Source organism: Cellulosilyticum sp. ST5, assembly GCF_046529625.1.
Classification (GTDB): Bacteria; Bacillota; Clostridia; order Lachnospirales; family Cellulosilyticaceae; genus Cellulosilyticum; species Cellulosilyticum lentocellum.
The window spans coordinates 1,557,131-1,614,801 of the sequence record NZ_CP132338.1; the positions used below are offsets into that span (position 1 = coordinate 1,557,131).

General features: G+C 33.8%; 56 protein-coding genes and 2 riboswitches. Of the genes, 14 read left to right on the forward strand and 42 right to left on the reverse strand.

Going from position 1 to position 57,671, the window contains the following annotated elements:
• Positions 1-14: 14 nt before the first annotated feature.
• Positions 15-569, reverse strand: coding sequence for a class I SAM-dependent methyltransferase (locus QTL86_RS07640; RefSeq protein WP_127066512.1), 555 nt, complete (start codon positions 567-569; stop codon positions 15-17).
• Between the two features lie 343 nt (positions 570-912).
• Here QTL86_RS07640 and QTL86_RS07645 point away from each other — a divergent pair, with 343 nt between their 5' ends.
• On the forward strand, positions 913-1,317 hold the full coding sequence (locus tag QTL86_RS07645) for a hypothetical protein (protein WP_127066511.1): 405 nt from the start codon (positions 913-915) through the stop codon (positions 1,315-1,317).
• Here the strand turns inward: QTL86_RS07645 and QTL86_RS07650 are convergent.
• On the reverse strand, positions 1,314-2,498 hold the full coding sequence (locus QTL86_RS07650) for an amidohydrolase (protein ID WP_410496913.1): 1,185 nt from the start codon (positions 2,496-2,498) through the stop codon (positions 1,314-1,316). The genes QTL86_RS07645 and QTL86_RS07650 overlap by 4 nt on opposite strands.
• Positions 2,499-2,679: 181 nt before the next feature.
• On the opposite strand from QTL86_RS07650, the gene QTL86_RS07655 reads away from it, so the two are divergent.
• A complete protein-coding gene (locus QTL86_RS07655) occupies positions 2,680-4,290 on the forward strand; it encodes a peptide chain release factor 3 (RefSeq protein WP_013657019.1) in 1,611 nt (536 codons plus the stop codon).
• An 83-nt stretch (positions 4,291-4,373) separates the two neighbouring features.
• On the opposite strand, the gene QTL86_RS07660 is transcribed toward QTL86_RS07655, so the two are convergent.
• Positions 4,374-5,174 (reverse strand): F420-0--gamma-glutamyl ligase, encoded by an 801-nt coding sequence (locus QTL86_RS07660; protein WP_127066509.1) that lies wholly within the window; start codon positions 5,172-5,174, stop codon positions 4,374-4,376.
• Positions 5,175-5,343: 169 nt separating this feature from the next.
• Complete coding sequence (locus tag QTL86_RS07665; RefSeq protein ID WP_127066508.1) at positions 5,344-5,982, reverse strand: RpiB/LacA/LacB family sugar-phosphate isomerase; 639 nt, start codon at positions 5,980-5,982, stop codon at positions 5,344-5,346.
• Positions 5,983-6,221: 239 nt separating this feature from the next.
• On the opposite strand from QTL86_RS07665, the gene QTL86_RS07670 reads away from it, so the two are divergent.
• The gene (locus QTL86_RS07670) at positions 6,222-7,325 is read left to right on the forward strand and encodes a glucosaminidase domain-containing protein (protein WP_127066507.1); all 1,104 of its coding nucleotides are present in this window, start codon (positions 6,222-6,224) and stop codon (positions 7,323-7,325) included.
• 87 nt (positions 7,326-7,412) lie between these two features.
• Here QTL86_RS07670 and QTL86_RS07675 read toward each other — a convergent pair whose 3' ends face one another.
• The 5 genes from QTL86_RS07675 to QTL86_RS07695 form a co-directional block, all read right to left on the reverse strand.
• Entirely contained in the window at positions 7,413-7,610 is a 198-nt protein-coding gene (locus QTL86_RS07675; protein WP_243118589.1) for a DUF362 domain-containing protein, read from the reverse strand.
• Positions 7,611-7,631: 21 nt separating this feature from the next.
• A complete protein-coding gene (locus QTL86_RS07680; RefSeq protein WP_013657015.1) occupies positions 7,632-7,886 on the reverse strand; it encodes a hypothetical protein in 255 nt (84 codons plus the stop codon).
• Positions 7,887-7,961: 75 nt separating this feature from the next.
• Positions 7,962-8,177 carry a hypothetical protein gene (locus tag QTL86_RS07685; RefSeq protein WP_127066506.1) on the reverse strand — a complete coding sequence of 72 codons (216 nt, stop codon included), beginning with the start codon at positions 8,175-8,177 and terminating at the stop codon, positions 7,962-7,964.
• Positions 8,178-8,593: 416 nt separating this feature from the next.
• Positions 8,594-9,805: a sodium ion-translocating decarboxylase subunit beta gene (locus QTL86_RS07690; protein WP_127066505.1), complete on the reverse strand. Its 1,212-nt coding sequence runs from the start codon at positions 9,803-9,805 to the stop codon at positions 8,594-8,596.
• Between the two features lie 26 nt (positions 9,806-9,831).
• Positions 9,832-9,963, reverse strand: coding sequence for a hypothetical protein (locus QTL86_RS07695; protein WP_013657011.1), 132 nt, complete (start codon positions 9,961-9,963; stop codon positions 9,832-9,834).
• A 285-nt stretch (positions 9,964-10,248) separates the two neighbouring features.
• Here QTL86_RS07695 and QTL86_RS07700 point away from each other — a divergent pair, with 285 nt between their 5' ends.
• Positions 10,249-11,139, forward strand: a complete 891-nt coding sequence (locus tag QTL86_RS07700; RefSeq protein WP_127066504.1) for a LysR family transcriptional regulator — start codon at positions 10,249-10,251, stop codon at positions 11,137-11,139.
• 25 nt (positions 11,140-11,164) lie between these two features.
• On the opposite strand, the gene QTL86_RS07705 is transcribed toward QTL86_RS07700, so the two are convergent.
• Positions 11,165-12,343, reverse strand: coding sequence for a cation:proton antiporter (locus QTL86_RS07705; protein WP_127066503.1), 1,179 nt, complete (start codon positions 12,341-12,343; stop codon positions 11,165-11,167).
• A gap of 53 nt (positions 12,344-12,396) precedes the next feature.
• A riboswitch (Fluoride riboswitch) is annotated at positions 12,397-12,471 on the reverse strand.
• 222 nt (positions 12,472-12,693) lie between these two features.
• On the opposite strand from QTL86_RS07705, the gene QTL86_RS07710 reads away from it, so the two are divergent.
• Together QTL86_RS07710 and QTL86_RS07715 are read left to right on the forward strand one after the other, a co-directional pair.
• Positions 12,694-13,860 carry an FIST signal transduction protein gene (locus QTL86_RS07710; RefSeq protein WP_410496914.1) on the forward strand — a complete coding sequence of 389 codons (1,167 nt, stop codon included), beginning with the start codon at positions 12,694-12,696 and terminating at the stop codon, positions 13,858-13,860.
• Positions 13,861-13,897: 37 nt separating this feature from the next.
• A complete protein-coding gene (locus tag QTL86_RS07715; protein WP_127066502.1) occupies positions 13,898-15,337 on the forward strand; it encodes an aldehyde dehydrogenase family protein in 1,440 nt (479 codons plus the stop codon).
• A gap of 41 nt (positions 15,338-15,378) precedes the next feature.
• On the opposite strand, the gene QTL86_RS07720 is transcribed toward QTL86_RS07715, so the two are convergent.
• The gene (locus QTL86_RS07720) at positions 15,379-15,786 is read right to left on the reverse strand and encodes a winged helix-turn-helix transcriptional regulator (RefSeq protein ID WP_127066501.1); all 408 of its coding nucleotides are present in this window, start codon (positions 15,784-15,786) and stop codon (positions 15,379-15,381) included.
• Between the two features lie 230 nt (positions 15,787-16,016).
• Between QTL86_RS07720 and QTL86_RS07725 the strand changes: the two genes are divergently transcribed.
• Positions 16,017-17,357 carry an amino acid permease gene (locus tag QTL86_RS07725; RefSeq protein WP_013657004.1) on the forward strand — a complete coding sequence of 447 codons (1,341 nt, stop codon included), beginning with the start codon at positions 16,017-16,019 and terminating at the stop codon, positions 17,355-17,357.
• Positions 17,358-17,363: 6 nt separating this feature from the next.
• Here the strand turns inward: QTL86_RS07725 and QTL86_RS07730 are convergent, their stop codons facing one another.
• Positions 17,364-17,612, reverse strand: a complete 249-nt coding sequence (locus tag QTL86_RS07730) for a class I SAM-dependent methyltransferase (RefSeq protein WP_127066500.1) — start codon at positions 17,610-17,612, stop codon at positions 17,364-17,366.
• A gap of 50 nt (positions 17,613-17,662) precedes the next feature.
• Positions 17,663-18,244, reverse strand: a complete 582-nt coding sequence (locus tag QTL86_RS07735; protein WP_013657003.1) for a methyltransferase family protein — start codon at positions 18,242-18,244, stop codon at positions 17,663-17,665.
• 288 nt (positions 18,245-18,532) lie between these two features.
• Here QTL86_RS07735 and QTL86_RS07740 point away from each other — a divergent pair, with 288 nt between their 5' ends.
• Together QTL86_RS07740 and zupT are read left to right on the forward strand one after the other, a co-directional pair.
• Positions 18,533-19,045, forward strand: coding sequence for a ferritin (locus QTL86_RS07740; RefSeq protein ID WP_013657002.1), 513 nt, complete (start codon positions 18,533-18,535; stop codon positions 19,043-19,045).
• Positions 19,046-19,047: 2 nt separating this feature from the next.
• A complete protein-coding gene (gene zupT, locus QTL86_RS07745) occupies positions 19,048-19,851 on the forward strand; it encodes a zinc transporter ZupT (RefSeq protein ID WP_013657001.1) in 804 nt (267 codons plus the stop codon).
• Positions 19,852-19,919: 68 nt separating this feature from the next.
• On the opposite strand, the gene QTL86_RS07750 is transcribed toward zupT, so the two are convergent.
• The 6 genes from QTL86_RS07750 to QTL86_RS07775 all read right to left on the reverse strand — a co-directional run bounded on the left by QTL86_RS07750 (position 19,920) and on the right by QTL86_RS07775 (position 24,424).
• On the reverse strand, positions 19,920-20,822 hold the full coding sequence (locus QTL86_RS07750; RefSeq protein ID WP_127066498.1) for a radical SAM protein: 903 nt from the start codon (positions 20,820-20,822) through the stop codon (positions 19,920-19,922).
• A 75-nt stretch (positions 20,823-20,897) separates the two neighbouring features.
• The gene (locus QTL86_RS07755; protein WP_410496915.1) at positions 20,898-21,080 is read right to left on the reverse strand and encodes a hypothetical protein; all 183 of its coding nucleotides are present in this window, start codon (positions 21,078-21,080) and stop codon (positions 20,898-20,900) included.
• Positions 21,081-21,219: 139 nt separating this feature from the next.
• Entirely contained in the window at positions 21,220-21,855 is a 636-nt protein-coding gene (locus QTL86_RS07760; protein WP_127066496.1) for a glycerol-3-phosphate acyltransferase, read from the reverse strand.
• A 252-nt stretch (positions 21,856-22,107) separates the two neighbouring features.
• On the reverse strand, positions 22,108-22,692 hold the full coding sequence (locus QTL86_RS07765) for a helix-turn-helix domain-containing protein (RefSeq protein WP_013656997.1): 585 nt from the start codon (positions 22,690-22,692) through the stop codon (positions 22,108-22,110).
• 25 nt (positions 22,693-22,717) lie between these two features.
• Positions 22,718-23,386: a chloramphenicol acetyltransferase gene (locus QTL86_RS07770; RefSeq protein ID WP_127066495.1), complete on the reverse strand. Its 669-nt coding sequence runs from the start codon at positions 23,384-23,386 to the stop codon at positions 22,718-22,720.
• Positions 23,387-23,449: 63 nt separating this feature from the next.
• A complete protein-coding gene (locus QTL86_RS07775) occupies positions 23,450-24,424 on the reverse strand; it encodes a tRNA dihydrouridine synthase (RefSeq protein WP_127066494.1) in 975 nt (324 codons plus the stop codon).
• Positions 24,425-24,822: 398 nt separating this feature from the next.
• On the opposite strand from QTL86_RS07775, the gene QTL86_RS07780 reads away from it, so the two are divergent.
• Both QTL86_RS07780 and QTL86_RS07785 read left to right on the forward strand, forming a co-directional pair.
• The gene (locus QTL86_RS07780) at positions 24,823-26,085 is read left to right on the forward strand and encodes a dicarboxylate/amino acid:cation symporter (RefSeq protein ID WP_410496916.1); all 1,263 of its coding nucleotides are present in this window, start codon (positions 24,823-24,825) and stop codon (positions 26,083-26,085) included.
• Positions 26,086-26,214: 129 nt separating this feature from the next.
• On the forward strand, positions 26,215-26,769 hold the full coding sequence (locus tag QTL86_RS07785) for a TIGR01440 family protein (RefSeq protein ID WP_013656993.1): 555 nt from the start codon (positions 26,215-26,217) through the stop codon (positions 26,767-26,769).
• A gap of 133 nt (positions 26,770-26,902) precedes the next feature.
• Here QTL86_RS07785 and QTL86_RS07790 read toward each other — a convergent pair whose 3' ends face one another.
• The 4 genes from QTL86_RS07790 to QTL86_RS07805 all read right to left on the reverse strand — a co-directional run bounded on the left by QTL86_RS07790 (position 26,903) and on the right by QTL86_RS07805 (position 31,033).
• Positions 26,903-27,826, reverse strand: coding sequence for a diacylglycerol/lipid kinase family protein (locus QTL86_RS07790; RefSeq protein ID WP_410496917.1), 924 nt, complete (start codon positions 27,824-27,826; stop codon positions 26,903-26,905).
• Positions 27,827-28,023: 197 nt separating this feature from the next.
• Entirely contained in the window at positions 28,024-28,161 is a 138-nt protein-coding gene (locus QTL86_RS07795; protein ID WP_190283316.1) for a hypothetical protein, read from the reverse strand.
• 181 nt (positions 28,162-28,342) lie between these two features.
• The gene (locus QTL86_RS07800) at positions 28,343-30,277 is read right to left on the reverse strand and encodes an NAD(P)/FAD-dependent oxidoreductase (protein WP_127066492.1); all 1,935 of its coding nucleotides are present in this window, start codon (positions 30,275-30,277) and stop codon (positions 28,343-28,345) included.
• A 156-nt stretch (positions 30,278-30,433) separates the two neighbouring features.
• Positions 30,434-31,033, reverse strand: a complete 600-nt coding sequence (locus QTL86_RS07805) for a TetR/AcrR family transcriptional regulator (protein ID WP_013656990.1) — start codon at positions 31,031-31,033, stop codon at positions 30,434-30,436.
• 934 nt (positions 31,034-31,967) lie between these two features.
• On the opposite strand from QTL86_RS07805, the gene QTL86_RS07810 reads away from it, so the two are divergent.
• A complete protein-coding gene (locus tag QTL86_RS07810; protein WP_410497299.1) occupies positions 31,968-33,512 on the forward strand; it encodes a DUF1538 domain-containing protein in 1,545 nt (514 codons plus the stop codon).
• Complete coding sequence (locus QTL86_RS07815; RefSeq protein WP_410496918.1) at positions 33,512-34,234, forward strand: P-II family nitrogen regulator; 723 nt, start codon at positions 33,512-33,514, stop codon at positions 34,232-34,234. Before QTL86_RS07810 ends, QTL86_RS07815 begins: the two co-directional genes overlap by 1 nt.
• An 87-nt stretch (positions 34,235-34,321) precedes the next feature.
• Here the strand turns inward: QTL86_RS07815 and uraA are convergent, their stop codons facing one another.
• The 19 genes from uraA to QTL86_RS07910 all read right to left on the reverse strand — a co-directional run bounded on the left by uraA (position 34,322) and on the right by QTL86_RS07910 (position 56,262).
• A complete protein-coding gene (uraA, locus tag QTL86_RS07820; protein ID WP_013656987.1) occupies positions 34,322-35,620 on the reverse strand; it encodes a uracil permease in 1,299 nt (432 codons plus the stop codon).
• A 143-nt stretch (positions 35,621-35,763) separates the two neighbouring features.
• Positions 35,764-36,495 carry a GAP family protein gene (locus tag QTL86_RS07825; protein WP_410496919.1) on the reverse strand — a complete coding sequence of 244 codons (732 nt, stop codon included), beginning with the start codon at positions 36,493-36,495 and terminating at the stop codon, positions 35,764-35,766.
• Between the two features lie 239 nt (positions 36,496-36,734).
• Positions 36,735-37,808, reverse strand: a complete 1,074-nt coding sequence (gene ytvI, locus QTL86_RS07830) for a sporulation integral membrane protein YtvI (RefSeq protein ID WP_410496920.1) — start codon at positions 37,806-37,808, stop codon at positions 36,735-36,737.
• A 252-nt stretch (positions 37,809-38,060) separates the two neighbouring features.
• Positions 38,061-38,702 (reverse strand): glycosyltransferase, encoded by a 642-nt coding sequence (locus QTL86_RS07835; RefSeq protein WP_410496922.1) that lies wholly within the window; start codon positions 38,700-38,702, stop codon positions 38,061-38,063.
• A gap of 196 nt (positions 38,703-38,898) precedes the next feature.
• Positions 38,899-40,437, reverse strand: coding sequence for a Na+/H+ antiporter NhaC family protein (locus QTL86_RS07840; protein ID WP_410496923.1), 1,539 nt, complete (start codon positions 40,435-40,437; stop codon positions 38,899-38,901).
• 113 nt (positions 40,438-40,550) lie between these two features.
• Positions 40,551-40,726, reverse strand: a riboswitch (Lysine riboswitch).
• Between the two features lie 278 nt (positions 40,727-41,004).
• Positions 41,005-41,493 (reverse strand): pyridoxamine 5'-phosphate oxidase family protein, encoded by a 489-nt coding sequence (locus QTL86_RS07845; RefSeq protein WP_127066485.1) that lies wholly within the window; start codon positions 41,491-41,493, stop codon positions 41,005-41,007.
• A 32-nt stretch (positions 41,494-41,525) separates the two neighbouring features.
• Complete coding sequence (locus QTL86_RS07850) at positions 41,526-41,828, reverse strand: DUF4491 family protein (RefSeq protein WP_410496924.1); 303 nt, start codon at positions 41,826-41,828, stop codon at positions 41,526-41,528.
• Positions 41,829-42,089: 261 nt separating this feature from the next.
• Positions 42,090-44,729: a translation factor GTPase family protein gene (locus QTL86_RS07855; protein ID WP_127066483.1), complete on the reverse strand. Its 2,640-nt coding sequence runs from the start codon at positions 44,727-44,729 to the stop codon at positions 42,090-42,092.
• Positions 44,730-45,018: 289 nt separating this feature from the next.
• Positions 45,019-48,027 (reverse strand): X2-like carbohydrate binding domain-containing protein, encoded by a 3,009-nt coding sequence (locus QTL86_RS07860; protein WP_410496925.1) that lies wholly within the window; start codon positions 48,025-48,027, stop codon positions 45,019-45,021.
• A 275-nt stretch (positions 48,028-48,302) separates the two neighbouring features.
• Positions 48,303-49,415 carry a GDSL-type esterase/lipase family protein gene (locus QTL86_RS07865; protein WP_410496926.1) on the reverse strand — a complete coding sequence of 371 codons (1,113 nt, stop codon included), beginning with the start codon at positions 49,413-49,415 and terminating at the stop codon, positions 48,303-48,305.
• Positions 49,416-49,584: 169 nt separating this feature from the next.
• Positions 49,585-50,355, reverse strand: a complete 771-nt coding sequence (gene ygiD, locus QTL86_RS07870; protein WP_410496927.1) for a 4,5-DOPA dioxygenase extradiol — start codon at positions 50,353-50,355, stop codon at positions 49,585-49,587.
• A 128-nt stretch (positions 50,356-50,483) separates the two neighbouring features.
• Positions 50,484-51,215, reverse strand: coding sequence for a ZIP family metal transporter (locus QTL86_RS07875; protein ID WP_410497300.1), 732 nt, complete (start codon positions 51,213-51,215; stop codon positions 50,484-50,486).
• A gap of 285 nt (positions 51,216-51,500) precedes the next feature.
• Positions 51,501-51,866, reverse strand: coding sequence for a RidA family protein (locus tag QTL86_RS07880; protein WP_013656975.1), 366 nt, complete (start codon positions 51,864-51,866; stop codon positions 51,501-51,503).
• Positions 51,867-52,012: 146 nt separating this feature from the next.
• Complete coding sequence (locus tag QTL86_RS07885) at positions 52,013-52,960, reverse strand: alpha/beta fold hydrolase (protein WP_127066478.1); 948 nt, start codon at positions 52,958-52,960, stop codon at positions 52,013-52,015.
• A 294-nt stretch (positions 52,961-53,254) separates the two neighbouring features.
• Positions 53,255-53,635: an iron chaperone gene (locus QTL86_RS07890; protein WP_127066477.1), complete on the reverse strand. Its 381-nt coding sequence runs from the start codon at positions 53,633-53,635 to the stop codon at positions 53,255-53,257.
• A 59-nt stretch (positions 53,636-53,694) separates the two neighbouring features.
• Positions 53,695-53,931 carry a hypothetical protein gene (locus QTL86_RS07895; RefSeq protein ID WP_127066476.1) on the reverse strand — a complete coding sequence of 79 codons (237 nt, stop codon included), beginning with the start codon at positions 53,929-53,931 and terminating at the stop codon, positions 53,695-53,697.
• A gap of 141 nt (positions 53,932-54,072) precedes the next feature.
• The gene (locus QTL86_RS07900) at positions 54,073-55,326 is read right to left on the reverse strand and encodes a cytochrome P450 (protein ID WP_190283585.1); all 1,254 of its coding nucleotides are present in this window, start codon (positions 55,324-55,326) and stop codon (positions 54,073-54,075) included.
• A gap of 93 nt (positions 55,327-55,419) precedes the next feature.
• The gene (locus QTL86_RS07905) at positions 55,420-55,815 is read right to left on the reverse strand and encodes a DUF2809 domain-containing protein (RefSeq protein WP_127066474.1); all 396 of its coding nucleotides are present in this window, start codon (positions 55,813-55,815) and stop codon (positions 55,420-55,422) included.
• Positions 55,816-55,827: 12 nt separating this feature from the next.
• On the reverse strand, positions 55,828-56,262 hold the full coding sequence (locus QTL86_RS07910) for a GTP pyrophosphokinase (protein WP_127066473.1): 435 nt from the start codon (positions 56,260-56,262) through the stop codon (positions 55,828-55,830).
• 566 nt (positions 56,263-56,828) lie between these two features.
• On the opposite strand from QTL86_RS07910, the gene QTL86_RS07915 reads away from it, so the two are divergent.
• Positions 56,829-57,452 (forward strand): superoxide dismutase, encoded by a 624-nt coding sequence (locus QTL86_RS07915; protein ID WP_127066472.1) that lies wholly within the window; start codon positions 56,829-56,831, stop codon positions 57,450-57,452.
• Positions 57,453-57,671: the final 219 nt, after the last annotated feature.

The following is a 57,671-nucleotide window of genomic DNA, read 5'->3' on the forward strand; positions in this document are numbered from 1 at the left end:
ATCAAGTTTTACTTTTAATGTTTCTGAATAAGTACGGCTAATGGTGGATGATTAGGTTTGTTATACAGTTCACATACAGCTACTGTATAAGCTTTTGCATCCAAACTCTTTAAATAGGTCATTAAAGCTTCTTTTTCCTCAAACCCTGTATCTCCACCATGATAAATACATAAACTCATTACACCATGGCGTTTGAGTAATACAAGTCCCTTCTCAATAGCTAGCTTACTCGTATCAGCTTTCGTACTCATACTATGATCTCCTCCTGGCAAATAACCAAAATTAAATACAATGCCATCTACAGTCTCTGGTTTCACATAGTGATCCATATGAGTATGACTTTCAAGGTATACTTCTGCTTTTAATCCTTTTTCTTTTAAAAGAAACTTTGTACTATTCACGGCTTCTTCTTGAATATCAAAAGCTAGTACTCTACCTGTATCACCTACTAACTCACATAAAAAAACTGTATCATGCCCTCTCCCTGCTGTTGCATCTATACATAAATCTCCTGCTTTAAGATATTGGCACATCCAACCATGAGCAATATTAATTGTATTAAGTTTCATCTATACTTTCCTCTCCTACCTTTAAATTTCATCTCGTTATTTATTAGTATATCCTATTTTAAAATCTCATAGCTACTTTTCCTATTCTAATGGCCTTATTTAAAGCCTTAGTCCTATTATTTACCTTCATTATAACTAATTCTATAATGGGATAAAATAGAACTTTTAAATATGACCCACTTAGATCATGAACAAATAGAAGTTTTTGGACATTCCACTGAGACATCAGAAGTCTCTGTTAAACAAATAATAGGTGCAGTCTTTGATTGAATTTCTATATCATTTCTTTATGCCTCTTTCTTATAATCAGTTTATAAAAATGATTTTGAAGGAGGCCTTATTCATGGAACATTTTAAGGAACGCTTTACTAAATGGATGCAGGGTAGATATGGTGGTGACCAGCTTTCTTTAGCTTTACTCATACTTTGCCTCATATTAATGGTATTTACACTGCCTTTTCACTCACCACTTTTAAGACTTTTACCTCTTATTCCTTTGGTTCTATGTTATTTTAGAATTTTTTCTAAAAACAAATACAAACGTCAACAAGAGCTCTTTAAATTTATACGTTTCTATACACCTATTCAAAAACGTATAAACTTAAGCTTTAAACACCTAAAAGAGCGTAAAACTCATCGCTTTTTTAAATGTCCTAAGTGTAAACAGACTTTAAGAGTTCCTAAAGGTAAGGGAAATATCTGTATTACTTGCCCTAAATGTCATACAGACTTTCGTAAACATACTTAATATACTTCTTTCTCAGTATGCACATGCTCATGACTATATGCTATTTCTCCATTAATAAACGTATATAGGGTATGGGTTAGGGTCTGCATTGGGTTATCGTTAAAAATAGCAATATCTGCATCTTTACCAGGTTCTAAACTTCCTACCCGATCTGCAACACCACAAATTTCTGCTGCGCTAATCGTAATGGCTTTCAGACCAGCTTCCACCCCTAAACCATCTCTAGCTGCGAAACCAGCACATTTAGCTAAATACTGAATAGGTGTAACTGGATGGTCTGTAGTAATGGCTATTTTAATGCCGGCTTTGTATAAAATACCTGGAGTTTTAAAACTTACATTTTGGACTTCAATTTTATTTCGTGAAGCTAATGCCGGCCCTACAATGGCTGGAAAACCAAAACGTTTGAGTTCTTCTGGTATCAGGTATCCCTCACTACAATGGTCTAAGGTCATTCTCAAACCATATTCCTTTGCAATACGTACTGCCGTTAAAATATCATCTGTACGATGTACATGAGCCTTTAACGGTATTTTCTTGTCTAGCACTGGAAGCCAAGACTCCAGCTTAAAATTTTCTTCAAAGGTCTCTCCTTTTTGTAAGGCCTTTTCTTTCTTTTCTTTATACTGAACTGCTTTAAACAAGGCTTCTCTTAAAAGGCTTGCTATAGCCATACGGGTAGCTGGCATCTTTTTTTGCCCACTATAAACACGTTTTGTGTTTTCTCCAAAAGCTACTTTCATAGCTGCTGGTTCTAATAAAGTCATTTCATCAATGACTCTTCCTTTTGTTTTCATAAAGACAAATTGTCCACCTACTACATTAGCACTTCCAGGCCCAATCATAGCAGAAGTAATGCCCGCACGTACTGCTTCATCAAAAGCTGCATCTAAAGTATTAATCCCATCTATAGCTCTTAAATAAGGGGTAACAGGATCCGTTGTTTCGTTACAATCATCTCCTTCGACACCCTTTTTTTCTTCTGTAATCCCTAAATGGCAGTGTGCCTCTATAATACCAGGCATCACCCATGCACCTTGTACGTCTATAATCTGCATGTCTTCTGTTGGCTTAATATATTCTGCCACCTGGGCAATCTTTCTGCCCTTTATAAGAATACTACCCTTTTCATAAATCTTACCTGTCATGGTTAAAATCTTACCATTAATAATTAAAATCATATGCATCCCTCTTTTTCCCTTTTTCATCAACGGTTTTATTATTTCTCATTTAAAAGCATTTATACAAAATGTCTATCTCAAAGGAAATAGCATAATTTATACTTGACTTTTATGGTTGTTGGGCATGATAATTATATGTTGTACTTATGATTAAAAAAATGAGAAATAAGGATGGTTTTATATGTCATTAGAAAACGTCAATACGACCCCTGAAATACAAAGACGTCGAACCTTTGCTATCATCTCTCACCCAGATGCTGGTAAAACCACTCTAACAGAAAAGTTCCTTCTTTATGGAGGGGCTATACGTGAAGCCGGTTCTGTTAAATCTAGACGTTCTCAAAAACATGCGGTATCTGACTGGATGGAAATTGAAAAACAAAGAGGAATCTCTGTTACCTCCAGCGTCCTTCAATTTAATTATAATAATTTCTGTATTAATATTCTTGATACCCCTGGGCATCAAGACTTTAGTGAAGACACTTATCGTACTTTAGTAGCAGCAGATAGCGCTGTCATGGTTATTGATGCGGCAAAAGGTGTTGAAGAACAAACCAAAAAACTTTTTAAAGTTTGTAAAATGCGTGGTATTCCTATTTTTACTTTTATTAATAAAATGGATGCACATGGTAAAGATCCTTTTGAACTCATGGAGGAACTTGAAAATGTCCTTGGTATTCGTTCTTATCCAATGGATTGGCCTATTGGTAGTGGTAAAGAATTTAAAGGTGTTTACAACCGCCGTAAAAGTCAGATTGAACTTTTTGATGAAGGCAAGCACGGTGAAGCTATTGTTGACTCCGTTACAGGTGATGTAGCTGATCCAAAGTTTAGGGAATTACTAGGTGAATACCTTCATGATAAACTACTTGAAGATATTGAGCTTTTAGATATGGCCGGAGATGATTATGATCTAGAAAAAATCTTAAATGGTGAATTAACCCCTGTATTCTTTGGTAGTGCGTTAACAAACTTTGGTGTAGAACCTTTCCTTGAGGCTTTCCTAGACATTACGACACCACCTCAACCTCGCCAAAGTAATTTAGGCCCTATTGCTACAACAGCACCTTATTTTTCAGGATTTATCTTTAAAATTCAAGCTAATATGAATCCTGCTCACCGTGACCGTATTGCTTTTCTTCGTATTTGTTCCGGTGTATTCGAAAAAGGAATGATGGTCAATCATGTACAAAAGGGTAAAAAAGTGAAATTAGCACAACCACAGCAATTTTTAGCTCAAGACCGTGCTACAGTTGATGTGGCTTATCCAGGCGATATTATTGGTATTCATGATCCTGGTATCTTTAATATTGGAGATACCTTATGCAGTGATAATATTAAACTTTACTTTGAAGGCATTCCTCAATTTGCTCCAGAACACTTTATGCGCATTTCTACTGTGAATGCCCTTAAGAGAAAGCAATTCTTAAAAGGAATACTACAACTAGCTGAAGAAGGTTCTATTCAGGTCTTTAGACCTCACTTAACTGGAACAGAAGAAGTTATTGTAGGAGTTGTAGGGGTTCTTCAATTTGAAGTATTAGAATATCGTCTTAAAAATGAATATGGTGTAGAGATTCGTATGACACGTTTACCTTATCGCTTTATCCGTTGGATTGAAGCAAACGACTTTAATTATGATACCTTTAAGGGCTCTATGGACTCTACTCTAGTAGAAACACCTGAAGGGGAACCAGTTTTACTTTGTGAATTCGAATGGTCTATTCGCCAAATTCAAGAACGTAATCCTCAAGTTATTTTAAGAGAAACACATTTAAAACCTGTGGAATAAGCAAAAAATGCTAGGTGCTAACTTTATTTTAGCTCCTAGCATTTTTTCATTTAACTTCCAATGGTATTGTTTTTTAAAAGTCATTAATGGGGACAAGCAATGGGTGTTATAGGTATATAGGGCTCTGCTTCTGTTTCTTTGATCAGCCTAATTAATACAAAAGGTGTACACTCATCATCCTGACCAGCCGGATTATCTTGTAGTAGACCTTTTATCCACTCTTCTTTTCCCTTTAAATCAGGAGAAACACCCAATATCTCAATGGCTATATCGTTAGCATCAGCTATTAATGTACTTAAGCTAAAGCGTTCGTAAATCATTTCACATACACCATTAGGATTTTTAGGGCTAAGTACTGCTAAATGGTGATACCTTTCAAAGGTAGAATGCTCATAAAAACCGTCGATTCCCGCTACTTCTTTTCCTAGGATTTGATAGAATATGCCTCGTCTTTTAAAAATCTTGCCAATAGCACTACAAATACTTGCCCATAAAACCAAAGGTAGCCCCTTTAATTGTATAGCAAGTTGCAATTTATAAGGTTCGCTCATCCCTACGCCATTCTTACTTTTTGCAGCAAAGCGTGATAAAAATTTAGCCCAAAAACCTAGTTTTATATTTTCCTTTCTAGCAGTTCTTTTTTGGCACATTGCAATTACTTTCTCGCTAATTGATAAAATATCACCTAACTGATAAAGAGGTAATACATATTTTTCAATTAACGTCAGATAGTCTTCACCTTCTTCAATAAAATGTGTTTGAATACCATAACGCTCATAGCACTGCTCTTCCACTTTAATAGTTCCTCTAATATAGTAAATATGACCTTCTAATTCGCGTCTATTAACAGCTTGATTCAAATTTCCTTTATACCAAATCCCCATATTGTTCCCACCTTATGTATACTATCTAACCAGTTTTTCTACTGGCACACTTTTATACATATTCTAGTGGATGATCATTTATGCTACCTTGTGAAAACCCTCACAAAATAGACCTATAACAAAAAGCCATTTGATAAGTTTTTATACTTACCAAATGGCTTTTTATCTATTAAGCTAAAACCGTTTTTAAATAAGTTGCAATAGCTTCATCTTGACAATTTGCAAAGAAATATTCTTGGAATCTTTCTCCACTTATTGTTTGTTTTAAGAACTCTTGATCAATATTATGAAGAATAGTTAGCATATCTACATGAGTTACTTTTTTTACATCATCTAAAATTCTTTTATTACGTTGTTCTGGTACAGCACGCTCTCTTGGATAACCAAGTCCACGCTCTCCTTCAAATAATTTTTCAAATATGTATTGAAGATTAAGTTCTGCTCCCCAACCAAATCCTTTTGCATAAGGCATGGCAATGGCATTACCATCATTGATTTGCCCAAACATATAGGCATCTGATGGATCTACGATAAGGCCACATAAAACATTTGGGAAAGAGTTAGCAGCAAGCATTGCACCTGAACCTGTTCCACAACCTGTTACAACAAAGTCTGCTGCTTTTGAGTTAATTAAAATAGCTGTTAATAGACCAGCTTGTACATATGTAAGTTGGTGTACATCTTCTGCTGAATACATACCATAGTTAAATACTTCATGTCCCATTGGTTCCACTACTTTTTTAAGTGTCTCACAGATTAAACTATTTTTCGTGGCTTGACTATTTTCATTAATTAATGCAATTTTCATAACGCTACCTCTTTTTCTATATAATCACTTCTTATTTATTATTATAATTTATTTTTTGGTAGTTATCAATAATTTTAAGACATTTAGGATTTTCAAGGTCTTTATCTATCTTTTTTTAAGAAGTTTAATTTTTTACTAATTTATGCTAGAATATTATTTAAGTATCTGAGCTATATTAACATCGTGTTTGAATGTAATCTATTTAGTTATTTATTATTTCAAAAGATAAAGGTGAATATATGCAAGCTATTTTAGATGATTTGAAAAAGAATCAAATTTTATCCTCTTATCAAATCCATCAACTTCAATCAACAATTAAAGCGAAATATCCTATGTACTCGACTGAGGAACGTGCTATTATTTTTGCTAAAAATGTGCATCAAGTCATTGACCATATTCTTTTTCCTTTTAGCGTAGAACAGCAAAAGAATATTAAAATGTCTTTACTTAATGAAGCTGTACAAAAAGAAGAGTTTGCTATTAATGCGTATGATGTCTGCAAAACTTGCATTGACTTAAAACTTACTGAAGGAGAAACACTAACTGTTTTTACGAATTGGCTTAATACACATCAACCTAAACAGCTTACACCTAAGGATGTGTCTTCCTTAAGCCATCTTATCAATCCTTCAGCTGCTATACCTCTAGCCTTAGAACAAGCTGCTTTACCACTCATACCTGATTTCCCTATGTCTACTAAACTTAACTTTATAACTAATGAGTGGCTTTATTATATCCTACTAGGGCTTTTTATAGGCATTATAAGCCTTATAAGCATTACGAGTTATACTCATACCAAAAGCAAAACTGTTTCTTTACCACTGGCTACTCTTGAAACATTTTCTCTAGAAACAACCGAGTTACCTATTTCCATTACCTTAATCGAAAAATCTAATCATTTACAAAAACACCTTCAGTATAAAGAGGTAAATAAAAGTGCGCTGCAAGATTGGTTAAAAGAACGTAATTCCCTATTATCTGAAGAACCTTATTTCAACCAGATTATTGCTACTGCTAAGGACTTTAATATTAATCCACTTTTACTCTTTGCTATTACAGGTCAAGAACAAGGCTTCGTTCCTAAGCATCATACTAATGCTTTAGAAATAGCTAGTAATCCTTTTAATGTCTATGGGAGTTGGAAAACTTACAATACCTCTATCGAAGACTCTTCCCGTATCGCAGCTCGCACCATCATTAATTTAAGTAAGGGCTGTCCTGAGGATGCTGATCCGATTATGTGGCTTAATCAAAATTATGCTGAAGACCCAAATTGGTATAAAGGCGTTACTGCTTTACTTAACCAATTAGAAAAGGTAGCCGTACTAGAACCTATTCATTAAAAATACAATCCACTATAAAAAGCTGATTCTACATCCTTAATTTCTCTGTAGAATCAGCTTTTTTGTTGTTCTATTAATCATCTGCTTTTACTCTAGCGATTGTCGTTTAATAAGATTTCTCCAACACCTTGTTACACATTTGCCACATCTTATACATTGATCCTGATTAATAACATAAGGCAATCCTTTACTAATACAGTGTTTTGGACAAACCACCTTACATGCACCACAAGCTATACATGCTTTATCAATCACATAGCTTATTTGTTGATTTTCTTTCTTCATTAATACACTATGCTCTCCTGATTAATCAAATTGAATTTCATATTTTTGTTTAGGTGTATGAATAATCAGGTAACCTAGATTAAACTCATCCTCCATCACATCAATCTTATATTCAAAGAAGATTTGGTCTTCTTTTTTACACATAAAAATATAACTTCCATCTTCTTTATCTTCTATTTCTTCACAAATATCTTCATAGACTTCTTCTCCACTTATTGGTCCCATGTAACCAGACGCTTTAATACACGATTCAATGTGATTGTATAATGCTTTCATCTTCATTCTCCTTCTACTTGATGCATCATTTACTTCCTAAGAGTAATATAAATTGATATGCTTGACAAGTAGTAGTTAAAATATACCCTTAAAAACCATACCTGCTCCTAATAAACAAAACACTATACCTATTGGTAATGCTATCAACGTTAAACATAAAATAATACCTAATATAAGAATGATACTCCCTAAACTAATAGTGAGAAGTTTTCCTGTTAATTTAAATACGAATCCTAATATTCCCCCAATCAAAATAAATGGTAGTGCTATCAACCAAAATAAAATGCTCATCATCTTCACCCTTCTTTTTTATCTAGATAAATTCATCATAGCATAGTTTATTTTTAGATATGATAAGTACAAGATTATAATAAAATTAAAATTCACTAAGAAAAAGCAAAAATGAGCTATTGCAAAACAAAGTATTTGCAATAGCTCATTTGACTGTCTATTTTTACTTAAAATAATATAAGCTCTCTTTCATTTCTACTCTTTACTTTTAGATAAGCCTTCTCCAATCCAATCTATTAAAGCACTCGAAAACCATAATAGCAACGTAAATGCAACTGAAAATCCTATAAAAGCCATAATACCTAACATTTTATCCCCCTCAATTCCCTTTATGATCTCAAATGAATACATCTTCTACCTAAATCATACCTCTAAACATCATAAAGAAACTGTTAAGAATACCAAAATATTTTTTCTTATTTTAACAAAGGAATAATAGTAACATATATACCTGTTAAAATAGCAGTTGTAATAACACCACAAATATTAGCACCCATAGCATACTGGATAATGAAACTATACTTATTTACTTTACTTACTTCTTTCTGAGCTATTTTGGCGGTTGAAGGTACACATGAAACACCTGCTATTCCTATAGTAGGGTTAAAGTTCTTCTTACTGATCCAATACACAATATAGCCTCCAATAATTCCTCCAATAGCAGAAAGTAACAAGGCAACCATTCCCAAAATAAGTAAAATAAGTACTTTAGGATTAAGAAGTGTACTTGCTTCACACAATACGCCTAGAAGTAAACCTAGAAAAAATGTTCCGCCATATAAAAAGCCATTTTCAATTAATTTCACATATTTATCGAGCCCTACTTCTCTAATAACAACTCCTAAGAAAAAGCTTAAGAATAAAGGTGCTGCTACTGGAAAGAGCAAGCATAAAACAGTATTTGTTACAATAGCAAATGTAAGTTTTTGCTTCTTGGTAATGGTTTTCTTCGGCACCTTAGGTGGCTGAATAGCAATTCCCCTTAATTCTTTAGGAATAAGTAGTCGTACTAAGTACGGATAACCTCCATATGTAAGGCTTAAGTAAAGATAAGCCACTATAGTAATGGGTACAAATAAATCTTTAGCCAAAGTTAGGGAAGTATATAAGACCATGGGACCATCTGCTCCACCTACCATAGCAATAGCAGCTGCTTCTCCATTGGTAAGCCCAAAACATTTAGCAATAGGAAAAGTAGCTACTGTACCTAACTCTGCACACATGGCAATAAACATGCTTGTAAAAGGATTAGCAAGTAAGAAGCCTACATCTGTGATAACGCCTATTCCCATAAAAACTAAACATGCAATTAGCCCATTACTAAACATAAAAGTATAAATAGGTTGTAAGAAATCAATTTGCAAGATTTGCATCAAACCATCTGTATCTGACATAATCGGATCCATAAAAATAGTTCCTGTTTGCCCTGGTGATAAAAAAAGAACTCCTGCATTTACTGCAGACATGCCCAATCCCATTGGTACCATAACCAGTGGTTCTAATGTTCCTTTGGCGCCTAAATAAAAAATAAGCAATCCCACACCAATAAGCACTATCCTCATGATTGCCACTGCAGGGTCTTGTTCCAATAAGGTAGCAATCCCCTGAAACAAATCTAAAATATTCATATTTTGTCAACCTTTCTTTAGTTTGTTTAGTGTTTCTCCTCTTCTACGCTTACCAATTGTGTAATTTTTAACAATCCATTAATCAAAATGGCAATACCTAATGAAATAACAAATCCTAATGCATAAATCCCCATAGGCACAACAACACTTTCAAACATATACAACATCCTCCTTTAAGAATTACCTCTTTCATTATTCACTGAGTTCTTTCTTAATGTTCATCGTATAAATAGCTAGTACGATAATCCCTACCACAACACCACTCGCAATTTGCACTAATGATAGATTCATTTCTCTCACTCCTCTACTTATTACTGTGTATATATTTCGTATAGATTTATTATATTACCTTTAATTTATTTTTCTAATATATATAATTTAACTTAAATATAAATAATTTATATATTAACAATCTGTTAAAGTTTTTAAAGAAAGGATTAGCTATGGACTTACACTACCTTAAACTCTTTAATACAGTAGCTTCTTTAGGAAGCATGACTAAAGCAAGTGAACAAATGCATATTAGCCAACCCGCTTTATCCATTCAAATAAAAAAATTAGAGGATGGCTTAGGACTTAAGCTATTTAACAAAATAGGGACTCGTCTTATTTTAAATGAAAATGGAGAAATTCTTTTTAATTATACAAAACAAATCTTTCAGCTTGTTCAAGAAGCCTCTAATCAACTTACTGATCGTAAACTCACAATTAGTGGTCAAATCACTATTGGGGGAAGTAATACTGCAGGTAGCTATCTTCTCCCTCGTATTATCGGTTCTTTTAAGCAGCTTTATCCTCAAGTCAATATTGAACTTCACATTGGTAATACTTATGAAATCGCCAATCTTATTTACAATGATGTATTAGACTTTGCTATTAATGGTGGTGATGTTGCTTATACCACCCAAACACAAGTTATTCCTTTAAAAGAAGACCCTTTAGTCCTTGTAGCATCTCCTAATAGCGCTTATGTTCGCCCTCACGAATTATTGCCAGAGGATTTAGAGGCTATCACTTTTATTGTGCATCATAATAACTCCCAACTTTATCTTGCTTATAAAAAAGCAATTACCCAGCTTCAATTAGAGGAAAATATTGCTATGACTCTAGGTAGTATTGATGCCATTAAACAAGCGGTTGCTGCTGATTTAGGCCTTGCTTTTATTCCTTATTCAGCTGTTGCCATGGAACTTGAACGTGGGCTACTCACGCAATTAAAAGTTAAAGATATGCAATGGGTTTATCCTTATAATTTAATTTATAATAAAAGTAAATTTATTTCTCCTGCAACTCTAAAACTGATGGAAATGGTTAGAGAACAATTAGGACCATAATATAGCCCTCTATTTTCTTCATGTTTTACAACTTCTCCAGTAGTTTTCTATAAGTATTATCTACTCCTATAGCACCAAAAGGTGCTGTTATAAGTATAGCTAACACGGCTACTGTTAAAACCAACTCTCCACATGGTAGCCCCATTGTTAAAGGAATACCTCCTATAGCAGCTTGTACAGTTGCTTTTGGGGTATAAGCTAACATGCAAAATAACTTTTCCTTTGCCGTAAGCGTTGTTCCTAATAAGCTTATAAAAACACCCAACATACGAATAATTAAAGCTCCGAGTACCACCATAACGGCTACGACTCCTGCCTTCATAACGTAGTTTAAGTCTACTGTAGCACCTACTAGTACAAATAAAATAACCTCTGCTGCTACCCAGAGTTTATTATATTTGATAGCTAAACGTTTGGCTAAAACACCATATTGGCGATTCAATATAATACCCAAAGTCATAATTGCTAACAAACCTGACATCGGCACAATATCTACTAAACGATGTTCCATCTCTATTAGCAAAAATGAAATACTCAAGATAATCAGTATTTTCATTGAATCTCTTAAATGCCACTTTTTGAAAAAAATTACTAAAAGGATACCCACACCTATACCTATTGCTATTCCTACAACAATAGCAATAGGTATCTGCACAAAGCTTCCTATTGAAACTTCTCCTCCCGAAGCTAGAGCTGTAAATGCTGTAAATAGCACAATGACAAATACATCATCTACTGAAGCACCTGCTAAAATTAGCTGCGGTACACTCTTTTTTACGCCATAACCTTCTTCCATCAAGTGTAGCATTCGAGGTACAATAACAGCTGGTGAGACTGCGGCAATAACAGTTCCCATAATAGCTGCTTCTAATATACTAATTCCCAGTAATCGAGGTGTCAGAAGAATAACACCCATTATTTCAAAACAAGCCGGTATAAAGCACATTAAAACAGCAGGTCTTCCTACTTTTTTCAAATCTTCTAGCTCTAAAGACAGTCCTGCCCTTGTTAAAATAATAACCAATGCTAATTGTCTTAAATCCGGGGAAATTCTTAAAATAGATGCATCTAATGCACCTATTGCATAAGGGCCTAAAATCATCCCTGTTATAATCATCCCCAATAGATTGGGTAATTTTAGCTTGTTGAAAATAGAACCTAGTAATAAGCCCATTAAAAAAATAAGTGCTAAACTTGTAAGCATTTACTTCTCCTCCAATTCTACATGCAAAAAAAGCTGATTCTCCTGTGATTATATGTTTCACAGAAGTCATCAGCTTTATAAGCGGTTTAAGTATCAAACTTAGGGAGTACTTCATTCCCCTTATTTATTTGTATTTATTATACTATGCTATTGTCCCTATTTCAACCAATAGATTATATTTCTTATACTCTATTTATCCATTAGTCACATTTATGTGACTATATCACAATCAAATGCGTACTTTACATTTTTTCATTATACAATTATCATAAAATTATAAATATAAACAACTAATTAATAGTCAGTTTTATCAATTACTATTGGTTAGCAAAAAAGAGGGGGTATTTATTATGCTTAAATCAAAAGTCGGTTATTCTACAAACTCAAACGCCTACACTTCAAGCAAAGAAGCTTTACTTATGGCTTCTGAAGGACTCACTAATCCTAAACTCGTGTTTATGTACAGCAGCGTTGTTTATGACCAGCAAGAACTTCTAAAAGCAACTTCTGACTTACTACCCGATGTTCCTATTATTGGCTGTACTTCTTTTACTGGTGTCCTTACACCAGACGGTTACATAAGTGGGGATGATGGCTTTATAGGAATGATGGCTTTAGCAGATGATGCTCTCAGTGTCGGTATTGCAGGTTTACCTAAGACAGGTGATGCCCGTCTGATTGGCCGTGAAGTTGCAAAAAAAGCACTTAAGCATGCGAACCGCTCTGATGCCCCTAAATACTTTTATATGGTTGCTTCTCCTGGGGAAGAAGAAAGCTATCTAAAAGGAATCCAAGATATTATTGGTCGTGTACCTTTCTTTGGTGGTAGTTCCGCTGATAATAGCATTTCTGGAGAATGGTCACTTTTTACTCATGAAGGTGCTTTTGCTGATGGTGTGGCAGTCGCTTTCTTTTATACAGATAAAGCTTTCGCCAATGAATTTACAGGTGCTTATAAAGAAAGCAATCATGTAGGAGTTATTACTAAAGTCGATGGCAAACGTGGTTTAATTGAAATAGACGGTAAGCCTGCTGTCAAAGTTTATGCAGATTGGACAGGTACTGAGGCTGATAGTTTATTAGGCGCCAACTTACTCGCAGCAACTATCACTGCACCACTAGGTGTTAAAGACCGTTTAGGTGATTTAGTAGCTATTAGACATCCTATGAGTGGTAATCCAGATTATTCCATGTCCATTGGCAATAACGTAGCTGAAAATACAGCTGTTATCATGATGGAAGCCACAGTAGATGATCTCATTGATTCACCCTATACAACCTTAGAAAAACTGAAATCAAAACTTGATAAAGAAATTGGCGCTTATCATATTGTACATTGTGGTGGCCGCCGTGCTGGTATAGGCGACCGTATTGATGAAGTGGCAGAAAATCTCAAAAAAGCTGCTGGTGATGTTCCTTTTCTTGGCGTCTTTACATTCGGTGAATATGGCTTTGAAGATGATGGTAATAACACCTGTGGTGGTTTAATGCTATCCTTTAGTGCCTTTGAGAAATAATAGATATCCACTTTATTCATAAGGAGAGTGATTATAGATGAAAATGATCATAGATGGTAAACAAGTAGATGCTTCTAATAGAGCAACCTTAAATGTTATTAATCCTGCAAATGGGAAGCTGGTTAGCACCATCCCTGCAGCTACAGAAAATGATGTAGAACTAGCTGTAGCGTGTGCTGCAAAAGGTCAAAAGATTTGGGCCTCTTATCCGCTTTATAAGAGAGGCACTATTCTTTCCAAATTTATTAATCTGACTCAAGAGCCTGAAATGAAATATAGTCTTGCTTCTCTTCTTTCACAAGAAACAGGCAAACCTATTACAGAAGCTATTGCTGAAATTGGGAATATTCCTTCCCTATTTGGTGGCTTCATTGAAAAAGCGAAACACCTTTATGACACAACGATTCCAGCAGGTATAGAACCTGGAACAGAGCATACACTTCAAATTATTACTAGAGAACCTGTAGGAACCGTTGCTTGTATCATTCCATTTAACTTCCCTGTAGATTTATTTGGACAAAAGATTGCGCCTGCGCTTATTGCAGGTAATGCTGCCATTGTTAAGCCTTCTACTCACAACCCACTTACACTTATGAAACTTTGTGAACTTCTTGTAGCAGCAGGGGTACCAGATGGTGCCATTCAAGTATTAACAGGTGACCCAGCCGATGTGCCTAGATGGCTTGTTAAAAATCCAGGTATTCATCTCATTAGCTTAACAGGTAGCACAAAGGTAGGTATTGAAACTGCTGGGACCGCTGCTAAAAACCTTACACCAGTTGCATTAGAACTAGGTGGCAATGACGCTTTTATCCTCTTAGAAGATGGCAATGTAGACTTAGCCGTAGAAGAAACTATTTTTGGTAGAACCTATAATACCGGTCAGGTATGCTGCGCTAGTAAACGTTTTTTAATTCACGAAAGTCGCAAGCAAGAGTTTACAGACAAACTCATAGCACGTCTTAAAACCCTCAAGGTTGGTGATCCTGCTGACCCTGAAACAAATGTAGGCTGTTTAATTAGTGAGGAAGCTGCTAAAAATGTAGAAACTCAAGTTAATCTTACTATTTATGAAGGTGCCAGCCTTCTTTATGGTGGTGAACGTTCAGGCGCCTTTTATCCTCCTACTGTACTAACAAATGTAACAGCCAATATGGAGGTTGCAAAGGACTTAGAAATCTTCGGACCTGTTATTCCTATTATAGGCTTTAATACACCTGAAGAAGCTATTGCTATTGCCAACCAATCTAGTTTTGGTTTATCTAGTAATGTATTTACTCAAGATATGCAACTTGCTTTAAAAGTAGCTAGCCAACTTCAGGCAGGTGGCGTAGTTATTAATGGATGTAGCTTCTTTAGATCTTGCGAAATGCCTTTTGGAGGCTATAAAATGAGCGGTATCGGTAATGAAGGAATCGCTTGTACTTTAGAAGAAATGACACAAATCAAGACTATTGTTTTAAAAAATATCCTTTAAAAATCTATTCATTTAGCAAAACTAAGAAGAGGAATTGGACTTTATTCGTCCAATTCCTCTTCTTGTTCCTGATCAATTAATAATCTTTCTATGTAATAATCCATATTAGTTTTACCCCATTCATAAAGTGCATCAATAATAGGAACTAGAGTATATCCCCTCGTAGTTAAATTATATTCTACCCGTGGTGGTATTTCAGGGTAAACTGTTCGTTCCACAATACCGTCCTGTTCTAGTTCTCGCAATTGCTTAGCTAAAATCTGATTGCTAATATTCCCCAAGAACAAGCGCTTTAATGCCCCATAACGATAAGCTCCTTCATGGCCTAAATGATAAATAATAACAACCTTCCACTTACCACTAATAATAGACAAAGTAAGTTCCTTTTCACAATTAAATTCCCCTTTTCTGAATTTACTCTTTAAATCTTCCCTTAGATTTAACGTCATCTCGCATCATCCTTCCCTCAAATCTTATCTTCTTCCTCCTACTCCAATTCTCTTTATAAAGTATTTTACCTTATTATACCATAATCTTATAATAATCCAAATTTTTTAACATATATTATTGAATTTTTCAGTAAATTATTTATTATTGATTTATTTTCTTATGAGTATGTTTTTGTAGTTTTTACCTCACTCTATATAATAAAGACATATCAGATAAAAGGATGATTTTTATGCGTACTGATGAAACAAAAAAAGAACCTTCTTTAAAACGTGAATTAGGACTGGGAGCTGCTACTGCTATTGTAGTAGGAAATATGATAGGGTCTGGTATTTTCACTTCACCTCAAACACTAGCGCTTGTAGGTAATCCAACGACAACCATTTTGGCGTGGATTATTACAGGTATTGGCTCTATTCTTCTTGCGCTATCTTTTGCTAACCTAGGAGCACTTTATCCTAGTACCGGTGGTCCTATTGTTTATACTAACCAAGCCTTTGGCCCTTTTATGGCTTTTTTAGTCGCTTGGACTTTCTGGATTGGTTCTTGGATCGGAAATGCAGCTATTATTACGGCCATTATTCGTTACCTAACCGTATTTTTCCCCTCTATTAGTGATAACAATTTACTTTCTTTTATTATTTCATCAGCTATTTTATGGATCTTTACTGTTATCAATTGCTTAGGTGTTAAACAAGCTGGCTATATTAGTATTATTAGTACTATCTTAAAGCTTGGAGTCATTTTGGTATTTGTTCTTATTGCTTTATGGGGCTTTAATACTAAGTATTTATCAACCTATTCTTCTCCCGATGTGCAAGGCTTGGGGTCTTTACCTGCCGCTATTGCTGTTACTTTATGGTCTTTTATAGGATTAGAAAGTGCTTCTATTTCAGGTGGTGAGATTAAAAACCCTGAGGTTAATATAAAAAGAAGCACCTTTTTGGGTACTTTATTTGTAGCTATTATTTATCTTTTTATTTCTGTTATTGCCATGGGTGCCTTGCCACAGCAAGAACTTGCCATCTCTAGCGCACCACTAGCAAGTATTATTAATCGTATTACTGGAGCAACTTGGGGTGGTGCTTTCATCGCACTAGGTATTATTATCTCGGCTACTGGTGCTCTTTCTGGTTGGGTATTAACCACTGCCAGACTCTCTTTTGCAGCAGGAGAAGACCAGCTTTTCCCTCATTTCTTTGCTAAGGTACACTCTAAATATGAAACGCCATATGTCTCACTTATTATTACAGGCATCTGTACTAACTTAATATTAATCCTTAACTATGTATCTAGCTTAACAGCCGCTTTTGATTTTATGGTTAATTTAGCTACTTTATCTTTTATACCAGCTTATGCGTTAACAGCTTGTGCAGAAATATTACTCACCATCAAAAAAGACCATCATATGAAATTAAGTCGTTTTTTAAGCCACAGCTATTTATCACTAATTGCCTTCCTTTATGCCATTTATATTATTTATGGTTCAGGTGCTGAGGCTGCTATGTGGATATTCCTTTTAATGTTTATAGGTATTCCTTTTTATGTTTATCAAAAATCAATTACATTTTAATACACCCTATAATAGGGTATATGCTTCCTTTAATAATGTATCAGTTAAAGTATTATTCATTTCATACAAAACAAGTGATATGATAACATAATCGAATAGTTCCTTTGAAAAATGAGTATGTGTGGCATCCTCTAAATAGGTATGCATTGATGATAATTTTTGCTTTTGCCTTTTCTTTTTAGCTAAACTTAACATCCCCTCATTTTGATCAATGCAATGGACTTCTGATGCCTTTTTGTATTTAGCTATCATCATACTATTTCAAATTACACCTCTCCTTATTGTTATGATTTATTTTATTAGTGTTACACTAACCAGAGGTATCTTCCTGTTCTTTGGCAATAAACTTCATAAGCTTCTTTAAAAACTAACTTCAGAAATTTTTCTTCTTCTATAATTTGAAGATGCATCATCACCATTACCCATATAGTAACTACTAGTAACACCGGATTATAAAATGCTATCAAAACACCTATGTAGGTTAAATCAAAACCTAGGAAAGCTGGATTTCTACTCCATTTATAAATACCAGTCGTTACAAGTTCTGTTTGATCTGTAGCAGGAATTCCAGCACGCCAACTATCACGCATATGCCACATTGCCATACAGAAAAACACTACACCTAAACCTATTAAAATAAGACCTAAATTCTTGAAAAATAGTTGTTCCTGTGATTGATTATATAAAATACTAATCACTTCTATAGGTACAATAATCATACTGGCTATACGTAATCCTTTTTCTACTCTTATGGTCCTTTGATTCTTATTTCCTATTCCTAATTGATTGGTTTTAATTCCTTTCTTCTTCTGCAATAAAGTTTTTTTATAATATGCACCATAAAAAACAACTAATAATAGTAATGCTAGTAACTGCGTATTATTCATTTTTTTCCTCCTTTATATGAATAAATGTTCATATGTTTTATTATAAGATTGTAACTTCGCTATTGTCAACAAAATTACCATAAATTTTAATCTTCACAGACTAAATCCAACTATTTTTTCTCTTTAAATAATACTACAACAATAAAACTTTAAATAGATGTTAACTATTAGTTTTCGACAGAAAGTCTCCGTTAGTAAATACATTCCTTAAATTACTTATATTTTTTATATATATTTAAAATTTTATCTTTTTGTATTATAATAAAACAAAAACAAAGAGGTGATTATATGCTTAAACCTGAAATTTCAACTTTAATTAATGATCAAATTAATAAGGAATTATTTTCTACTTACTTATATCTACATATCGCTAACTATTATACCTATGAAAATTTATTAGGCTTTGCTAATTGGTTTAATGTCCAAGTCCAAGAAGAATTAGCACATGTTAGATTTTTTATTCAATATCTACAAGATAATGGTGAACCTGTTTCTTTAAAGGCAGTAGAAGCAGATAATACTGTATTTCAAAATTTTATAGACCCCTTGCACCTCGCTTTAAAACATGAACAATCAGTTACTGCATCTATTGAAAACATTTATGCTGTTGCTTTAGAGAAAAAAGATTTTAGAACTACCCAATTTTTAGATTGGTTTATTAAAGAACAAGCTGAAGAAGAAAAAAACACAGAAGATTTAGTAAAAAGATTTCAACTATTTGCTACAGATGGCAAGGGATTATACTTACTAGATACAGAGTTGGCTGCAAGAACTTTTATCCAACCCTCTTTGACTAACTAACAATGCAGAATTTACTGTTTGCTTTTTGCTTAACACTCTTTGCTGGCTTATGTACCGGTATAGGTAGTGCCTTAGCCTTTTTTACTAAAAGAACTAACACTAAATTTCTTTCTATCAGTCTTGGCTTTTCAGCTGGTGTAATGATTTATGTTTCTACTATTGAGATCTTTTTTAAAGCAAAAACCTCTCTTACTAATGAACTTGGTATTAAACTAGGTTCTTGGGTAACGGTGGCTTCCTTTTTTGGTGGTATGTTAGTCATTGCTCTCATCGATAAACTTATCCCAAGTGGTGAAAATCCACATGATATGTATAAAGTAGAGGATATTAAATCAAACTCCTCCAATACTAATACACAACTTTTGCGCATGGGCTTTTTTACAGCTTTAGCTATTGGCATACATAATTTCCCTGAGGGACTTGCAACGTTTATTTCCGCTCTTCAAGAACCTTCTATTGCTATTCCTATAACAGTTGCTATAGCTCTACATAATATTCCTGAAGGAATTGCCGTTTCTGTTCCTGTTTATTATGCTACCGGAGACCGCAAAAAAGCTTTTCTATTCTCTTTCTTATCTGGTCTTTCAGAACCATTAGGAGCTATTATTGGATATCTAGTACTAATGCCTTTTATGAATGACTTAGTTTTTGGCATCATTTTTGCAAGTGTTGCTGGTATTATGGTATTTATATCTCTAGATGAGTTACTACCATCAGCTCAAAAATATGGCCAACATCACTTATCCATCTATGGTTTGGTAAGTGGCATGATGGTAATGGCCATTAGTTTGTTATTATTTATTTAATAACTTATAAATCTATATAAATAAACAGGCTCGAAAATCTAAATAAATAGATCTTCTAGCCTGTTTATTTATACACCCTGTAAATCAAATTCTGGAATAAAGCTCTCTTTTGCTGTTTCACCTTCTTGAATAAAAGCCTGCTCAATTCCCAAATCTAATGCATAATCTATCAAATGATTATATTCTCTTTCTGTGAGCCTGCGGCTAATCTCTGGATAAGCCTGCAAGTCACAAATAGGGGTAAATTGATTCATGATACTCATATAAATAGTATCCCCATAAGTTTGATATAAATAACGTAGTATGGCCTTAGTATCCTTAGCAGCACCCGGAAGACATAAATGCCTCACCATTACACCTTTTTTCATAAGTCCTGTTCCTTCATCAAAAGTAGGCATACCTACCTGGCTTACCATCTCAGCAATAGCCTTACTTGCATATTCAAAATAATCTTTGGCATAAGAATAACGAGTGCTTAATATTTCATCTTTGTATTTTAAATCTGGTAAATAGATGTCCACATAACCTCTTAGCAATTGGAGACTTTCTACTTTTTCATATCCACTGGTATTATAAACAATGGGAAGTTCTAGCCCTTTATCTTTGGCTAATTGTAAGGCTTCTACAATTTGTGGAATAAAGTGTGTTCCAGTTACTAAATTAATATTATGGGCCCCTTGCGCCTTAAGTTCAAAGAAGATTTCTACTAAACGAGTTATAGAAATGACCTTACCTACTTTACTGGTTGCAATCGAACGATTTTGACAATAAACGCAGCCTAAAGTACATCCAGAAAAAAATAGAGTTCCGGAACCATTTTCACCCGTTAAACAAGGTTCCTCCCATAAATGTAAAGCAGCTCTAGCTATCATCACTTCACTAGTTTGTCTACAATAGCCTTTTTCTCCTTTTGTTCTATTCACTCGGCACCCTCTAGGACATAGCTGACATGCTTCTAACATTCCCTGCATTTTTACCTCCTTTTACCATAAAATTCACTCTCTAATCAATTCTTAATCAGATTCTACTTCTTACCCTATGCTCTTTTATGATTGAAAGAAAAACTGAGTAGGATCTTCTATATTAAAGATTTGAGTCAGTAACATCATTTCTGGGTAGGTCCAATCTGTCGTTCCTTTGAACTTCCTTGTCAGAGTCCGTTTACTGACACCTAATCTTACAGCTAGTTCATCAAAAGTCACATAATACTGAGTCATTAATTCATTCATTTTTTCTTCCACCATCTATTCCTCTAACTTTCTTTAATATATTACATAGAATGCATACTTATCTCTCCAGTTCACTCTTCCTATAGTATAAAGGTTAAAAATGAATTTTACAATTTAAGGCTCAAAAAAGAGCTTTCATTTAAGAAAGCTCTCTATAATGATTATTTGCATTTTTAGAGAACCACCAATAAACGACAGCACGTCTTGGGTCCCTTACTTGAAGTTGTTTATACCATAGTATACCCGTTATTCCCCATGATGCTATGGTTAGCCATAAATTTGCCAATCGGAAAAGCATTGTCACTATGTTAAATACCAACATAACTCCCACTACTCTAGAAGCGAAGGGATCAATAATGAGTACAAACGAGAAAAATATAGCCATTGTCACTAATAAAATTCCCAAGCTACTTGCAGGTGTTAATCCCAACATACTTCCTGCTGCTGTTGAAAGAGCTTTACCACCCTTTCCTTTTAAAAATGGTGTAAATGCATGACCCAAAACAGGAGCCAATACCATAAATGTAATCCAAGGTGTTTCGATTCCTTTTATTTTAACAAAAAGATATACTGGAATAAATCCTTTTAGCATATCTAATAAAATACATACAAGCCCTATTCCCTTATGAGCGCTATAAGCATTATAACCACCTGGATTCGCATCTGTTGTATTTTTTCTAATATCTTTTTTTAAAATCCATTTAGGTATGTAATAAGAATACATTACTGCTCCTGATAAAACCCCTATGATAACCATCAATAATTCAACTATCATTTCCCACCTCTATTTTCAACACTATTCTTCACAAAACATCATTTTATCTTATTCATATGATGCTTTTATGAATCTTATTTTTCTCTAAACCTCATTTTTTATAAAATATTATCTTCTTCTCTCTATCCTTTCTTTATTTAATTGAACTTCTTTTCTCCTATTGTAACATCTTCAGTCGAAAAATGTAAAAGTAAATTAGATTGCTGTTATGGTTTAACAAAAAAAGCCTCCGGTCTTCCCAGAAGCTCCTAATTATATGATTTGATAAAACAAGCCATGTTGGTTACAATAATGATATAACTTGCCATGCCCCATTTTAGGTAGTCGTAAATGAATACCCCATTCAGGATATTGCTTCACCAGATACATTTTTTCTCCTGTAACAAATGCAATAAAAGAGATATAATGTGCTTTTGTCATTTCATGAGATGTTTCGATATACCACTCATCTTCAATTGTCTCAAGTTGCAAAACATGTGTTTCATTAGCTTTTTCAGGGACTAATGCTTCTAATTTTCTACCACAACAAGAAAGTTCTGCATTTCCTGTGCTTGTCATGATGTTTCCACACTCAGAGCAAACATAAAACTGTGTCATTCTCATATTACCTCCTAATAATTCATTGGGATTTAAATCTCCCGATAAAATTTTTTCAATGTTAACTTTTAAAAGAATTGAGAGCTCCGGCAGTAAAGAAATATCTGGGCAACCTAACCCTCTTTCCCACTTACTCACTGTCTTATCACTAATGTTCATCGCATCTGCTAATTGTTTTTGTGTTAACCCACACTCAATGCGCAGTGAACGAATTAATTCACCTACCTTTTCACAATCCATATTATCACCTCTTCTTATTAATACTTTAACTATTCATCCAATTTTCTGGATGATTCATTTCTACCTGTAATGCATTAAAAAATGCACTTACCTGATAGCCATCTGCTATAGCATGATGAACCGTCATTGATACTGGCATTAAAAGTTTATTATCTTTTTCATAAAACTTGCCGGCTTCTAATATCGGAAAAAAGTTATTAATCTCTCCAAAACCAAATGGAATCGGTGAATAACTTTTAAAAGATATCCACGGAATGACACCTACCATAAAACTATTGGCTGGTGGCATCTCTGGTTTAGCTAGAATACCATGATTTTTTCCATATTGTTTTTGATCTTCAATATAGTTATTATAAAAAGTATTAAAATCTTCATCATATACCGTCCACATATTAGACATTGTTTGATCATCCTCATGAAAACAGGCATATGAAGGATTGAGTACTTCATAATAACCTAATTGCTCATTTTGATAAGCTATCTTAAAATAAGGTTCTTTATTAATGAGCTTAGTTGTTAAAAATAAATATGCTGGAAAAAATTTTTTGTTTTGTTTTTTTAATGCGTAATACGCAGCTGTTACATCAATTTCAGCATTAAGATTAAACCCTGTTGGAAGCATCTTTGTAAAATAATAAAAATACTGACTTCTAGGCCATGTTTTTATATCTATGCTATGAAAGTTTGAATTCATCTGCCTCACCTCATTTGACTAATTGGATTATAGGCTCATTATAATTCATACCTTCTTTATAAGCTATCTACGAACCGTAGAGTTTGAAAATACTCCTGCTCCTTCAACGATTTCCTGCTCTTTAAATAATTCTGTAACTGCTTCTTCATAATCTCTTAGTCTTTGTGACTTTTTAATTTTCTTAGCATACCTATCAGCATTAGAAAACATATGAATCATGTAAAACCAATTTTCTTTCATTTTAAATAGTACATTCCGTTCCCCAGAAAGAACTTCTTGGTAATCTTCATAAATTTTATCATGAAAAGCCTTTAATAACTGTTTATCAAGGGTGATATTATCCTTAATATCACTGATAAGACCAGGATTAGCAATAAGACCTCTCCCAAGCATGATGGTATCCACACTTGGAAATTGCTTAGCAAATAATTCATAACGTTGAGCTGTAAAAATATCACCATTATAGCCAACTGGATTGTTACTCAACTGAACTCCAGTACTAAAACTCTCCCAATTAGGTGTATTTCTATAATAATCCTTTTGCACTCTTGGATGGATAATTAGTTCTTCTAAAGGATATTTATTAAAGATATGAATAAGCTCTTCAAATTCTTCTGGTCTTTCTTTTCCTATTCTTGTCTTGATTGAAATTTTAGTAATAGCCTTGGAGAAAATCTCTTCTAAGAATTGATCCAATGCCTCTTTTTCAGCCAAAAAACCTGAGCCTTTATTTTTCGAAACAACGGTTCCTGAGGGACATCCTAGATTAAGATTAACTTCTTCATACCCAAATGCCTTTAACTGCGTAACAGTTGTCATAAAATCTTCAGCATTGTTGCTCAAAATCTGAGGTATGACTACTAAACCCTGATTATGCTCCGGCAAAATATCATGTAATTCCCTTGTGGTAAACTTCCCATGCTGTGTAGTCGCAATAAAAGGTGTAAAATATTTATCTACATGATTAAAAAAGGTGGCATGAGCATTCCTATAAATATAACCAGTCAGACCTTCCATAGGTGCACAATAAAATTTCATTTATCTTATAACTCCTTTATTCTAGCTATTTACTTCCTGTTTCCATTCTTAAGCTATTATACAATAGAATATGAGTAGTATCTACTCATATAGCTTTATAGCTATGTGTAGTTGATTATTTTCTTACTATTCAGTCCAAAGGTGCAGCATTTGACAATTTAATTCACCATTAGTCTGAATAATTATAGCTATTATTTTATTGTTTCTCTGATTTATTTACTATTATTTTTTATACCATCCTTGATTTTATAGGCATTTATAATTTAAACACATTTCAAAATCTTTTAATGAAATAAATACCATCTATTTTTTCCTTGCACCTCATTATTAATTATGTTAACTTATAAGTAATCAATCCACTTCATTGTTGACAGAAAATATTGCTAGGAGATTTACATATGAAAAAATTGTCTTTAACCTCTAAAACACTACTTGCACTATTTTTAGGTGCTGTTTTTGGAATTATGCTTTCACATGTACCAGAAAACTGGTTTACTCAGACCATTTTATTGAATGGCTTATTAAAGCTATTGGGCACAGGCTTTTTAAACGCAATTAAACTTATTGTTGTACCTTTAGTTTTTATCTCTATCGTTTATGCAACAGCTTCTTTAGATGACCTTAAGAAAATTGGTCGTATTGGCGGTAAAACATTTTTCTTCTATACCTTAACCACTGCTCTCGCTATTATTTTAGCTTTATTAGTCGGTGGTCTTTTAAAACCGGGTATTGGTGTTGATCTTGCTCTTCTTCAAGCTAACGAGTTAACAACTACTCCAGTAGCTACTGATGTTCATTTTGTTGATACCCTTTTAAATATGATTCCAACTAACATTTTTACTGCTTTTGTAGAAGGTAACATATTAGGTATTATCTTCTTTGCCATCTTATTAGGTCTTAGCATGACTATGGTAGGTGAAAAAGCAAAACCTCTTATTGTGCTTTTTGAATCAGCTAATGAGGTGCTTTTAAAATTAGTGCAGATTATTATGTGCTTTGCTCCTTACGGTGTATTCGCACTACTTTCAACAACCTTTGCGAACTTTGGTTTTTCAGCACTGATGCCACTTATTAAATATGTTGTCACAGTTGTTATAGGCCTAGGCTTGCAACTTTTAGTTGTTTATATGGGTATGCTTCTTTTCATTGGAAAACTGCGTCCTAGCTTATTTCTTAAAAAGTTCGCACCTATTTTTAACATTTGTTTATCAACTGCTTCCTCCAGTGCTGCATTACCTCTGGCTTTAGAACACTCTGAAACATCCTTTGGGGTTTCTAAACGCGTGAGTTCTTTTACCCTTCCTCTAGGTTCAACCATTAATATGGATGGTACTGCCATTATGCAAGGGATTTCCGTTATGTTCATTGCTCAAATTTATGGCATTTCCTTAGGTTTCAATGATTATATCATGGTCATCTTATCTGCTGTACTAGCTTCTATCGGAACTGCTGGAGTACCTGGTGTAGGTATGGTTATGCTGACTATGGTACTTGCTTCTGTTAATTTACCATTAGAAGGAATTGCTCTCATTATGGGTGTTGATCGTATTATTGATATGCTTCGTACAGCTATTAATGTAGCTGGTGATAATGTTTGTACTATTCTTATTGCTAAAAGCGAAAATGAATTAGACGAAAAGGTTTATAACAAACAAATATAGATACAGAAGTGGTAGTTCCTATTTTTTTCATAGAAACTACCACTTTTTTTACTTTTTATTTATTGAAATCTATGTGCACTACGTATAATATAAGAACTAACGAACTATAATCATTAAGGAGTGATAACTATGTCCCATTTAATAGATCAAATTTATAATGAAGCTAGACAAGCTACAGAAGAATTATGTGAAAAGGCAAATCTTCGAGCTGGTCATATTGTAATTATTGGCTGTTCTTCGAGCGAAGTAATAGGTCAGCAGATTGGTACTCATTCAAGCCTTGAAACTGCTGAAGCTGTGTTCAATGGCATTTACAGCACACTTTCTTCAAAAAATATTTATCTTGCTGCACAGTGTTGTGAACATCTTAATAGAGCCATTATCATAGAGCGTGAAGCCGTTCCCTTTGCCGACATTGTTAATGTCATACCTCAACCTAAAGCTGGTGGGTCTTTTGCAACAACTGCTTATCATACCTTTAAGAACCCAGTTGCTCTTGAGGAAATTCATGCAGATGCTGGTCTAGATATCGGTGGTACCCTTATTGGCATGCATCTAAAAAAAGTAGCTGTACCTCTTCGCTTAAGTATTAGTCACATTGGCAATGCTAATTTATTAGCTGCTAGAACAAGGCCTAAATTTATAGGTGGTATTCGTGCTGGTTATGATGAACATCTATTATAAATTTTCGTTTTTCTATTTTTATCTAAGTCGTTTTTATACCTTGACACATTAAATCCCTATGTTATTACAGCTATTTTCTAGATCCATGCTGTAATAAACATAGGGATTATTTTTTAGTACTTCACACAACAAATTATAAAAGCAAATGTAGCTGCTCCTTTTTACAGTGTAGTTTAACGTGGTTCGAATGACCTACAAATTCACCATCTGTATGTAGTAAAAGTGGTTCCTTAGTTTTGATTTCCAAAGATGTACACTCAAACAGCTCCACTTTGTTAAAATGACTATGTCTTCCCAAAAATAAACTTGGTAGCAAAAATAGTACATTTAATTTATTAATATCATAAATAATACAAACAGACAACTTTTGATCACTAGGGTTAGCTTTAGGAGCCATCATTAATCCTCCACCCTCATAAGGTTGAATCATACTTGCTAAAATATATACATTTTTAAACTGCTTTATCTGATGCTCGTCCAAAATAAGTGTAACATCACTAGGGCGATAAGTGATGAGTTGTTTAAGCCCTATGATGGCATAAGTTAACTTTCCTAACTTAATGCTATTAAGCCATTTTTTTATTTTAGAATCTAGTGCCTCATAGCAAATGGAGGCATCAAATCCAATCCCACAACTCACACTAAATTTGCGACTAGTTGTCTTATTTTGTAAATTGACAATGCCATGGTCAAAACAAGGATAGGTTTTTGCATTTAAAATAAGTTCTAGGGCCTTTATAGGATCAGCTGGAATATTTAAACTTCTAGCTAAATCATTACTTGAACCTGAAGGAATATAGCCCAAAAACACATTTTTATAATTTGAAATACCATTAATAACTTCATTAACCGTACCATCTCCACCTATAACGATAAGATAAATAGCTTGAAATTTTCCTTTACAAAGTTTTCGAGCTATTTTTGTAGCGTGAAACGCATACTGAGTAAGATGGTATGTATATGCAATCTTTTGTTCATCCAATTTCTTCTTTACAACTTCCCATACTTTATAGCCATTGCCAGTCTTTGACTTTGGATTAATAATAAAATGATACATTTCATCACCACCTTAATCTATGATTACGATTATTATACGCGATGTCAATTATGTGTTCAATTATTATTTCAAAACATAAAAAATTACTTTTATCGCTTAATCCCGACACTACCAATTAATTGTTTTTAAACATTGCTAAAAACGTGGTCGTCTTTTTAATATAGATACTAAGTAAGTTGGTTTATTATCTTGTATGCCTAATGTACGGCATTATAGATTTTCCCCGCTTGTATACAAACCCCGATTGGTATTACTTCGCATAGCTCTTCGTATGCCTTACTGCTTTCTATATTAGGTCTATATCCCATAGCTAAAAGCACTGTATCACATGCCATATTGACTTCTCGCCCTTCTGATTTTATTTGTCTCAGTCCAAAAAACTATCATTTATGATGTCTAACGAGTAAATATTAAAGGTGAAAAACGCTGATGAATACTTAAAATTAAGTACTCATCAGCAGTTTTTCTATTAATACTACTGATGAAATAATAATCCGTCCACTAGATGCTCTGTTATTAAATAAGCCTTGCTACAGCAGCAGCTTCTGCAACAGAGTTAAGTGCTCTACGTGCTCTTACAGCATCACCAATAATATGATAAGGTATACCTTTTTTATGGCAAGCTGTAGTTATATTCTCAAAGTTTCTAGATTTAGCACCTATTGCTACTACAACCAAATCATAAGGTATTTCTTCTAATTGTCCTTCTTTATCAATCACTACTACTTCGTTTTTAATTTCCACACATTTTGAATGTGTTAGGGTCTTTATTCCTGCTGTTTCAATATTTTCTATAACACTAATTTTACGTATCTCTCCTAGATCTTTGGCTACTTCATTTTGCATTTCTACTACAGTAATTTGTTTTGCTTTTTCTTCGGCATATTCAGCAACCTCTAAGCCAACAAGCCCACCACCTATAATAACAATATTACCTTGTACATTTATCTTTCCTTCAAGAACCTCATGAGAATTCACTACATGAGGCAAGTCATTACCTGCAATATTTAAGGACATAGGTTCGGCTCCAATAGCTATAATAACTTCATCTGGTAATAGCTCATCAATAAGTGCTTCTGTTATTGGTGTTTCTAAGCGTATATCAATGCCTTCCTTTAATGCTTGCTCTCCCATCCATAAAGCTGCTTCTTTCATTTCTTCTTTCCTTGGCGCTGCACCAGCAAGTACAAACTGGCCACCAAGTGTAGCTGCTGCTTCACATACTATAGGATGATGTCCTCTTCGCTGTAAGGTCATAGCTGCTTCTAAACCTGCTACTCCTCCTCCAGCTATTAGAACTTTCTTAGGTTCTGTTGTTTTTACTAAGGCATACTCTACTTCTCTACCTAAAGCTGGATTTCGCATACAAGTTATGTAAGGGTTTTCGATTGACACAAAACCATCATAGCATCCTTGATTACAGCCTACGCAGCGTACAATTTGATCCTCTTTGCCTTCTTTTGCTTTATTACAAAAATCAGGATCGGCTAATTGCCCACGTCCAATTACCACCATATCTGCTTGATTATTTTCAATAATCATATCTGCTTGTTCAGGCGTATTAATACGCCCAACAGCTATAGTTAGCATACCTGTTTCTTTTTTTATTCTTGCTGCATTCTCAACATTAAAACCTCTAGGAAGGTCTATAGATGGCACTTCATACTTAAGAGCTTTACTTGAGAAATTACCTCTAGATACATCTAATACATCTACACCGGCTTCTTTCGCCATTTTACAAAAAGCAATGACTTCTTCAATGGTTAGGCCATTTTCTAAGTAGTCATCATGTGCATCAATTCTCATAAATAACGGCATATCCTCTGGTATATTACTTCGAATAGCTTTAATACATTCTATTAAAAATCTTGCTCTGTTTTCTAAGGAGCCACCGTATTCATCATTTCTTCTGTTGAAATAAGGACTTAAGAAGGAATGGGGCGTATAATTATGCCCTGCATGAAATTCTACTGTGTCATAACCAGCTTCTACAGCACGTTTAGCTGCCGTGCCAAAAGCATGAGTAGCTTCTTTTATCGTTTCAATACTAGCACCGGGGATGACTAAACCTCCCCCTATAGGCATATCACTAGGAATAACAATTTTTGCTTCTGGATCATAGCGTGCGACCAATCCACCTAACCAAAGTTGAACACCGGTTTTTCCCCCTGCTTTATGAATGGCATCTGCAAATTTCTTCAGTTCAGGAATATACTTATCTTCTGCAATAGATAGGAAATTTTTTACTGAAGCAGGCGCATAAACTGCACACACTTCTGTAAAGTTTAACCCACAGCCACCTAATGCTCTAGCAACATGGTAATCAATATTTTGTTGTGTCATAAACTTATCTTCTGTTACCATTTTAGTTCCCATAGCTGGAAATACTACTCTGTTTTTTAATTCTAATCCTCTAATCTTAATAGGATTAAATAGATGATCAAATGACATAATATTCCTCCTCTATTCTATTAGTTATTTTTTTAACAATAGTAAGCAAAACAAATTAAATTCACTTATATCCGAATTATAAATCATTAAAAATTTTAAATCAATACGTTTAAAACATTTTGTTTTAATTTTGACAAAAAAAGAAGACTGTTATTATTAACAATCTTTCAAGGAAGTATTTTTTAATACTTTAATAATATGCTTTATATAATTTATTCGTTGCTCCTTAGTTGAAAGGATATTAATATCTATACTACTAAGCTCACTATTTTCTATTGGATAAATAATAGAAGACATAAAGATTAATCTGCTATATAGAATACATTCTTTCTCCTCATTAATAATACGTGCTAATATACGTTCCATCTTGTGATGTATGATTTGTGTAACCTCAAATATACTTTTTGATAGTTCATCTTGATCCTTTAAGCTTACTGCTTCTTTTAAAATAACTGCTAAGCCTGGATATCTTAAAGTATATTCCATAATTTCATTTGCAAATAAAATGAGTCTTTCTTCTTCAGTATATGCTTCATCATCTAAAATCGAATGCACCCCCGTTGTGTTCGTAATATAAAATTCCTTTACTTGCTGAAGCATCTCATTTTTAGATCGAAAATAATAATTTATAGCACTTACATTTACTTCAGCTTCTTTTGCAATAGCCCTTATAGGAACATTGGTGGTTCCGCTTTTTCCCATTAAATATAATGCTCTATCTAAAATTTTTTCCTCGACACTTTTTAATTCTCTCATTATTTATTAAAAACCCCTTTTCATAGATTCATCAACTTAGAAACTTAAATCCTTATACTTTTTCATTTTTATCTTAAATTTATTTCTTGTCTTTGGATTTCTATCTTACTCTTATTATAGGTCAGTTTATCTTCTCTGTACACCTCATTACTTAATACCGTATCTAATTTTTATTCATTGTTTTGTGTAAAAAATATATAATTATATCAATTTAAGTATGTTTTTTTATTCTTGTATACAAAATATACTATGGCTATCTTATACTTCTTGAAGAGGATTATAAAATCAATTATACTATTAATATAGTATCATGTATAAACTTAACAAAAATCTTTTCCTAACACACATATCAGTACACTAGGAAGACCTCTTAAGCAATTGGCCTATTAACTAGGTCTATATGCCTTTCATATTTTATCCTATAAGCTTTTAAGATTTCTTATACCAAAAATAATAAAAAGATTGTCTCTAATCTTACATTTGTTTTTAATTCTATCATTCCTTTTGGTTTATTACTGTTAAAGATGTATTAAAACGATTATCTCCTTTCTTCAATTCTAATTAATTTAAGAAGTTTTAAACTCTATATTTATCTAAAACATTTTTAGTATTAAGATTTTGGGTTTTAAAAACATATCCTCAACTTATTTTTCAAAAACAAAAATACACTTTTTCGCTAAAGAAATACCCTAGATAAAATAATTCATGTTAATACATCAGCTTTGGAAGGATAAATCTACTACTATTATTACATTACTATTAAAAGTCATTAAGAGGTAAAGACGCTACTATAAATACTGGGTTATATAAAGCTAATACCCATTACAGCGTAGCTAAAAAATGATAATCTTTTTAGGAATAGGTAAAAGTTTATGTCTAAGTTTATTATAATGATTACAATATACTTGATATGTCAAATATAAACAGAGAGGTGATGCATTTGAAAAAAGAAATACTAACTAAATTTAAAGAATCACTAGCTGCAGTTTTGCCTGTTGCAGCTATAGTACTAGCGCTATGTTTTACGGTGGTGGATATCCCCATTAACTCAATCATTTTGTTTCTCATTGGTACTGTAATTTTGATTGCAGGTATGATGTTTTTTACACTTGGTGCAGATATTTCAATGATGGCTATAGGTGAATCCATAGGCTCCCATCTGACTAAATCAAGAAACGTTTGGTTTATTGCTCTTATATGTTTTATTCTAGGTGTCATTGTGACCATAGCTGAACCGGATCTTAGGGTTCTAGCAGACACTGCTCCTATTGTCGATACCACGGTGCTTATTGTTGCCATTTCAGTAGGTGTTGGTGTATTCCTTGTGGTATCATTTTTCCGTGTTTACCTTCAAGTAAAACTGGCATACATTCTTATAATTATGTACATACTTTTGTTTGGTCTTGCACTTTCGCCACTTATTCCTAATAACTTTATTGCTATCGCCTTCGACTCAGGTGGTGTTACAACAGGTCCAATAACTGTTCCTTTCATCATGGCCCTTGGTGTGGGGTTAGCTTCTGTTCGAGGCGACAAGACCTCAGAAGAAGATAGCTTTGGCCTTGTTGCACTATGTTCAATAGGACCTATTCTTACGGTTCTCATCCTTGGTATTTTCAACGATACTTCAAGTGTTACATCATCACACTTCGTTGTTACTGAATATGGAAATATCAAAGAAATACTCTCTGCCTATGGCAATGCTTTTGTAACCTATTTTGAGGAAGTTGCTATTGCAATACTTCCCATCATTATTTTCTTTATTATTTTCCAGTTTGCTACACTAAGGCTTGATAAAAGAAGCTTAATTAAAATTGCAATTGGTATGGTCTATACTTATATAGGACTTGTGCTCTTTCTTACTGGTGTTAATGTAGGATTTATGACTATCGGCTATTTTATTGGTCATCAAATTGCAACAAGTAGCTTTTACTGGATTCTCATTCCTCTAGGAGGAATAATAGGTTACTTTATTGTTGCTGCTGAACCTGCTGTACATGTTTTAAAAACACAAGTAGAAGATATAACCGAAGGCCGTATTAAAGGTAAAGCTATGGGATATAGCCTGGCTATCGGTGTAGCCATCTCAGTAGCCCTTTCTATGCTTCGTGTCATAACAGGAATATCTATTTGGTATATCCTTATTCCTGGCTATATTTTCTCACTCATTATGACCTTTTTTGTTCCTCCTATTTTTACAGCAATTGCTTTTGATTCAGGCGGTGTAGCTTCAGGACCTATGACTGCAACTTTCTTACTTCCACTGGCCATAGGTGCCTCTGAAGCAATAGGTGGAAATATTCTCACTGATGCTTTTGGTATTGTTGCTTTTGTTGCTATGACTCCCCTTGTAACAATACAAATGCTAGGTCTTATAAGTAAAATTAAAGCTTCAAAAGAAATTACACTTTCTGTAGATCTAGGAAACATTATTTTATCAGATGAAATTATTGAATATGATGTGGAGGAGGATTATTGATGAATAAGCAAATGAGAGCTGTTTTTACGATTGTAGATTATAGTCGAGGAAAACAGATTGCAGATATATACATTAATGAACAGATTCCTATAAGAATCGTTACTCATGGTCATGGTATGGCAGATTCCGTTATTCTTGATTATCTTGGCTTAGGAGAGAATAAAAAAAGTATTATGATTAGTCTTCTGTCACCAGAAAGAACAAAACGCATTTTCTCTATACTTGAAGAAAAAATGTACATAAAAAAACCAGGAAAAGGAATTGCTTTTTCTGTTCCTGTTTCAAGTATGACTAGTTTTCTTTCAAGTATTGTGGAAGCAGATAGTACAAAAAACACTGAATTAATAAAGGAGGATGAACTCAATATGGCAGATGGGTATCAACACGAACTAATTATTAGCATTATCACAAAAGGACATTTTCCCGAGGTTAAGGCGGCTGCTAGTGCTGCTGGTGCTAAAGGTGGAACACTTATACATGCTCTTGGTCTAGGTGGTGAGGAAGCTCAAAAGTTTCTCGGAATCTCTATTCAGCCTGAGAAGGATGTCATTCTTATTGTGGTTCGAAAGGATGAAAAAAATAAGGTGATGAAGGCGATAGCTGAAGCTGCCGGGATTAATACTGAAGGTCGAGGTATTTCTTTCTCTCTTCCTGTTGACTGTGCTCTCGGTTTAAGCGAAACTGCCATTCCTCAGTTTAACACAGAAGAAACCGTAGAATAGCTTATACTTTTATCATAATAAACGAATACAAAAAAATAGCCAGTGGTTGAAAATGCTTCATCCACTGGCTATTTTTTTGTTTAATATTTATTGTGGCTCATTCATAATACCTAATTTATCAAATAGCATAAATAAAAGACTTAAAATTATAGCCACCATAGTAGCAAGCCCCATACCACTTAAACTTACAGGGCCAATAGCAACGGTTATGCCACTAAGTCCTATAATAAAAATGATTGAAGTAAGAATAAGATTTCTAGATTTAGAAAAATCCACTTGATCTTCAATAAATGTTCTAAGACCTGAAGTTGCTATGGTACCAAATAAAAGTAAACTAATCCCGCCAACAACAGGTGTTGGAATATTTATAATAAGTGCAGAAAGTGTTCCAGAAAATCCTAATAAAATAGAAAGAATACCTGCACCACAAATAACATAAACACTATATACTTTTGTAAGGGCCATAACCCCAATATTTTCACCATAAGTAGTCGTTGGAACAGAACCAAATAATCCAGAAAAAGCAGTTGATAAACCATCTCCTAAAAGTGAACGATGAAGTCCTGGATCTTGAGCTAAGTCTCGTCCCACAATACTACTTGTTACTTTTAAATGACCAATGTGTTCTGCAATAACAACGAAGGTTGCTGGTAAAATGCTCATAATAACAGTTGTATCAAATTTTGCTAATTTAATTGCTGGTACAACAAAAAGATTTGCTTTTTGTACTGCTTCAAAGTTAACCTCACCCATAAAATAAGCCGTTATGTAGCCAACAACAACCCCAATAAGTATAGGTATAATCTTTAAAAATCCTCGTAATAATACATTACATAAAATAACCGTTACAAGTGTTACCATGGAAATAATAACCCATGTCATATTAGTCACCTCAGGATTATTAGAGCCTCCTACAGCAAAACCTGCCATATCAGCGGCAGTAGGTGCCAGTTCTAGACCAATAATTGTTACGATAGCACCCATAGCAGCAGGTGGAAAAAGTTTGTTAATCCATTTGGTTCCTGTAAAGTAAATAATAGTAGCAACAAGAGCAAAAGCAAGACCAGAAACAAAGAACCCACTTTGAATCGTTTGAAAATCATAGCCTTGACTCATAAGTAAAAAACTTGGTGCTAAATAGGCAAAACTAGAACCTAGATAAGCTGGAATTTTTCCTTTTGTAATAAAGGCATAAAACAAAGTACCTATTCCATTAAAAAACAAAACTGTAGTAGGATCAATTTTGAACAAAATAGGAACAAGAACAGAGGCCCCAAACATAGCAAATAAATGTTGAAGGCTTAAGGGAATGGCCTTTAAAAGTGGTACTTTTTCCTGAACATCCACCTTAATAACGGTATTACTTGAAACTTCTAAATCTGACATAGTATCTCCTCCTTTTTTAGCCTCTCTGGACTAAATTAAAACCTAATAGACTATATCATTAATACGGACAATACACAATATATTTTTACATATTTTTTAAACTTTTTTAAAAATAATATGTTTTTATTGTGACCTATTGTCTTTTATCTCAGCAACATCCTTATAGAATGAAATAACAAAACAATTCCTGTTATTATAAATAGGGTAGGTATAATGACTGAAGCCCATTTGGTTACTTTCTTTTTTATCAACTTGTAAAGCTTATCAAACAATACCTGCTTTTTCCTATAAATAAAATATAACATCATCAGCGGGGATGAATAAATGAAATTATAAAGTAACAAAATTGAAATGACTTGTAAAAATTTCAATTTGTAATTCAGTAATACGGCAAGAAAAGCAAAGTAAGGCAAAGCTGTTGCCAACTCTGTAATTGTCGCCAAAACACCTAATACTATTAGTGCAATAGGAGAAACAGATTTGATTTTTTCAGCTATTATTTGCTGATCTTTCATCTCTTGATTGTCTTCGTTTTGAAGTTGTCCCTTGTATATAGCACACTTAATCCTCTGGTCCAAGACGACATAGCATGCTAATATAAGCATCATAATGCCTGCAATCAATTCTAAAATAAGTAGGTTTTGCTGATGTGTCAGCAAAACTGTGGTAAATAATGTGGAAACAATAGCCACTAATCCATAATATACCATTAGCCCACCAGTAAAGTTGGTGACACCTGTAGCTAAGATAAAAAACCATATATGCTTTGGCTTTTTAACCAGGCTTTGCAATACAAATTGCTGAGTAATGGCTACTGGATTTAAACTATCCGCAGCGCTGGTAATGATAGTTGTAAGAATTAAAACTAAGCTCATGCTCTACTTCCTCCTCAAAATAAATTTATAAAAAAGCACCAAGATAATCATATCTAAAGCCTAACGATATGATCATCTTGGTGCTTTTTATATGTTTTACCCGGCGATAAAACATATTCACCCTTATTTAAATATGGTATATATTAGCACGCTTTTTATACATTGTCAATTGATTAGCAAAATGAAACACTCATCCATTTATTATTAAAAATAAATGGCTCAATCTCAAAAGCCTCTTGCTATTTTAAGATATGAATCGTTCCTTTATCATTGAGATTCTTTAATAATGATAAAGTGATAGGAAGTCCAAACAAACCAAGTACACCAAATAATTGAGCCCCCACAAACAATGACATTAAGGTTACTAGTGGATGCAAACCTACTTGACTTCCCACAATCTTAGGTTCTAGTATATTACGAATAATAGTAATGATAATGTATACAATAAGGAGACCTAATGCCAACGAATAATTTCCTTGAAGCGCTGCTATAATGGTCCAGGGAATCATAATACCACCAGTCCCAAGTACTGGTAAAATATCAAAAATAGATATAACAAACGCAATTAATACTGCATTTTCAATTCTAATAATACTCAGACCAACAGATAACTCTGCAAAGGTAATACACATAATTAAAGCATAAGATAAGATACACTTAAATAATGTATTGACTACATAGTCTTTTATTTCAATCATCAATTTTTGATGCTTATCCTTTAACTGATGTAAAAGAAATGCTGTTATTTTCTTATAATCAATTACTAAGAAAAAGGTGGAGATAATGGTAAATAAAATCCTAATAAAAAAGCCTGGCAATGAAGATGCATAGTTAGAAATAGCGCCTATCATCTTCATAGAGAAACTAGAAATGAGTTCACCTAATGACTGCACCACATTACTTGAAAATTCGTTCATGGCTGGCAATAAGGAAACATCCATTTTTGAGATATAATGTTCTAGTGAATCAAATAATTGCATCAAAAATGGTTGGATCTCTGTTGCATATAAATTAGGTAAGTAGGAAAAAAGCTCTTTTACAAAAACAAACAATCGAATGCCGAGAAGCGTAAATAAAATACCTATTATACTATAAAATACCAATACTATAGCAATTGCTATTAATGTACGATTCACATGACACTTTTTAGCTAAAAAAGTAATCGGCTTATTTAGCAAGAACGCAATAACAAATGCGCTAACGAACGGGGCAATAAAAGGCAATCCATACTTTAATACAATAAAAACCAATCCAATAATAATAAAATAATAACCGAAATTAATTATAAAACTTTTTCTCTTTTCTGTATCCACAAGCATTCTCCCTCATCTATATAGTTTAGTGTTTTTCCTTAGTTGGATAGTTACTTCATCCCTCTAACCATTTTAAATCTTTAGACAATTATACTATACACTTATACTTTTACAAATATTTAAATGCTATTTTTCTTAAATTTTATACCTATTTTCCTTATTTAGACAAAAAAGAGTAGTAAGCATATGCTTACTACTCCTATCTATTTCATATTGCTTCTATCTAAACTAGCTAAACTATCATCCATTTAACTACTTAAATTTCTGAGGAAATTGCTTGATAATGCCCTCAGTAAGCATATCAGCAAAGTGCATCATATGTGCTTTTCCCTCATCAAAAGCCTTAATATCACCTTTCCAATCTTTACTTAGCCTAGCTACAACCTGATCTGTAACAAACTGTAAATGTTTATGAAGAGAATCTTTTAGTGCTTGGTTAGAATAGTTAGGGTTAGCTGCACTTAAAAAGTCTGCTATTTGATCTGCATTATCATACCACAGCTTATTGTATTTCTTTAAATCAGCATTATTTCCACTTTTAGCTGCATCAGTAACTTGTCCTGCAAGCGCTATATGTTCTCTTAGTAAACTTGCAAGTTTATTTCCTGCTTCTTCTCCATAAAAAGATTTAATAGCATTACCAATATCATCTTGATTTTTAAACAGCCTTTCTGCCACAGCTTCCTTATCCTCTAGAGAAGCAAGATCACTAACAATAAAACTTCTTGTCCATAACACATGATCAACCCAAAGGTCTCTTTCTAGCATCCTTAACTCACAAGCAGCTTTATTGCAAGATAAAGCTTTCTCTGAAGCCTCAGCTTTAAGAGGTGTAAAAAATAACGCGATTACACACAGCGACACTAATAACGTATTAAAAAACTTCTTCATCATAGTCTAACTCCTTTAAATAAAAATTTGATTTTAGTTTATTCAAAACGTATTAGTTCTATTCAGTATTTGAAAATAGGCATTGATTTAAAAGTACTTTGATAAGCCTATTCTTTATATTTTTCGCAAATAAAAAGCACTCCATTGAATAAACACATCTCTTTCATGATGCTCTATTTAATAGGGTGCTTCTCTTATTTTATTTTTTATTTCTTCTACTTAATATAGCAAGAATAATACCTAATAATGCAATAGAGCTTCCAAGTGTTAACCACACATTAGCTGTAAACCCTGCTATTAAATAACCTACAAAACAACATGCTGCTACCACTAAAGTATACGGAATTTGTGATGAAACGTGATCAATATGTTTACAGCCAGCTCCCGTCGAAGAAAGAATTGTTGTATCTGAAATAGGGGAACAATGATCTCCAAATACAGCTCCAGCTAGTGTAGCGGCAAGCGCTGCTGTTACAAGCTCTGGTGCAACGGAACCACAAACCATAGTAACAATAGGAATCAGTATACCGAAAGTTCCCCATGATGTTCCCATAGCAAAAGCTAAAGCCCCTGCCACAAGGAAAACAATGGCAGGAATAAGAGCCGCTGGCATATGAGATTGTCTTACTAACTCACCTACAAACTCACCTGTGCCTAATAAGTCTCTACATACCCCACTAATAGTCCACGCCAATGTTAAAATAATAAAGGCTCCTACCATGGATTTAACCCCTATTGTAATCCCTTCCATAAGCTCTTTAAAATCTAAAATTTGACGTGGTACAAAAAGAACAAAAGCAACAACAAGGGCACCAAAACCGGCAATAGCAAGTGCAATACCTGCATCTGTATTTCCAAAGCCCTCTGCCAGCGTCATACCACCTTCAAAGTAACCACCAATATAAAGCATTGATAAGATAGCAAATATAATAAGTGCTGCAATAGGGATAATAAGGTCAAATACGCTTCCTTTTGAAGAGATTTTCATACGAGCAAACTCATCTCCACCTTCTTGATCCATTCCGACACTTAAGTTACCTTTATTATTTCTAGCTTCTTCTTCAAACTTTGCCATAGGACCAAATTCAATATTAGTAACACAAAGTACAACCACCATGATTAAAGTTAAAATTGCATAAAGGTTATAAGGAATAGTTGCCATAAAAGTTTCCATTCCATTAAGTGCTTGCCCATTCACTTCTAACCCATTCATTTGAGAAATAACTGAAGCTGCCCAAGAAGAAATAGGTGCAATAATACAAATGGGTGCTGCTGTTGCATCAATAATATAAGCTAGCTTTGCTCTAGAAATATGATGTTTATCTATTACTGGTCTCATTACTGTACCAATTGTCAAACAGTTAAAATAATCATCTATAAAAATTAAGGTACCTAAAAGAGAAGTTCCTAACTGTGCCCCTTTTTTAGTTTTAATTTTATTTCCTGCCCATTCTCCGTAAGCCCTAGAACCACCAGCCATAGTAATAACAGCTACTAATGCCCCTAAAAATCCTAAAAATAAAATAATCGATGCATTATCACCTAATTTTTCTCCCATAAGGGTAAGGGTTACATCTGTTGCTTTAACAATACCGCCACCTGTACTAAAGGCATAAATAAGTGTTCCTGAAAAAACACCTACAATTAATGAGGAAATAACCTCTTTTGTTATTAACGCTAATACAATAGCGATAACAGGTGGTAAAATCGATAACCAGCCTACATCAATTGCGTCCATGTGTGAGTCTCCATTCTGTCTTTATAGTCTAATAAAAAAAGTCTTGAGCATATCACTCAAGACTTTTGTCATCTTTCATTTAGAATAAAACTACTTATTCTATATTAACCGTCCGTCATGATAGCTCCCCACGAATAACTCCGTGACAGTGTTATGTATATTCTACATAACCCCAACAAGATAGTCTTAAAGCATCAACTATCCATTTCGGCGGCTTCTCCTTTTAAAATGCTTCATCGTGCTTAGCTCAGCAAATCTACTCTTAAAAACCGCAACCTCTATCTACTCTTTATTTAATTATTAGCTTAGACAAATATAAACGATAGATTAAAAAAAGTAAAGCATCATACAATAAGTTTATATTTTAAAAATATATCAAAGAATTTTTTTATTTACTTTAGGGATTATTTTTTATATATAGCTTGTCCCTAAAAATGTGTTTCTTTGAAATTTGAGTGGCTCTTCTAAGGACCCATTTTAGATCAAGTGGTATCAGATGGCTATGACACAGTTGGGAGTAACTAAAAAACTAGGCTTATTTAGAAATATGCCTAGTTCTTATGCTTCTTATCCTACTGTTCCACCCTTGGTAGAACGCTTACCTGTAAATTCTTCTACTACTAATTTTAATCCTAGGATGATTCTTGCATGCTTTGCTTCAAATTCGAAAACTTTATCAGGTGCATATTTTTTCATAACATGTTGAAGCGCTTCTATTCTCTCTTGTTCCTCTGTCAAAATATACATTTTGCCTTGCCCTATAATACTTTCAAATTTCATAGTATATTTACAAGCAATATCACTGTGAACAAGTTCGCAAGAACAGTCCATTTGAAAACAAACATTGTTATTTTGCTTAATCATTTCTAATTTTTTACCCTCTAACCCACTATGGAAATAAAGTACAAGTTGATCATTTTCATATGTATAACCAAAATTCATAGGCACAATATACGGGATATTATCATAGCAAAAACCCACTCTACAATACTCACATTTGCTTATAATATTTAAAAGCTCTTCTTTATTGGTAACCTCTCTATCTTTCTTTCTCATTGTAGCCTCCTTATATTGAATTTTTATAAATTTTATTCCACTTTCATATGTTTACTTTTATTAGGATTATTGGGAAACCATCCTTTTTTAACGCGTTCTTCCTGTTCTATGACCTCATGTATACTCCACAGTGAAGAAAAGCCTATTACCCCTACTATTGCTGAAATTGTACTATTCTCAATAAATAAAGATATACCAATACATAATATTCCCACAATCAAAAAAAGTGGCCATATCTTTTTTCCAACGTAATATTCTGATGCGATCACTATGGGATGAAAAACACCTATAATAAAAAAAGCCATTACTCCTATTATTATACCTTGAAAATTCATATTAAATCCTCCTTCATTAAAATGATTATTTTGATTCCTTTTGACAACCATTTTGCTCATGTACTCATTTTACACTTTGATTCAAGAATTTTCAATCAAACTTCTACTATATCCCTTTTCTATGTTGATCAATAATTATTTATTTTCTAGAAGTAAAAAATCAAGCACAACTTTCCCTTTATAAAAAATAAATTATGCTTGATTTATTTTTTTGCCATTTTGCTTATAAAACACTCTTATGTTATTTGTATCTTTTCTTTTTTACGGATGTTTCTCTATCTGCTGCTTGATTTCAGGAGGTAATGCATCCACTAAATAATTACGCTCCACTACTTGTTTTTCCTTATACGCTTGCATCATTTTTTCATTAGCGCTTTCGATTTCTTCCTTCAGCTCTCTAGCAGACAATAAGGCACATCCTTGCCCTCTAATGATAATTTGCTCTAATCCATCTGAGGTTGCTACTGTTACATGATACTTTGTCTTGTGATCATGTACAAACTTTTCAATATAATGGTCTGCAGTTTGTGCTTCCTTGGTATATACCATGTAGATATTATGATACTCAAGCATTTCCACTCGATGTCCTTGAACACGATAAGCATCAAACACAACGATAATCTGACATTTTCGGATGCCTTGATAATTACATAAGCTCTCCAATAATTTTATTCTGGCACCATCCATATTTTCATTGGCTAGCTCCTTTAATTCAGGCCATGCAAAGATAATATTATAACCATCTACAAGAAGATATTCTTCTTTTTTATCTTGGTTTTGTTTCATTGTATAACCAACAGGCTCATAATAGCTTTCACGGGCTGTTTTACGCTTTTTCCAAGCAGATTTTTCTCCTTGATTCGCATAAAAAGTTCTATTCATAATTTGATCAATTTCTTCTAAACCAATCCATTTCTCTTCTGTCAGTAAATCCTGATGCTTCGCTATTTCTTTTGATAGCGTTTCTTTTTCCTGTTGCAGATAACTTTCAAGATGCATGTAGTCTTTTACTTCGTCCCAAGTTACTAAAAATCCGCTGCCTTGAGTACAAAATACAGAACCTGTTGGATTCTCTATATCTCTTTCAGAATCATAACCTATATTTTCTATAACTTCTTCTGCATTATGACATGGCTCATATCCTTTTAGTGTACAAAATAGTCTACCATGGCCTTTAGTGTATGCAACTACTTCCTTCTGATAGTTTCTCATGGTAACAACCGGTGCGCTCCCTACTAAGGTCACCCACTCACCATCTGTTTGTGAAATTTCGCATGTGCCATACATCTTCTCAATATCAGTCATAGCTCGTCCTACCATTTTCTCAGGTACTTCTAACTGAAAAGTATAATACGGCTCTAATAAAACAGATTCTGCTTGCTTTAAACCTTGACGTACTGCACGAAAGGTAGCTTCTCTAAAGTCACCACCCTCTGTATGCTTTTTATGTGCTCGTCCTGAGACTAACGTTATTTTCATATCTGTGATAGCTGAGCCGGTGAGTACACCTTTATGAACTTTTTCCTCTAAATGAGATAAGACAAGTCTCTGCCAATTCTTTTCTAGCACATCTTCGCTGCATCCCAATGCAAATCCAAGACCACTTCCTCGCTGTCCAGGCTCCAGTAATAAGTGAACTTCCGCATAATGTCTTAATGGTTCAAAATGCCCTACACCTTCTACTGTATTTGCAATGGTTTCTTTATAAACGATTCTTCCCGAATCAAATGTTACATGGACACCAAAACGGCTTTCTATAAGCGTTTGTAAAATTTCGATTTGGACTTCTCCCATAATCTGTGCTTGAATTTCCTGTAACTGTTCATCCCAAACAATATGCAGCTGTGGATCCTCTTCTTCAAACTGACGCAATTTAGGCAGCATAAGTCTTGGATCATAGCCTTCTGGAAGCATAATCTGATAAGCTAATACAGGGGCTAACACAGGGGCAGATGAAGCACTTTCTATCCCTAAACCTTCTCCTGGACTAGTTTGAGTAAGTCCTGTTACTGCACATATAGAACCTGCCTCTACCTCATTCACTGCCTCGAACTTTTGTCCTGAATATAAACGAATCTGATTCACTTTTTCTTCCCAAGTATGATTTATTAAAGTGTCTCTCACCTTAAGTCTTCCGCCTGTAAGCTTCATATAAGTCAGGCGATTACCTTGCTCATCCCTAGCTATTTTAAATATCTTTGCTCCAAAAGCTTCTGGATAAGAAGGCATACTAGCATATTTGACAATACTTTGCATAAAGTTTTCTACACCTTCTAATTTTAAAGCTGAACCAAAAAAGCATGGAAATATCTTGCGTTCTTTTATACCCTTCATAATTTTTAAGGTATCAATATGCTCTGTTTCCAAATAAGCTTCCATCAGTGCTTCATCACACATGGCCAACTGGTCGTAAAAAGCTGCTGTACGCTCTTGTCCAAATTCAATACACCTATCATCTAGACACTTTTTTAATTCTTCTATTAATTTCTCCTTATCCGTCCCCTGTTGATCCATTTTATTAACGAATAGAAAAACCGGTATTTGATACGTAGCAAGAAGTCTCCATAATGTTCTGGTATGCCCTTGCACACCATCTGCACCATTAATCACTAAAATGGCATAATCTAATACTTGAAGTGTTCGCTCCATTTCAGCCGAAAAATCTACATGTCCTGGGGTATCTAACAAAGTAATCTGAGCTCCAGCTACTTGAAACATTGCTTGTTTAGAAAAAATGGTAATTCCCCTTGCCCTTTCTAAGTCATAAGTATCTAAATAAGCATCTTGATTATCCACTCTTCCCAGTTTACGAATTTTCCCGCTTAAATAAAGCATACTTTCCGATAAGGTTGTTTTACCCGCATCTACATGTGCTAATATTCCAATGACTAATTTTTTCATACGCTTTTTCAAATCCTTCACTTGTGTTGTCTATTTCTAATGATTATAGTAGCCTAACCCACTATCTCTCTCTTATCTTACTACTATCATACCAGTAAGTTGTTAATCTGACAAAACAAAAATAGCCAGCTAGCATTAATGTAATAGACAACGCAGTGTTCTAATAAATCAATTATTTAAGCAATATCATATTTCGGAGTAAAAGTTCAGACCTTACATCCATTATAAAAAAGACCCTCGAGCGTTGAAATTTATTATTAAACTTCAAACTGTCTCGAAAGTCCTTTTTTTATGGCTCTATACCAGAAATTAAGCTATCGTTATAATAAAGTGTAATTTTATCCCAGGTCTTATAATCAAAACCATTATTATTGAAAGAATAGTCATTTGCTTGATTGTAATTAGTCCAATCTGACTTTGCAAATCTACATTGTAAATCGATGGTTGTATTTGGCATAATACTTCCAGCCGCTTCTAAAAAGCTAATTTCTAAGTAGCAATCTGCTACTTCTGTTGGATTGTCCATTTTTACAAATGTTCCTTTAACATTGGAATTTCCAACTTGAGACCAGTCACACCAGAAGAAATTTTCTTGATTGCCATCTGTTGTAAAGTAATAACGTAACCTTACATCGGATAAATCAATTGCTTCAGCCCCTGTGTTTGTAACTTTGAATCTTGGCATTAAGGAGTTGGTTTTTTCACTCAAATTGCTATTGCTGAATGTAACTTGTAGACTTGTTGTAGGAGGAACAGTTGAGGTATCTTGAACTTTTATAGAGAGCTTTTGGCTAGAACCACCACTGAATACAAAAGTAAGTAATGATGTACCCGTTTTTAAAGTTGCCAGATAATTTTTACTTAAAGTAATGGTTGTCTCATTAATTGTATAATCCACACCTTTAACTAACGTGTAGCTACCATTTGTTATTTTTTCAAATGTATTTCCATTAAGCATTAATTCAATCATCATATCTTTAGGTACTGCTATATCGAATTCTCCTAAAGTAGGTGTAATAGCAGAGTCAGGCACTGTATTGGTAACTGTAACAGTTAATGTAGCATTTGCACCTGCACTAAAAACAAATGTTAATGTTGTTTGACCTATAGATAATGTCTTAAGATAATCCTTAGAAATGATTGCGGTACTATCATTAACTGTATAATCAGTACCTTCTACTAATGCTACTTCACCATTTAAAATAGATGCTAACGTATTACCATTTAATATCATGGTTGCATTTATATCAGCTTGTGCTGCTTTTTCAAATGCAGCAGTTGTAGCCACTAGTACTGAGCTATCAGATGAATCGGTAACAACAACCATTAAACTTAAATCTGTTCCTTTTTCAAAGTTAAATTTAAGATTTGTCGTACCAAGTGCTAGTGTCGCTAAATATGATTTAGAAATGATAACCGTTTTACCATTTACACTATAATCTATACCTTCTACTAAAGATTGAGTGCCATTAAAAATACCAAACAACGTATTATTGCTATTGTTCAATGTAATGGTAATATCTTTATCTGCACCATTTTTCTTATTGAATTCTACTCTACTTGGACTTAAAGAAGAAATAGGTGATGTATCTCCAATCGCAATATTCATAACAGGATTTACGCCACTATCATAAACTAATGTTAATTGGATTGTACCTTTTTCAAGGTTTGCAAGATACTCTTTTGTAATGGTTAATATCTCTCCAGAAATCACATAATCAGAACCTCTATTTAAAATAGCACTGCCATTTTTAACTGAAACCAATATGTTGGCTTTTGAATCTAATGTAAACACTAAATCCTCTTGATTTGTTACATTCTTATCAAACACTGCAACTGTTGGAGAAACAGAAGCAGCTTCTTTGGATTCTGGCCCGTAAATACCAACTTCATAAATAGAGTACCCCCAGGTATAGCCATACTTTTGCGTACAGTAAATTCTTATATAACGTCCAGAAGCTGAAATGGAGATATCTTCACTACCACCTTTTCCATTATATGTTCTATAAACATCGGTCCAAGTATTTGCATCGTTAGAAACTTGAATTTGGTATTGTGTTGCATAAGCATTTTCCCATTTGATAAGTACTTCATTAATCTCTTTTGTTTCTCCTAAATCGATGCATACCCAATCTGTTTGAGAATTTGCATCAGATGCCCAGCGTGTACTTAGGTCACCATCTGTAATACAATCCCCTTCAAAAGCACTACTTTCTTTTGTAGAATAGGTTACAGTTTTTCCTTGAGCTAGATTACCACTAGGTAGTGGTTCATTAGGCATTCCTGCTGGGAGGCTCGTTAGCATAGAAGCTGGTTTTTCAGCAAGATTTGCAAGGGCATACTGATTCTCAAAAACCATTTCTTTTGCCCAGTCTTGCATTGTATCAAATGTACCATCAGTGGTCATATCAAGGAATGTCTGTGGATTATTACCAGGCCCCCATGACCAAATTAAATAACCGATTTCAAGCTTAGCGCAATATTCCATAATTGTTTTATAAGGAATTTGCCCCTGCGTCGTTTGTTCCCATTGATTAGCAAACTCACCTATAACAAGTGGAAGTCCCATATTTGCAGATTCTGTAAGTTCATCAATTACTTTTTGATCAGAATGACCATACATATAAGGCCACCATAAATGTGCTGAAAACATTAAGTTTGAATCTGGGTCGGCGGCTAAAATGTCTGGGCCACATGCTTGAAGTTTATTAATATCTTGTCCCCAAGTCGAAGCATCTATAATCAACGGAACATGAATACCTGCTGCTCTCATTCTAGTAACAGCTTCAATATATCCATTTGTAAATGTTGTATCAGAAACATTTGCATCACCAACTTCGTTACCAATATTAATTAGAAGGTATTCTTCATGCTTCTTAATGACATTTACAGTATCAGGATCAACCCACCAATCTACTAAGCTTGTTAGCTTACTAAAGTCACCAGTAGCATCATGAAGTTCTACCATAGGAATCATATGCTCTGCACGACAGTTCCTAATGGCAGTATCTAATTCTTCTGCTGTACCGTCTTTCGTTGTCCATACGATTCTCACACAATTAGCACCCGTTTTAGCAATTTCAGAAAAGGATGGTTGTCCATCTTTATCCATCCATACAACCATCTTATTAATGCCATAAAGAATCGTTTTTTCACCCTGGCTATCATAAAGAAACCTGCCCTCTACTCTAAAACCTGGGTGATTCACATCAGTAGCAGCAAAAATAATACTACTGCTTGTAATCATTACAAACATAACTAGTGCTAGGACTAAACCTCGTAAACCATTTTTCTTCATACTATTGCCCCCTTTGAAATTCTTGGTATTTATTTTTATTATGGTTTTTATTTACCAATCATTACAACAAAAGCTCCTAACATGTTACATTTAAGAGCATCTCCTGTGTAATATTTAATTGAACCTATGCTAAAAGTAGCAACATATGTTGTCATTTTTTTTAATATTATTTATATGTACTAGAACAAAGTACATTCTATTTATTACAAAAAGGACTTCAGTGGTTGAGCTTTTATAAAACTCAGCCTATCCGATAGTCCTCTCTTTTGACCTTACTATTCAAGTGTATAAGAAAAGTCAACTGGTGGTTTCCCAACACCTTGGAATCCAAAACTTACAGTACTACCAGCACTAATTGCCATATTCCATGACATAGGTGTTATGATTAAGTAATCTCCTGACTCAATGATTTGTGCACACCATATGTTACTTATATCAAAATCAGCTTTATTTACTGTTAGTTTCCAGTTATTTGCATTTGTATTGGATGTGTTTGTAATATTAACTGTCATTGTATAACCAGTATTCCAGGCACTAACAACCGTATCCAATTTTAAGACATTATCTGTTGGTGTTGGTGTTGGTTCTGGTGTTGGTTCTGGTTCTGGTGTTGGCGTTGGTTCTGGTGTTGGTGTTGGCGTTGGTTCTGGTGTTGGTGTTGGCGTTGGTTCTGGTGTTGGCGTTGGTTCTCCTGTTAATATTGTACTTAAAGTCTCATACCATCTATCACACATTTTCTGACCACCGGAAGCATTTGGATGAACACCATCATATGTATCTATATCTGTGCTAAATCCAGTATATTGATCGCATAATATGATTGGCGATTCACTTGTTGATAAGTTATTAGCCCAACCTACCATTGATGTATTAAGATCTAAAATAATAGACTTATAATCTAATGTGTCATTTGGATGCATTGGTATAATTTGTGCTACTACAATAATCATATTGGGATTGTTCTTTCTCATCTGTGTAACAAGTTTAGTATAGGCATCCAGTATTTTAGTTGTTCCTGTATTACCCCAGCAATCATTTGTTCCAAAGTGCATCATAACAATATCAGGATTTGCCGCATTAAGCCATGTACTGAGTTGATCTGTAGCTGCTAAATTAGTAACACACATACCACTATGGCCTTCATGGTTACCATACTGCGTTCCAACTGATTTAACATCATACCCATTACTTGTCAGCTTATTGAAAAGTAATGTTCTCCAAAAGTCACAGTCTGTAATCGAATCACCTAGTGGCATTATTTTGGTTGTAGTTGTCGTTGATGTAGCATAAGCAGATGGGGCTGAGGACTCAAAAATCATAAACAAAAATAGAAATACAACACTTAACCTAGCAATCAAACGCCTTTTAGATTTTTGCTTCTTACTCATAAAATTTCCTCCTTATGTTCTCCTTTTTATTTAAACATACTTAGCAAATGATGCTAAATATGTTGATTCATTATAATTCTGTATATCCATAAAAACAACAAAAGCTCCTAACATGTTATAATTAGGAGCCTATCATTAATATATTCAATTAAACCCGATATAAAAATATTTATTCAAATAAATAACTCGTCATAGAAAGAGAACCCATTACGCAAGCTTTGTTAAAAACAGTCATCTTATCCTGATCGTTTGATGCTCCTAATACATACAGCAGTGGTGCATAATGCTCCATAGTGGTAAAAGCTAGAGCAGCAGAACTTCCTGCTTTTTGATAATCTATAACGTTTTCATCCTTTCTCGCCAAGATATTATCCCAAATATAATGATCAAATTCTTCGGCCCAAGAGTAACCCTCATTCTCCATGTTCCAATTGATTCTCGCCAGATTATGAACAACATTTCCACTTCCGAATATTAATACACCTTGTTCACGAAGTTGATAAAGTTCTTGTCCCATACGATAATGTTGCTTCGTCGATGCATTTCTATCCACGCTAAGCTGAAATACAGGAATATCTGCTTCTGGATAAATTCTGTGAAGGACAGACCATGTTCCATGATCATATCCCCAAGAATTATCTGTAACAACCTCCCGACTAATCAAAGCTTTTGCTTCCTTGGCAAAATGCGGCGCACCTTTGGCATTATAAACTATTCTATAAAGTGCCTCCGGAAAACCATACATGTCGTAAATTGTTTTTGCAGTCTCAGATGTCATAACTCTAGTACCGTCTGTAAACCAATGTGCAGACACAGACAGTATTGCTTCTGGTTTTGGCATTTTATTTTTAAGAGCTTTCCATTCCTCAATAAACTGATTTTCTTCTATTGCATTCATTGGAGAACCATGTCCAATAAATAATGTCGGCATTCTATTCATACTATTTCCATGTATAATCAAGCATAAAAATGCATTATACATTTTCCTTTCTCTGAATACTTTGACTTCTAAGTCGATTTTATACTACAACAAATTAGCCCAAAAGTCCCCTTTTAAAACTACAAACCTTATCCTAAAGCAACATCAAGTATCATCATTAAGGCAAATCCAAATGCAACACCAATGGTACCTATATTACTATGTTCTCCAGCTTGTGCTTCCGGAATGAGCTCTTCTACTACAACATAAATCATTGCACCTGCTGCAAATGAAAGTATATATGGAAGAATTGGTGTAACCAGTGACGTAAGAAGAATCGTCACCACTGCCCCGACAGGCTCTACGATGCCAGAAAGAAAACCATATTTGAAAGCCTTCTTTTTTGATAAGCCGCTACTAACTAATGGCATGGATATAATGGCACCCTCCGGAAAGTTTTGAATAGCAATACCAATTGCCAGTGCAAATGCACCTGCAACAGAAATAATATCAGATCCACTAAGCATGCCTGCTAACACTACACCGACTGCCATTCCTTCTGGAATATTATGTAAAGTCACAGCCAACACCAACATAAAAGATTTTCCAAGTTTGCTAGGTCTACCTTCTGGCGAATCAGAGTCAAGATGAAGATGAGGAATAATGGTATCTAATAAAAGTAAGAAACCAATACCAATCAGAAAACCAACTGCAGCTGGAATCCATGCAATGTTCCCATTTGCCTCTGCCATATCAATTGCAGGTATTAATAGTGACCAGACTGATGCTGCAATCATAACGCCTGATGCAAAGCCCAGAAGAGCTTTTTGTATTTGCAGCTTCATTTCACCTTTCATAAAAAATACCATAGCCGCGCCCATGGTAGTACCAAGTAGTGGAATAAAAATGCCAACTAAAACTTTTGTTATATCGTTCAAAGTTTTCACCTCCTATTTGTGAGCAAATAAAATTTAAAGTGTTTCCATACTTCTTTTAAATTCATCGATTTTCTCCAATAAAGGATATTTTTCCGACGATTTCACTTCTAACCTGATTTTATACCATAGTATAAAACATTTCAATGAACTCTTCGTTTCTTTGACATTATTTTCTCAAATAATCTTTATACATTTTTAATGTTAATTGGTATGTTCTGCTCATCCAAATCATTTTTTATAGGCAATCGCATCAATCTGTACATGAAGCCCATCTGGTCCTCCTATATGAGCGAACTCCGTTTGTATTGTTTTTCTGGCAGGGTATGTACCTTTAAAACGTTCCTTAAACACCTTCTCCATAACCGGAATATTCCATGCGTCTTTTAAAAGAACATCTACCTTAACAACACTTTGTAATGTCAAATTCAGTTTTGCCAAACGATTCTCCATATCATCCAATGCTCCATTAATCTGATTTTCAATAGAGGCCCCTACATTACCCACACAAAAACTTAGAAAAACGAAGTCTCCAGCTTCTACTATCCCTGAATAGGCATATTCTTCATTTACATTGTATCTATTAATACTACTCATCATCTTCCTCCTATTTGTCCGTAATACTATCTCAAATACTATCCTAAAATTATATTATTAGAGAATGCTAAGATTGTCTCCTACCAAAAATGCTCGTTCTCAGGCACGTGAAATTCATAAATGAAGTCTCCATTATGAGATAACCTTTACACTAAAGCACACTCATTAAGGAAAGGGATAACAGCTTTAGCAAAAGCTTCGGGTTGTTCAAACATCGTATAATGTCCAGCGTTTTCAATTAGAACAATCTTCTTTGTAGGTGCTATTATCTTCTCAAAGTAATCAGAAAATGCTTGTTTGGGCGTAATATAATCATCACTTCCAAAAATATAGTATACAGGCATCTTATATTCAATTCCGTAGGTTTCTATTTGAAAACTATTAAGTACATCCAACATTAATGATTCGCTGAGTTTTGTTCCCTTTAGCATTGCTATAAAATCACGATTTCTAAATTGAATGGGACTCTTTCTTACTATTTTGACTAACGGTACCTTCACAGACATAGATAAACCGTATTTGTCTTTTAGTTTTGAAAGCTTGTTATAAATTTTATAGGATTTAGAATCCCATTGTTTGGGTGGATAGTTAGTTATGGCTTGCAGTTTTTTTAAGTCCTTTGAGCTATTTTGACTCATCGCTTTGCTTTTCAGCGCTAAAAAGGATAACTTTTCTGTTAATCGCATATCTCCCACTTGCCCCACACCTATATACACCGATACATTTTCTGGATGCTGTAAGGCATATATTGAGCCGAGTACTGTTCCCCATGAATGTCCTAGAATGATTACCTTTTTTGTGAGGTAACGAGTTTGTAAGTGTTTAATAGTATCATGTAAATCTTCAAGTAAAAAATTAAGTGTTGGATGCGCTTTAAGATTATTCTGTAATGTTCTTCCCGTCCCACGCTGATCGTAAAAAACAAGAGTGCATGTGTCTTTAAACATTTCTTTTAGTTTATATCCAAATGCAGCTTCACTCATCCCTGGGCCTCCATGTAAAAATAAAATAACAGGTTTTCCCTTAGCAGGATAATGTAAAAAATATTGTTTAATTCCATTAATTTCAACAAACTCTTGAAAATAATCTTTCATCCACCCAGCTCCATTCTTGATAGTTTATTTGTAGAGGTGCTATTCATTGATTTAAAATCACCTTTATACTTTTACTCTAATAATTATATTGCATAGTAAAATTATACTGTTAATTATTTTAATATTCAATATTTTAAAATACACCCTTAGTTATTCCTGTTCCCTTCTCTTTAGAAATGTCATCTGTCATTGAATCTCTCAAGCATATTGTATTAAACAGTATCATCCCTAGAAATGTAAAAAGGATTTTCAGGCAATGAAATTTATTATAAAATTTCATTGCCTGAAAATCCTTCATTTTCCATAGACACAAGTGATTTTTCTCTCAATAATGTCATCTATAGCTTTAAATAATATTTCTCTTTCACAAGGTTTATCAAAAGGAACATTTACACAGCCCTTCCCTCTACCAGGTTTGCTTAGTTTTTCTTTCATTTGAGTTATATATTCAAAATCCATTGAGTGTAGTGAAAAATGGTTCTTAGCAACTCCGAAAGAGATGTAGTTTCGTTCTTTACCACTACCTAGTTTATAAGTCGGCATTTGAAAGGACATAACTTCTTCTAAATCAGGATAATTTTTGCGCATGTAATCGATAAAAATTTCTTCCCACTCTTTAGGGCTACCTTCTAGTTGCCTCAAGTATACATCTACCTCATTTAGACTTTCTTTCATAAAACCCTCCAATATTTTTACAATAAACCCTTTATTCTAGCATCACTTTATATTAAATACTATGACTTCTTTTTATTAATGTCTTTATTTATAATCCTAAATAATTTTAACACTAGTGGAATATAGGTACATACAAACACTGAGACAATAATAAATGCTGCTGGCTTATGTGCCTTTTTAGGAAGTGCCATTCCCCACATCATCCCTATAGCGCATAAGCAAAGTTTAATAAGCGCTAAGTCTCTCCAATCAGATTGTTTTACAAACTCATTACCATAATTTAATAGCTTTTTCATACCTATCACTCCTCCTATAAATTTTACGTTCGTTAACTATATAATATCATCTCTCACATTGATTGAATAGATATCACTAAAAAGCATCAAATATATACTTGGATTGTCTGAGTATGTTTATTACCATTCATTACTTGTATCCTAAAGTTTTACTCTAATATTGCTCATGATAAATCCGCTTGCAGGTAATGCTGGAATCTTAGTAAGACTATAGCTTAAATCTTGAGCTGGAATTTTAAATTCAATCTGATTTATCAGAAAATCTAAACCGACTTTCATCAGCTCTATAGTAACACCTTCTCCTGGACATCTATGTCCTTTTGAGGGATCTCCTCCACCTTGAGGTATAAAATCAAATAAGCTATTCTTTTTCTCTTTAAAACGTTCTGGTCTAAATTCATACGGATTTACCCAAATACGTGGATCATGGTTTGTGCCATAAATATCAATGAGAACTAACCTCCCCTGTTTAAACTTACACCCATGCCATATAAAATTTTTCCTTACTATGGCACCTAGAAAAGGGGCAAATGGATAGTAACGTCTCACTTCCTGTATAAACATTTCACGGGTATTCTCATTACCTAATCGTAATTTTTCCATATACTCCTCGTTTTCGTATAATGCTAAAGCTGTGAAAGTAATATATCTTGAAATAGCAACAATTGGACGTAGTATATTAATAAGTTCTATTGCAGCCATTTGAGTATTCAGTGGTTTACCATCCAACTCTTCATAAAAGGATAGCTTATATAGCACTGAACTTTTTTCAACATTTAATTTACCAGATCTAGTATCTGCTATCATACCTCTTATCCACTTTTCGGTTCTAGTCCTTGCTCTTTTTCCTTTCCAGTACATTGGTCCTATTGACGCTAAAGTATTGACCATTGTGCTAAAATCCTTTGCTCGATTTTTTACTTCAGACGCTTGTAATGGTACACCAGCCCACTCACATACTGATTGGCATAAAATATTGTTTACCTTATTAAAGAGTACAATCTGCTGGGTAATTTCCCAGGTGTTAATAGCAGCTTGCCACCTTTTCTTGGTTATTTCTGTCAACTGTTTTTGATATTCTTGATCTAGAAGTGACATAAAAAACATTTTTCTATGGATATGCCTCTCATCATCCATTGTTTGAATGGCATTAACTCCAAACAGTGTTTTTTGTACTCTCTTGGGTAATGCACCTTTGCGCTTAAAAAGGTCTGTATTATAAAACAGCTTTGATGCTTCTTTACCACTCATGCATATGACCTTTTTCCCAAGTAGGCGTGTTTCAAATAAATGACACTGATAACGATTAACTCTATTTTGGATGAATAGATAACCTTCTTGTAAAAGTGCTAGTGTATTATCTATACATTTATCATGTGGAACTTGTTTATTCATTGACATATACTTTTGATTCCTTTCTATTCCTATCAAGAACTATGCTAATGAGTTTTATATTTCCACTCTCTGTATAAATTATTCATCACATCTCTAATCCTTCACCCGTAGTCTTACTATTCCTTTTTGAATCAACCACTCATATATACCTAATAAAATGCAGCCAATCCCATAACACACAATATCTTTCCAGTCAAATGTGGCTCCCATAAGTATGCGTAAAAATGCATTATTTTCTATACCAAGTCTCTCAACCCATTTCAAGTATTGCAAGCACTCAATAAATGCTGCAAAAACAAATATCCAAAAAGGCATTAGTCTATACTTGTCTGGAATAATTACTCTTACTATGCAGTACAGCACAACAACAACCAATAGATCTCCAACATATGGTCTGATAAATGTATCGTGTACACAGATTGCGATTAAAATTTCAATACACAATAGTATTGTGAATGTAATTAAGTATTTGATTCTTTGTTTTTTCATAGCTATCCCCTATCATGAATGAACTTCTAGAAAACCCTTTATCTTATCCATGGCTGACTGATACTTCTTAACTCTAGCATAGTCTGCTTTGTTAGCCTGTGATAATCTTGTTAAATCCATATTATCTCTTAAATCAGCAAGCTTTACTTGGCAAGCTATAGGACTTAGAAGGATACGATTAATAAACTCTTCATAGGTTTCACCAGATCGTTTAGTAAGAGCATCTATAGCAGTTATAATAGTTTCCGAAAAGCCCTCTTTTCTTAAATCATCAAGTGTCACATAAGTATCTTCAATAACATCATGAAGGACACCACATATTTGCTCTTCTTGTGTTTTACAAGAAAACATTACTCTAAGAGGGTGCAATATGTATGGTGCCCCAGCTTTATCTACTTGCCCTTGATGAGCAGTCCCTGCTATGAGTATTGCTTTTTCTAAATTCATTTTTATACCCCTCCTCCCTTAAATAGATTCTTTAAAAAGTTAAATATATTGAATCGACTCTTTTACATCAGTTTCTCTTAAGCACCTAAAATGAGATTTTAATATATAGCATATATGACGATTACTTTCGCTTCTAATCCGATTCTATATCATAATTCAAGAATTTTCAATTAACTGTTGGTCCTTTTCACTATTTGTGTAGCTTTTCTAAAAATAGGTACAGTTTCCTCTTACCCCAAGATTCTCCTTCTATATTCAGTTAAACCCAAGTACTATGTCGTATTAAAAATGTACTTCTTATTATATTTCAATGATAATACTTGCAAAATCGTTGCTTTTTACCTTTCTCCTATACGTTAAACTTTCTTTTAAATATTTGATAATATTTTTCAAATAATAATTATTATTAAAATTGTTGTTATTTGTATTTGTAAATGTTATAATAAGACTAGTTAGAGATAACTAAATAATAAACAAACATATTGATAGAAAGTACGCTTAGCAAACTCTCTATTATCATGAATCAAAATAAAATATATAACTAAAATCGTTAGGAGGATTTAATTATGAATAAAACTTATCCATTTCAATTAGAAGCATTACCATATGAATATGACGCATTGGAACCTTATGTGGATGCACTTACTGTTCAAATTCATCATGGTCGCCATGTTCAAACTTATGTAGATAATTTAAACAAAGTACTAGAAGGTAGTAAAGACCATCAATCTTGGTCCTTAGAAGAGCTTGTCACTAAAGTAAATAAGTTACCAGATTCCATTAAAAATGCAGTTCGTAACAATGGTGGCGGTGTCTATAACCATAATTTATACTTTGCAGGTATGACAGCTGAAAAAAGTGAGCCAACAGGCAAGCTTAAAGATGCAATTGTTAAGAAGTTTGGCTCTTTGGATGAATTTAAAGCTAACTTTAAAGCAGCAGGACTTGGACGTTTTGGTTCTGGTTGGGCTTGGTTAGCCGTAGATGCTAATAAAGAGCTTACAGTTGTATCTACACCCAATCAAGATACAGTTCTAGCAGATGGGCTAAGCCCTGTATTAGCAATGGATGTATGGGAACATGCTTATTACTTAAAGTATCAAAATAAGAGAGCTGATTATATTGACAATTGGTTCCTTGTGGTTGACTGGAATAAAGCAAATGATCTTTACACGAAAGCCATTGGTTAAAAAGAATCGAAAGTATTCTTTCACTTATTGAACTACAATAATTATAATATTTTATCTCCAATCAGATTTCTGGTTGGAGATTTTTTATAAAAAGTATTTTCGTGTTGGCCCTTAAAAAGACTGTATTCTCGTTTTTACATTTATTATGTCCAAGTTAATATTTGCATACACTTTATTAACATCATCATTAAATCATTCATTTTGCTAAGAAAATAGACT

Bases quoted from the DNA above. Each gene is read 5' to 3' on its own strand.
- QTL86_RS07755 (WP_410496915.1), bottom strand. From the start codon at position 21,080: ATGAATGAATTAATGACTCAGTATTATGTGACTTTTGATGAACTAGCT.
- QTL86_RS07675 (WP_243118589.1), bottom strand. From the start codon at position 7,610: ATGAAGAAAGAAAATCAACAAATAAGCTATGTGATTGATAAAGCATGT.
- QTL86_RS07875 (WP_410497300.1), bottom strand. From the start codon at position 51,215: ATGGGCGCGGCTATGGTATTTTTTATGAAAGGTGAAATGAAGCTGCAA.
- QTL86_RS07835 (WP_410496922.1), bottom strand. From the start codon at position 38,702: ATGATGAAGAAGTTTTTTAATACGTTATTAGTGTCGCTGTGTGTAATC.
- QTL86_RS07805 (WP_013656990.1), bottom strand. From the start codon at position 31,033: ATGAGAGAATTAAAAAGTGTCGAGGAAAAAATTTTAGATAGAGCATTA.
- zupT (WP_013657001.1), top strand. From the start codon at position 19,048: ATGCAGAATTTACTGTTTGCTTTTTGCTTAACACTCTTTGCTGGCTTA.
- QTL86_RS07690 (WP_127066505.1), bottom strand. From the start codon at position 9,805: ATGAATATTTTAGATTTGTTTCAGGGGATTGCTACCTTATTGGAACAA.
- QTL86_RS07790 (WP_410496917.1), bottom strand. From the start codon at position 27,826: ATGTATCATTTTATTATTAATCCAAAGTCAAAGACTGGCAATGGCTAT.
- QTL86_RS07735 (WP_013657003.1), bottom strand. From the start codon at position 18,244: ATGAATAATACGCAGTTACTAGCATTACTATTATTAGTTGTTTTTTAT.
- QTL86_RS07670 (WP_127066507.1), top strand. From the start codon at position 6,222: ATGCAAGCTATTTTAGATGATTTGAAAAAGAATCAAATTTTATCCTCT.
- QTL86_RS07900 (WP_190283585.1), bottom strand. From the start codon at position 55,326: ATGAATAAACAAGTTCCACATGATAAATGTATAGATAATACACTAGCA.
- QTL86_RS07665 (WP_127066508.1), bottom strand. From the start codon at position 5,982: ATGAAAATTGCATTAATTAATGAAAATAGTCAAGCCACGAAAAATAGT.
- QTL86_RS07865 (WP_410496926.1), bottom strand. From the start codon at position 49,415: ATGAGTAAGAAGCAAAAATCTAAAAGGCGTTTGATTGCTAGGTTAAGT.
- QTL86_RS07655 (WP_013657019.1), top strand. From the start codon at position 2,680: ATGTCATTAGAAAACGTCAATACGACCCCTGAAATACAAAGACGTCGA.
- QTL86_RS07650 (WP_410496913.1), bottom strand. From the start codon at position 2,498: ATGATTTTAATTATTAATGGTAAGATTTTAACCATGACAGGTAAGATT.
- QTL86_RS07880 (WP_013656975.1), bottom strand. From the start codon at position 51,866: ATGAGTAGTATTAATAGATACAATGTAAATGAAGAATATGCCTATTCA.
- QTL86_RS07775 (WP_127066494.1), bottom strand. From the start codon at position 24,424: ATGAAATTTTATTGTGCACCTATGGAAGGTCTGACTGGTTATATTTAT.
- QTL86_RS07720 (WP_127066501.1), bottom strand. From the start codon at position 15,786: ATGACGTTAAATCTAAGGGAAGATTTAAAGAGTAAATTCAGAAAAGGG.
- QTL86_RS07795 (WP_190283316.1), bottom strand. From the start codon at position 28,161: ATGGCATGTGATACAGTGCTTTTAGCTATGGGATATAGACCTAATATA.
- QTL86_RS07695 (WP_013657011.1), bottom strand. From the start codon at position 9,963: ATGTTTGAAAGTGTTGTTGTGCCTATGGGGATTTATGCATTAGGATTT.
- QTL86_RS07740 (WP_013657002.1), top strand. From the start codon at position 18,533: ATGCTTAAACCTGAAATTTCAACTTTAATTAATGATCAAATTAATAAG.
- QTL86_RS07800 (WP_127066492.1), bottom strand. From the start codon at position 30,277: ATGTCATTTGATCATCTATTTAATCCTATTAAGATTAGAGGATTAGAA.
- QTL86_RS07715 (WP_127066502.1), top strand. From the start codon at position 13,898: ATGAAAATGATCATAGATGGTAAACAAGTAGATGCTTCTAATAGAGCA.
- QTL86_RS07750 (WP_127066498.1), bottom strand. From the start codon at position 20,822: ATGCAGGGAATGTTAGAAGCATGTCAGCTATGTCCTAGAGGGTGCCGA.
- QTL86_RS07855 (WP_127066483.1), bottom strand. From the start codon at position 44,729: ATGAAAAAATTAGTCATTGGAATATTAGCACATGTAGATGCGGGTAAA.
- QTL86_RS07725 (WP_013657004.1), top strand. From the start codon at position 16,017: ATGCGTACTGATGAAACAAAAAAAGAACCTTCTTTAAAACGTGAATTA.
- QTL86_RS07640 (WP_127066512.1), bottom strand. From the start codon at position 569: ATGAAACTTAATACAATTAATATTGCTCATGGTTGGATGTGCCAATAT.
- QTL86_RS07770 (WP_127066495.1), bottom strand. From the start codon at position 23,386: ATGAATTCAAACTTTCATAGCATAGATATAAAAACATGGCCTAGAAGT.
- QTL86_RS07645 (WP_127066511.1), top strand. From the start codon at position 913: ATGGAACATTTTAAGGAACGCTTTACTAAATGGATGCAGGGTAGATAT.
- QTL86_RS07915 (WP_127066472.1), top strand. From the start codon at position 56,829: ATGAATAAAACTTATCCATTTCAATTAGAAGCATTACCATATGAATAT.
- QTL86_RS07685 (WP_127066506.1), bottom strand. From the start codon at position 8,177: ATGAGCATTTTATTTTGGTTGATAGCACTACCATTTATTTTGATTGGG.
- QTL86_RS07680 (WP_013657015.1), bottom strand. From the start codon at position 7,886: ATGAAAGCATTATACAATCACATTGAATCGTGTATTAAAGCGTCTGGT.
- QTL86_RS07860 (WP_410496925.1), bottom strand. From the start codon at position 48,027: ATGAAGAAAAATGGTTTACGAGGTTTAGTCCTAGCACTAGTTATGTTT.
- QTL86_RS07660 (WP_127066509.1), bottom strand. From the start codon at position 5,174: ATGGGGATTTGGTATAAAGGAAATTTGAATCAAGCTGTTAATAGACGC.
- QTL86_RS07905 (WP_127066474.1), bottom strand. From the start codon at position 55,815: ATGAAAAAACAAAGAATCAAATACTTAATTACATTCACAATACTATTG.
- QTL86_RS07730 (WP_127066500.1), bottom strand. From the start codon at position 17,612: ATGATGATAGCTAAATACAAAAAGGCATCAGAAGTCCATTGCATTGAT.
- QTL86_RS07810 (WP_410497299.1), top strand. From the start codon at position 31,968: ATGCATTTGAAAAAAGAAATACTAACTAAATTTAAAGAATCACTAGCT.
- QTL86_RS07760 (WP_127066496.1), bottom strand. From the start codon at position 21,855: ATGATAGTTGAATTATTGATGGTTATCATAGGGGTTTTATCAGGAGCA.
- QTL86_RS07705 (WP_127066503.1), bottom strand. From the start codon at position 12,343: ATGCTTACAAGTTTAGCACTTATTTTTTTAATGGGCTTATTACTAGGT.
- QTL86_RS07785 (WP_013656993.1), top strand. From the start codon at position 26,215: ATGTCCCATTTAATAGATCAAATTTATAATGAAGCTAGACAAGCTACA.
- QTL86_RS07765 (WP_013656997.1), bottom strand. From the start codon at position 22,692: ATGGATTGTGAAAAGGTAGGTGAATTAATTCGTTCACTGCGCATTGAG.
- QTL86_RS07885 (WP_127066478.1), bottom strand. From the start codon at position 52,960: ATGAAAGATTATTTTCAAGAGTTTGTTGAAATTAATGGAATTAAACAA.
- QTL86_RS07890 (WP_127066477.1), bottom strand. From the start codon at position 53,635: ATGAAAGAAAGTCTAAATGAGGTAGATGTATACTTGAGGCAACTAGAA.
- QTL86_RS07825 (WP_410496919.1), bottom strand. From the start codon at position 36,495: ATGAGCTTAGTTTTAATTCTTACAACTATCATTACCAGCGCTGCGGAT.
- ygiD (WP_410496927.1), bottom strand. From the start codon at position 50,355: ATGAATAGAATGCCGACATTATTTATTGGACATGGTTCTCCAATGAAT.
- QTL86_RS07895 (WP_127066476.1), bottom strand. From the start codon at position 53,931: ATGAAAAAGCTATTAAATTATGGTAATGAGTTTGTAAAACAATCTGAT.
- QTL86_RS07780 (WP_410496916.1), top strand. From the start codon at position 24,823: ATGAAAAAATTGTCTTTAACCTCTAAAACACTACTTGCACTATTTTTA.
- QTL86_RS07840 (WP_410496923.1), bottom strand. From the start codon at position 40,437: ATGGACGCAATTGATGTAGGCTGGTTATCGATTTTACCACCTGTTATC.
- QTL86_RS07850 (WP_410496924.1), bottom strand. From the start codon at position 41,828: ATGAATTTTCAAGGTATAATAATAGGAGTAATGGCTTTTTTTATTATA.
- QTL86_RS07815 (WP_410496918.1), top strand. From the start codon at position 33,512: ATGAATAAGCAAATGAGAGCTGTTTTTACGATTGTAGATTATAGTCGA.
- QTL86_RS07710 (WP_410496914.1), top strand. From the start codon at position 12,694: ATGCTTAAATCAAAAGTCGGTTATTCTACAAACTCAAACGCCTACACT.
- QTL86_RS07700 (WP_127066504.1), top strand. From the start codon at position 10,249: ATGGACTTACACTACCTTAAACTCTTTAATACAGTAGCTTCTTTAGGA.
- QTL86_RS07910 (WP_127066473.1), bottom strand. From the start codon at position 56,262: ATGAATTTAGAAAAAGCAATACTCATAGCAGGGACTGCTCATCAAGGG.
- uraA (WP_013656987.1), bottom strand. From the start codon at position 35,620: ATGTCAGATTTAGAAGTTTCAAGTAATACCGTTATTAAGGTGGATGTT.
- QTL86_RS07845 (WP_127066485.1), bottom strand. From the start codon at position 41,493: ATGAGAAAGAAAGATAGAGAGGTTACCAATAAAGAAGAGCTTTTAAAT.